This window comes from Lysinibacillus sp. GW823-FHT06C08 (genome assembly GCF_058795135.1).
Genome location: NZ_JBXAHN010000016.1, coordinates 1 through 44,229, shown reverse-complemented (window position 1 = coordinate 44,229; position 44,229 = coordinate 1). Strand labels below are relative to the sequence as shown.

38 protein-coding genes, 1 tRNA gene, 1 rRNA gene and 1 pseudogene are annotated in these 44,229 nt (G+C 37.8%); 17 read left to right on the top strand and 24 right to left on the bottom strand.

What is annotated here, in order from left to right; all coding sequences use genetic code 11:
* Positions 1 to 467, bottom strand: a pseudogene (locus tag AC1Q6O_RS22285) (hypothetical protein); the annotation flags it as partial.
* Positions 460 to 1,797 carry an AAA family ATPase gene (locus tag AC1Q6O_RS22280; RefSeq protein WP_090003195.1) on the bottom strand — a complete coding sequence of 446 codons (1,338 nt, stop codon included), beginning with the start codon at positions 1,795 to 1,797 and terminating at the stop codon, positions 460 to 462. The gene AC1Q6O_RS22280 and the pseudogene AC1Q6O_RS22285, both read right to left, overlap by 8 nt.
* Positions 1,798 to 1,916: 119 nt before the next feature.
* On the opposite strand from AC1Q6O_RS22280, the gene AC1Q6O_RS22275 reads away from it, so the two are divergent.
* The 4 genes from AC1Q6O_RS22275 to AC1Q6O_RS22260 all read left to right on the top strand — a co-directional run bounded on the left by AC1Q6O_RS22275 (position 1,917) and on the right by AC1Q6O_RS22260 (position 8,714).
* Positions 1,917 to 2,459 (top strand): hypothetical protein, encoded by a 543-nt coding sequence (locus tag AC1Q6O_RS22275; RefSeq protein ID WP_492402233.1) that lies wholly within the window; start codon positions 1,917 to 1,919, stop codon positions 2,457 to 2,459.
* Positions 2,460 to 3,016: 557 nt separating this feature from the next.
* Positions 3,017 to 4,765: a methyl-accepting chemotaxis protein gene (locus tag AC1Q6O_RS22270; protein ID WP_008176967.1), complete on the top strand. Its 1,749-nt coding sequence runs from the start codon at positions 3,017 to 3,019 to the stop codon at positions 4,763 to 4,765.
* Positions 4,766 to 4,896: 131 nt separating this feature from the next.
* Entirely contained in the window at positions 4,897 to 8,064 is a 3,168-nt protein-coding gene (locus AC1Q6O_RS22265) for a non-ribosomal peptide synthetase family protein (protein WP_492402230.1), read from the top strand.
* Complete coding sequence (locus tag AC1Q6O_RS22260) at positions 8,061 to 8,714, top strand: 4'-phosphopantetheinyl transferase family protein (protein ID WP_090003193.1); 654 nt, start codon at positions 8,061 to 8,063, stop codon at positions 8,712 to 8,714. The genes AC1Q6O_RS22265 and AC1Q6O_RS22260 overlap by 4 nt, the downstream gene beginning before the upstream one ends.
* 102 nt (positions 8,715 to 8,816) lie before the next feature.
* Here AC1Q6O_RS22260 and AC1Q6O_RS22255 read toward each other — a convergent pair whose 3' ends face one another.
* The 6 genes from AC1Q6O_RS22255 to groES all read right to left on the bottom strand — a co-directional run bounded on the left by AC1Q6O_RS22255 (position 8,817) and on the right by groES (position 14,835).
* The gene (locus AC1Q6O_RS22255; RefSeq protein ID WP_090003192.1) at positions 8,817 to 9,827 is read right to left on the bottom strand and encodes an ABC transporter substrate-binding protein; all 1,011 of its coding nucleotides are present in this window, start codon (positions 9,825 to 9,827) and stop codon (positions 8,817 to 8,819) included.
* Between the two features lie 13 nt (positions 9,828 to 9,840).
* Complete coding sequence (locus AC1Q6O_RS22250) at positions 9,841 to 10,602, bottom strand: ABC transporter ATP-binding protein (protein ID WP_089987153.1); 762 nt, start codon at positions 10,600 to 10,602, stop codon at positions 9,841 to 9,843.
* Between the two features lie 4 nt (positions 10,603 to 10,606).
* Positions 10,607 to 11,686 carry a FecCD family ABC transporter permease gene (locus AC1Q6O_RS22245; RefSeq protein ID WP_036120937.1) on the bottom strand — a complete coding sequence of 360 codons (1,080 nt, stop codon included), beginning with the start codon at positions 11,684 to 11,686 and terminating at the stop codon, positions 10,607 to 10,609.
* A 214-nt stretch (positions 11,687 to 11,900) separates the two neighbouring features.
* The gene (locus AC1Q6O_RS22240) at positions 11,901 to 12,437 is read right to left on the bottom strand and encodes a DUF6241 domain-containing protein (protein WP_089987155.1); all 537 of its coding nucleotides are present in this window, start codon (positions 12,435 to 12,437) and stop codon (positions 11,901 to 11,903) included.
* Positions 12,438 to 12,787: 350 nt separating this feature from the next.
* Positions 12,788 to 14,422, bottom strand: a complete 1,635-nt coding sequence (groL, locus tag AC1Q6O_RS22235) for a chaperonin GroEL (protein ID WP_008176984.1) — start codon at positions 14,420 to 14,422, stop codon at positions 12,788 to 12,790.
* 128 nt (positions 14,423 to 14,550) lie between these two features.
* Positions 14,551 to 14,835 (bottom strand): co-chaperone GroES, encoded by a 285-nt coding sequence (groES, locus tag AC1Q6O_RS22230; protein WP_008176986.1) that lies wholly within the window; start codon positions 14,833 to 14,835, stop codon positions 14,551 to 14,553.
* A 168-nt stretch (positions 14,836 to 15,003) separates the two neighbouring features.
* On the opposite strand from groES, the gene AC1Q6O_RS22225 reads away from it, so the two are divergent.
* Positions 15,004 to 15,768, top strand: coding sequence for a CPBP family intramembrane glutamic endopeptidase (locus AC1Q6O_RS22225; protein WP_036120942.1), 765 nt, complete (start codon positions 15,004 to 15,006; stop codon positions 15,766 to 15,768).
* Positions 15,769 to 15,843: 75 nt separating this feature from the next.
* Here the strand turns inward: AC1Q6O_RS22225 and tatC are convergent, their stop codons facing one another.
* The 3 genes from tatC to AC1Q6O_RS22210 all read right to left on the bottom strand — a co-directional run bounded on the left by tatC (position 15,844) and on the right by AC1Q6O_RS22210 (position 17,671).
* On the bottom strand, positions 15,844 to 16,668 hold the full coding sequence (gene tatC, locus AC1Q6O_RS22220) for a twin-arginine translocase subunit TatC (protein ID WP_008176990.1): 825 nt from the start codon (positions 16,666 to 16,668) through the stop codon (positions 15,844 to 15,846).
* Positions 16,669 to 16,684: 16 nt separating this feature from the next.
* Complete coding sequence (locus tag AC1Q6O_RS22215) at positions 16,685 to 16,870, bottom strand: twin-arginine translocase TatA/TatE family subunit (RefSeq protein WP_008176991.1); 186 nt, start codon at positions 16,868 to 16,870, stop codon at positions 16,685 to 16,687.
* Positions 16,871 to 17,035: 165 nt separating this feature from the next.
* On the bottom strand, positions 17,036 to 17,671 hold the full coding sequence (locus AC1Q6O_RS22210) for a redox-sensing transcriptional repressor Rex (RefSeq protein ID WP_012291935.1): 636 nt from the start codon (positions 17,669 to 17,671) through the stop codon (positions 17,036 to 17,038).
* 244 nt (positions 17,672 to 17,915) lie between these two features.
* Between AC1Q6O_RS22210 and AC1Q6O_RS22205 the strand changes: the two genes are divergently transcribed.
* Positions 17,916 to 19,859 carry an ABC-F family ATP-binding cassette domain-containing protein gene (locus tag AC1Q6O_RS22205; protein ID WP_492402228.1) on the top strand — a complete coding sequence of 648 codons (1,944 nt, stop codon included), beginning with the start codon at positions 17,916 to 17,918 and terminating at the stop codon, positions 19,857 to 19,859.
* A 436-nt stretch (positions 19,860 to 20,295) separates the two neighbouring features.
* Here AC1Q6O_RS22205 and tsaD read toward each other — a convergent pair whose 3' ends face one another.
* The 6 genes from tsaD to AC1Q6O_RS22175 all read right to left on the bottom strand — a co-directional run bounded on the left by tsaD (position 20,296) and on the right by AC1Q6O_RS22175 (position 24,129).
* Positions 20,296 to 21,312: a tRNA (adenosine(37)-N6)-threonylcarbamoyltransferase complex transferase subunit TsaD gene (gene tsaD, locus AC1Q6O_RS22200; RefSeq protein WP_008176997.1), complete on the bottom strand. Its 1,017-nt coding sequence runs from the start codon at positions 21,310 to 21,312 to the stop codon at positions 20,296 to 20,298.
* Positions 21,312 to 21,764: a ribosomal protein S18-alanine N-acetyltransferase gene (gene rimI / locus AC1Q6O_RS22195; RefSeq protein WP_107922866.1), complete on the bottom strand. Its 453-nt coding sequence runs from the start codon at positions 21,762 to 21,764 to the stop codon at positions 21,312 to 21,314. The genes tsaD and rimI overlap by 1 nt, the downstream gene beginning before the upstream one ends.
* Entirely contained in the window at positions 21,757 to 22,464 is a 708-nt protein-coding gene (tsaB, locus tag AC1Q6O_RS22190; protein WP_107922867.1) for a tRNA (adenosine(37)-N6)-threonylcarbamoyltransferase complex dimerization subunit type 1 TsaB, read from the bottom strand. Before tsaB ends, rimI begins: the two co-directional genes overlap by 8 nt.
* Positions 22,461 to 22,910: a tRNA (adenosine(37)-N6)-threonylcarbamoyltransferase complex ATPase subunit type 1 TsaE gene (gene tsaE, locus AC1Q6O_RS22185; RefSeq protein ID WP_043990256.1), complete on the bottom strand. Its 450-nt coding sequence runs from the start codon at positions 22,908 to 22,910 to the stop codon at positions 22,461 to 22,463. Before tsaE ends, tsaB begins: the two co-directional genes overlap by 4 nt.
* A 335-nt stretch (positions 22,911 to 23,245) precedes the next feature.
* A complete protein-coding gene (locus AC1Q6O_RS22180) occupies positions 23,246 to 23,584 on the bottom strand; it encodes a hypothetical protein (protein WP_043990233.1) in 339 nt (112 codons plus the stop codon).
* 469 nt (positions 23,585 to 24,053) lie between these two features.
* A tRNA-Asp gene (locus tag AC1Q6O_RS22175) sits at positions 24,054 to 24,129 on the bottom strand.
* A 150-nt stretch (positions 24,130 to 24,279) separates the two neighbouring features.
* Between AC1Q6O_RS22175 and opp3b the strand changes: the two genes are divergently transcribed.
* From opp3b to AC1Q6O_RS22155, 4 genes are read left to right on the top strand one after another with little or no spacing between them, the layout of a single operon-like run.
* A complete protein-coding gene (gene opp3b, locus AC1Q6O_RS22170; protein ID WP_492402227.1) occupies positions 24,280 to 25,209 on the top strand; it encodes an oligopeptide ABC transporter permease in 930 nt (309 codons plus the stop codon).
* A complete protein-coding gene (opp3C, locus tag AC1Q6O_RS22165) occupies positions 25,206 to 26,237 on the top strand; it encodes an oligopeptide ABC transporter permease (protein ID WP_427422822.1) in 1,032 nt (343 codons plus the stop codon). The genes opp3b and opp3C overlap by 4 nt, the downstream gene beginning before the upstream one ends.
* 13 nt (positions 26,238 to 26,250) lie before the next feature.
* A complete protein-coding gene (locus tag AC1Q6O_RS22160; protein WP_008177010.1) occupies positions 26,251 to 28,242 on the top strand; it encodes an ABC transporter ATP-binding protein in 1,992 nt (663 codons plus the stop codon).
* Positions 28,239 to 28,604: a DUF3899 domain-containing protein gene (locus AC1Q6O_RS22155; RefSeq protein WP_492402226.1), complete on the top strand. Its 366-nt coding sequence runs from the start codon at positions 28,239 to 28,241 to the stop codon at positions 28,602 to 28,604. The genes AC1Q6O_RS22160 and AC1Q6O_RS22155 overlap by 4 nt, the downstream gene beginning before the upstream one ends.
* Positions 28,605 to 28,644: 40 nt before the next feature.
* On the opposite strand, the gene AC1Q6O_RS22150 is transcribed toward AC1Q6O_RS22155, so the two are convergent.
* Positions 28,645 to 30,327 carry a peptide ABC transporter substrate-binding protein gene (locus AC1Q6O_RS22150; RefSeq protein WP_239355478.1) on the bottom strand — a complete coding sequence of 561 codons (1,683 nt, stop codon included), beginning with the start codon at positions 30,325 to 30,327 and terminating at the stop codon, positions 28,645 to 28,647.
* A gap of 135 nt (positions 30,328 to 30,462) precedes the next feature.
* Here AC1Q6O_RS22150 and AC1Q6O_RS22145 point away from each other — a divergent pair, with 135 nt between their 5' ends.
* Complete coding sequence (locus AC1Q6O_RS22145) at positions 30,463 to 31,527, top strand: M24 family metallopeptidase (RefSeq protein WP_492402225.1); 1,065 nt, start codon at positions 30,463 to 30,465, stop codon at positions 31,525 to 31,527.
* A gap of 180 nt (positions 31,528 to 31,707) precedes the next feature.
* On the top strand, positions 31,708 to 32,994 hold the full coding sequence (gene rpoN / locus AC1Q6O_RS22140; protein ID WP_089987163.1) for an RNA polymerase factor sigma-54: 1,287 nt from the start codon (positions 31,708 to 31,710) through the stop codon (positions 32,992 to 32,994).
* Positions 32,995 to 33,055: 61 nt separating this feature from the next.
* On the opposite strand, the gene AC1Q6O_RS22135 is transcribed toward rpoN, so the two are convergent.
* The 5 genes from AC1Q6O_RS22135 to AC1Q6O_RS22115 are packed head-to-tail and all read right to left on the bottom strand — an operon-like array spanning position 33,056 to position 38,566.
* Positions 33,056 to 34,537 (bottom strand): aldehyde dehydrogenase family protein, encoded by a 1,482-nt coding sequence (locus AC1Q6O_RS22135; protein ID WP_301337953.1) that lies wholly within the window; start codon positions 34,535 to 34,537, stop codon positions 33,056 to 33,058.
* 18 nt (positions 34,538 to 34,555) lie between these two features.
* Positions 34,556 to 35,458: a 4-hydroxy-tetrahydrodipicolinate synthase gene (gene dapA / locus AC1Q6O_RS22130; protein ID WP_089987165.1), complete on the bottom strand. Its 903-nt coding sequence runs from the start codon at positions 35,456 to 35,458 to the stop codon at positions 34,556 to 34,558.
* A 25-nt stretch (positions 35,459 to 35,483) separates the two neighbouring features.
* Positions 35,484 to 36,356, bottom strand: a complete 873-nt coding sequence (locus AC1Q6O_RS22125; RefSeq protein WP_089987166.1) for a proline racemase family protein — start codon at positions 36,354 to 36,356, stop codon at positions 35,484 to 35,486.
* Positions 36,357 to 36,368: 12 nt separating this feature from the next.
* A complete protein-coding gene (locus tag AC1Q6O_RS22120; protein ID WP_089987167.1) occupies positions 36,369 to 37,388 on the bottom strand; it encodes a proline racemase family protein in 1,020 nt (339 codons plus the stop codon).
* The gene (locus AC1Q6O_RS22115; RefSeq protein WP_043990237.1) at positions 37,385 to 38,566 is read right to left on the bottom strand and encodes an NAD(P)/FAD-dependent oxidoreductase; all 1,182 of its coding nucleotides are present in this window, start codon (positions 38,564 to 38,566) and stop codon (positions 37,385 to 37,387) included. The genes AC1Q6O_RS22120 and AC1Q6O_RS22115 overlap by 4 nt, the downstream gene beginning before the upstream one ends.
* A gap of 174 nt (positions 38,567 to 38,740) precedes the next feature.
* Between AC1Q6O_RS22115 and AC1Q6O_RS22110 the strand changes: the two genes are divergently transcribed.
* The 5 genes from AC1Q6O_RS22110 (at position 38,741) to AC1Q6O_RS22090 (ending at position 44,111) form a co-directional block, all read left to right on the top strand.
* Positions 38,741 to 40,426 (top strand): sigma-54 interaction domain-containing protein, encoded by a 1,686-nt coding sequence (locus tag AC1Q6O_RS22110; RefSeq protein ID WP_008177029.1) that lies wholly within the window; start codon positions 38,741 to 38,743, stop codon positions 40,424 to 40,426.
* A 138-nt stretch (positions 40,427 to 40,564) separates the two neighbouring features.
* The gene (locus tag AC1Q6O_RS22105; protein ID WP_008177031.1) at positions 40,565 to 40,831 is read left to right on the top strand and encodes a (2Fe-2S)-binding protein; all 267 of its coding nucleotides are present in this window, start codon (positions 40,565 to 40,567) and stop codon (positions 40,829 to 40,831) included.
* The gene (locus AC1Q6O_RS22100; protein WP_008177033.1) at positions 40,831 to 41,172 is read left to right on the top strand and encodes a (2Fe-2S)-binding protein; all 342 of its coding nucleotides are present in this window, start codon (positions 40,831 to 40,833) and stop codon (positions 41,170 to 41,172) included. The genes AC1Q6O_RS22105 and AC1Q6O_RS22100 overlap by 1 nt, the downstream gene beginning before the upstream one ends.
* A complete protein-coding gene (locus AC1Q6O_RS22095; RefSeq protein WP_008177036.1) occupies positions 41,162 to 42,394 on the top strand; it encodes an NAD(P)/FAD-dependent oxidoreductase in 1,233 nt (410 codons plus the stop codon). The genes AC1Q6O_RS22100 and AC1Q6O_RS22095 overlap by 11 nt, the downstream gene beginning before the upstream one ends.
* Positions 42,395 to 42,659: 265 nt before the next feature.
* The gene (locus AC1Q6O_RS22090) at positions 42,660 to 44,111 is read left to right on the top strand and encodes an alanine/glycine:cation symporter family protein (protein WP_089987169.1); all 1,452 of its coding nucleotides are present in this window, start codon (positions 42,660 to 42,662) and stop codon (positions 44,109 to 44,111) included.
* 44 nt (positions 44,112 to 44,155) lie between these two features.
* Here the strand turns inward: AC1Q6O_RS22090 and rrf are convergent.
* Positions 44,156 to 44,229 (bottom strand): 5S ribosomal RNA (gene rrf, locus AC1Q6O_RS22085); the annotation flags it as partial.

The following is a 44,229-nucleotide window of genomic DNA, read 5'->3' as shown; positions in this document are numbered from 1 at the left end:
TAAAATAATTGATAAGGCACTTTCAAGCGATTAATACTAAAATGGTCATTCGCAATTAAGATTCTGGCATTCCTCGCCTTCATCTCATTGCGCTGTTCAATTTGCTCTTTACGCTTATCGGACTTCACTAAAATGGCATCCTCTGTATAAAACAATTTTTGCTCGATATTCTCATCGACCTTGACGCATTCTGGTGCAATAAAACAACCGTCTGCATCTGTTATATGAATAACAGCAGTTAAATCCTTTGCTAAAAATTTATATTTATCTAAATAACTCTGGATTACACGGATAACACTGTTTTTTATATTGGGAATGCGTTTATGGGCATCCCATTTTGTCAATACATCCTCACGCTGGACATCAAAACGTATCGTTGTATCCGCGAAGTAAGTATCCAAATAATCCTCTAAAATAATTTGCTCTGTCTGCCCCTCAACAATGATTAAAAGTACCTTTTTAGTCATGCTGCACACCTGCTTTACGAAAAGCACGTTTAATTTTAAATGTTTTGGTCTCTTTATAAACCTCTTCATCCTGTCCACCAAGCTGAATAGCTCTCAAGTAGACATCTCTAGCATTATTTATTTCTTTAATACCCTTTAGCTGCATATAACGGTGATTTTCATTCGTTGTCGTGAACCATAAATTTTTAATAGCTAGCACCTCTAACACTCGTAGATTATGGGATGTGAAAACAAGCTGTCCTTTTCCATCCTCATCTATCACTGTTAACAACTCACCTAGCAAATATTCAAAAACGCCTGAATCTAATTCATCAATAACGACACAAGCGTTTGGATTGTTATATACGGCAATCAATACACTAAGAATCGAAATGATCTTCAATATCCCTTCTGACTCTGTTCGCAAGGGTAATTCTTGCTCTCCACGCTGCGATAAAAATTCAAAACGGATGCCTTGTCCCCCATCATCCATTGTCTGCTTTGTAATAATATTGATTTTAATAGTCAGACCTGGAATAATAGCAGCTAGCACTCGGTTACTCTGTTCAATCACTTCACATAAAGCATAGAATTCATCCTCAGGCAATAAGGCAGGACCCTTTAAGTCATATGGAATTTGCCCTCTTGTTTTCTCTAAATGGATACTAAATGGCATAATCCGTTCTTCAAATAACGGGGCAATATTTTGGTTATTCACTACATGTAAATCTCGATTAAAATCAACGGCTATATTTTTGATTAGCTGAATCTCTTGTTCGGTCAACCGTTCCTGTAATAATGGCTTCAAATCCTTATGGAAAAGAAAAGATCTATATTCCTTTCTTGCTAATTGCTGAATAACAAGCAATTGAATACGTGCTTGTTCACTCATATCAGGCAAATTTGAGTTACGTATTTGGATACCTTTCTCTGTCATAGCCATTAACACCTTTGACCGTTTTCCCTTGTCATTTTCTCTATACGTCAGTCGTTCCAGTGTTGTATAGAGCCGATGCTGATCCTCCTGCAGCTCCACATAATAATGGACAAAGAACGTACCAAATTGATTCTCAACTAAAAATTCAAAATCGAGACTGGCTGTATCCTCACCCGCTAAAATTAACCGCTTTTCTTGCGAGGGTAGCTTCACTTCAGCAAGCCAACCTGAAATAAGGGTCTTCAATAAACCAAATGCATCTACAATGGTTGTCTTCCCAGAGCCATTTTGTCCGTAAAGTCCAACCACATTTGCTTGTAAAAAGGTCTCGAAGCTAACTGCTAAAGTAACCTCACCATGTCGTACATTCCGTAAATTTTTTAGTTTGATTTTTTTTATTTTTATGATTGCCATTTACTAAACATCCTTTAGCTCTTTTCCCCTATTATAATGAAAATTGTTATATTTTATAACAATCTCACACTTCATTATCAATTAGCCTATAGCCTATAACATTCACAGTAGGTAGGCATATGTTAAAGGAAAATGAAGAAAGGTGTGTTTCATTGGTTTATCCTAGATTGGCTCCTGAAGATTTTAACAGTCAATTCCGTCCAGGTATGAAAATATGGGTGACACTACCTACTGGGACTTATTCAGGTACATTGATTCGAACATTTGGAACAGGAGGAAGAACAGCCGAAATCCAATTAGATAACGGTCAATTGGTGACTGTTGATGTTAGCCAAATAACGGCTGCTGGTACAGGAACACCTCCTGGCAACTCCTATCCACCGCCCTATCCACCACCCTATCCGCCACCTTATCCGCCGCAACCGTACCCACCAAGACCCTATCCGCCACAGCCTTATCCGCCACAACCACCGAGACCATATCCTCCGCAGCCTTACCCACCACAACCACCAAGACCATATCCTCCGCAGCCTTATCCACCACAACCACCAAGGCCATATCCGCCGTTTCCTGGGGGACAATTCCCGGGCTTCCCACCTCCATTATTGCCGGGACTCCCAAACATCTTGCCAGGTATTATCGGCAACCCTAGACAGCCATAAAAAATAAAAGGCTTTCTCTTTGTTCTTTTACGAATAAAGAAAAGCCTTTTTTTACATATTTATATTTTATTTCCATAATAATAACAAAGAACGGCAATAGCATTTTCTAGAAGAAATGACATTCCTTAATAGGTAAAAAGACTTAAAGAGAAATAAAAAAATAAGATTTTAGCCAAATTTTAATTAAACTAAAATTGACTCAGTTTTGAGCATACTTGTTTTTTATATTATTTACCCTTTGAATTTTCATAAAAATATTGTCTAAGCTACAAAATATATAGACTATAACACTAAATATCTTCGTTTACCTATTTAAATCTACACTGCAAATAGTAAGTTTTCTGGGTTGTGAATCATTTTTTTTGGCAGTATAGTAGTTTATTGTTAGGGGATAATTAGATTATTTTTCACTGGTACATATTTATTGAGAATGCATCTGGAATTCTATGAATGACATCTAGACTTTACATTGAATTAGCTTTTATTTCATCGATAACAATACCCATTTCTCATCCTTAACATGAAATAATCGGTATAATATAATTAGGAGGAAAAGCATGAAAAAACGTAAGAAGCAGCATATGTCCATTAGTAAAAAAATAACCGTTATAATGGTAAGTATTTTATTACTGTTTGGGTTAGTTACTTTAGGGCTTTCTTATTATATAGTAAGAAATAGTAATTTAACAGATATGAATCAATCGCTTGATGACAAAGGTATGATCTTAGCCAAAACAATTGATGTGAACACATTGAAATCAATCTTAGATAATCCTTCAGATAGTAACTCTGATGCAATTCGACTGACGAAGGAAATGGATGCTATTAATGATTATTCAGATAGCATTACCAATCTCTTTTTAATTACAGTTGATGGTGAAAATATTAATGCACCTGTCCTATCTTCTAGTATACTTGAACTAGGTGCTGAGTATAATCAGGACATGATTGCTATGGGTTTATCACCTGATTTCCTAGCGAGAATTAAAGAAGTTTTTGAGACAAAAGAAGCTACAGCTACAGATATCTATAGTGATGAGTTTGGTAGCTATAAAACTGGCCTTACACCAATTTTAGATGATGATGGAACTATGCTAGCTGCATATGCTATTGATTATGACGTTTCGATGGTAACTGGCAAGGCTATGTCAGAGGCACTTTGGACATTGGTAGTAACGGTTATTTTCTTAATTGGTTCATCCATTGCTGTGTATACTCTTTTAAGAAAAAAATTAACACCGATTCAACAGCTTTCCCTACAGTCTAAAAAAGTAGCAGAAGGTAATTTAGAGCTCGATCCTCTACCAGTTACTTCAACGGATGAAGTAGGAACGCTTACGCAAAACTTTAATTTGATGATTGAAAATTTAAAAACTGTTATTAAGAGTACAACAAATGTATCTGCACGTGTTTCAAACACAGCCAATATTTTGTCTACGAACATGCAGGAAACTTCTGATTCCTATAATAATGTGACATCTTCTATGCAAGAAATTGCGAGTGCAGCTGATCTTCAAGTTCAAAGAGCCAATGAAAGTACCATTACAATAGAAGAAATGAGTATTGGAATTCAACGTATTGCTATGACATCCAATCAGATTTCGGAATCTTCTATCTTAGCATCTGAGGAAGCTGAAAGAGGGAATGAATCAACTAATAAGTCTGTCGCTCAAATGAATGCGATTAGTCAGGCAGTCAATCAATCAGCAGCATCTGTTAAATTGCTTGGCGATCATTCTAATAAAATTGAAGAAATTGTCGGCATTATTACCGGAATTGCCTCTCAAACAAATCTCCTAGCCTTAAATGCAGCTATTGAAGCTGCCCGTGCAGGAGAAGCTGGCAGTGGCTTTGCCGTTGTAGCTGATGAAGTACGTAAGCTAGCTGAACAGTCTGAGGCCTCAGCCCGAGAAATTTCCACGCTTATTTCTCATATTCAGCACGATACAAATGAATCTGTGAATGTCATGGTTCGTGCGGTAGAGGAAGTCGATCATGGTATTGTCATGATAAACGATTCAGAACAATCATTTAGTCAAATATTAACATCTATTCATCATGTAACTGGACAAATACAAGAGCTGTCCGCAACTATTGAAGAAATGGCGGCTGGCATGGAACAAGTGACTTCCGCAGTTAAAGATATGGAGGACTTCTCCATCAACTCTAAAGAAAGTACAAGAGCAGTAGCTGCAACTTCTGCCTCTCAGCTAAATACAGTACAGCGAGTGTCTGAGGAAGCTCAAGTACTATCCGAGTTATCTGAAGAATTATTGAATGTTGTCAATACCTTTGTAGTGAAATAAAAAGAGAAAGGGCTGCCCTTATACGGTGTTTTTGGTCCCTTAGCTTCTACAGAATACTTTCTGCTGGAGCTAAAGGACTTAAAAATTCCTACATAAGTGACTGCCCTTTTCTAAAATAGGAGTTGTAATGATTGAATAATAAACGAGAATTTGATTGTCCTACATCACAGTTTAAAAAGCATTTTTCTAAACAAGATACGCTACTATCCAATCATACAAAGCTATTAAATGAAGAGGATACTTTAGCCTATCAAACATTAAATCGTACAATGGCTGACTATGATAAAAATATCACGATACCGCAAGTATTTTATCAAGTAGCACAACAGTTTGCAGACCGTATCGCTCTTTCCTATGAAGATGGCAAGATGACCTATCGTCAGTTAAATCAAAAATCTAATCAAGTTGCACATATGCTAATCGCCAATGGTCTACAAAAAGGTGACTATGTGGCAATTATTATGGACCGTAGCAAGGAAACTATCATCAGTTTGTTAGGCGTGCTAAAAGCTGGTGGTGTTTATGTTCCTATTGATCCGAGTTATCCAAAAGAACGTTGCCAATATCTCTTACATGATACTGGTGCACCATTTATCATAACGAAAAACGAATATAATGACTTACTGAATGACCTAATACATAATGAGTTCCAATCACGCACAGTGCTAACAATCAATCAAATGGAGAGTGGCCTTTCACAAGAGGATTTACCATGTAACCTACTTCCATCCGATTTAGCCTATATTATTTATACATCTGGTTCTACTGGTAAACCTAAGGGTGTTTTGCTTAAACATACAGCCGTTATTAACCTAATAACAGATAATCAAAGAATTTACCATTCGACTGAAGAAGATGTATTTTCTCAGTTTATTTCTTACAGTTTTGATCCCTCTGTAACAGAGACTTTTACCGCTTTCTTTTCTGGTGCAAGACTCCATATGCTCGCAAGTATTGAGCGTCTTTCAATAGAAGCATTTGCCGATATGATTGCACGAGAGCAAGTAACAACTGCAACTGTACCGAACGCTTTCTTTACACAACTAGCCACACATTTACCTATAGATTATCGGGACAAGTTGATGACGCTACAATATCTATCGGTTGGCGGCGAAGCCCTATTGCCTGCTATTGTCCAAAAATGGCAAGAAAAATTCGGTTATTCTACAGAAATTATTAATGTCTATGGACCAACTGAATGTACAGTTTTAACCTCCTACTTCAAGATAAAAAGTCAGTTAACAGACATGCAATCAAGTATTCCTATTGGCAGACCAATTGCCAATTATGAGATGTATGTGGTGAATAAGGATGAACAGCTTTGCCCAGTTCATGTAACAGGCGAATTATGTATTGCAGGAGCTGGCCTAGCAGCAGGATATTTACATCAACCTGAAAAAACAGCAGAGGCCTTTGTTCCTCATCTGTTTAAACCAGATCAAAAAATGTATCGAACAGGTGATTTAGTCCGCCTATTACCTAGTGGTGTCATTGAATTTGTAGGACGGAAAGATTCACAAATTAAAGTAAGAGGCTTCCGTATTGAGCTTGGAGAAATTGAGACCGTTTTAAGCAATCACCCTATCATTCAGGAATCTGTGGTCATAGCTAAGAAAATGTCTGACGGCCAAAACCATTTATTTGCTTACTACACAGCGGCAAATGGTATACAGCTAGAAGAACAAGTTTTAAGAGACTACTTAAACAATCTTTTACCAGATTATATGGTACCTGAACGATTCATCGAATTGCTAGAAATGCCATTATCCCCTACTGGCAAAATCGATCGTAAGCAGTTGGCCACATTGGATGTATCATTATCACGGAGTCATCTATACGTTGCCCCTGAAAATGACACGCAGCATTTACTAGCGAATGCATGGGAGTATGTACTTGGCAACAGTCCAATAGGCATTCACGATAACTTCTTTCACATTGGCGGACATTCATTAAAAGTACTTGAAATTCTTGTACAAGTGAAGAAGCATATACCGTTCCTAAAGATTCAGGATTTTTTCCAATATCAAACGATTGCTGAATTAGATCAATATATTGGCAACTATCAGCCTGAAGATCTGGACGTGGAAACACCACCAAAAAACATTGTCTATAAGGATTTGATGGAACCTAGCAAGCTTCCAGTTTCACAAACGGTGAAGCCGTTACCGATGACTACGGTTTTATTAACAGGTGCGACAGGTTATTTAGGAAGCCATGTATTATACGAGCTGCTAGTGACAACAAAAGCACATATCTATTGTCTTATTCGACCAAGTGAAAAGGCCACTTTAGAGGATAAGCTAAAGGAAAGTATGCAATTTTACTTTGGACATAACATGACTAAACATATGGAGGATCGAATAACCGTCGTTCAAGGCGATTTAGGAAAGAAGAACCTTCATTTAACTAGCGAAGATAAACAGGTTCTAATAAAAGAAATCGATGCCATCATCCACTGTGGAGCCGATGTACGTCACTTCGGAGCAACGGATCATTTTAATAATGTTAATGTAAATGGGACCCGTTATTTACTTGAATTGGCAAAGGGTAAACCTGGTATTCATTTTCATTATGTATCAACAATCGGCATTCCAGAGGAGCTCGCTGCCATTCAATGGGGACCAGATGAGGCAAAAGGCGATTTCAACTACGATATGCAGCTTCGTAGTGTCTATACACAAAGTAAGCTGGAAGCAGAAAATCTCGTAAGAAATGCTGTACATGACGCGATTCCTATTTCTATCTATCGTGTAGGTAATTTAAGTTGTCATTCTGAAACAGGAAAATTCCAACGAAATATCAATGATAACGCCTTTTACCGAATGATTAAATCTATGCTTTATTTAGGTAAAACACCTTCCGTACAATGGCATGTAGACTTCACACCGATTAATTATGCTAGCCAAGCATTAGTATGCCTAGCTAATCAACCAGCAGCAAATGGACATGTCTTCCACCTATGTAATCCTGTATCACTTACTTATTTAGAATTAATCGACATGATAAAGGAGTTTGGCTATGATTTACAAGTCATGACAAAGCAAGAGTATACAAATTGGCTATTACATGATGACCATTCTATAGAAGTACAAGAATATTTAGCTTTAGCTATTGCACAGCTAGAAGGTGATGGAGCTAGTGACTCCCCATTTATCTTTAACTGCAAAAAAACGATTGAATTTCTAGCAAATGCAAGTATTGAATGTGCTGTACCAAATACAGCACTTATTCATCAAATGATTGAATATGGGATCGAAATAGGTTACTTTCCTGAGCCCAAACAAGTCAATATACGATGAACACAAATGATATACAGCTTTTTGCACTCCCATTAGGGGGACAGTTAACTTCCGAAGAATGGAATGCGTTTACTATAATGCTCCCTTTTCATGTCCAAAAAAATATCAGGCAGTACAAGCAATGGCAGGACCGCCAAAGAGCCTTGCTAGGTAACACCCTTATCAGGTGGGCGCTCCTCCCATTCATGAATAAGGCTGTATGCCATATTACTCAAGACATTTATGGTCGTCCAACTGTAGCGAATCACAAACAATGGGAAGGCGATTTTAATCTCTCTCACTCTGGTGATTGGATTGTTCTGGCCCTAACAACAAACGGGCGAGTAGGCATTGATGTTGAAGAAATAAAGCCCGTGAATAAAGATATTATGCACTATGCATTATCTAAACAAGAGTTCCATATGTCCCTTCATCAGCCTCTACATGCTTTTTATGAACTTTGGACATTAAAAGAGGCTCTTTTTAAAACAGGCTTATTTCCTAACCTATCGCCTCACTTGCTTGATACTATTGATATTAAAACGACAAGAGCAGATCTTTCAACGCAATTACTTTATCTTGATCAACGTCATCCTGTCACCATATGCTGGAACAATAGCTCTACCAATGTAAAAATAACAACATTAAATAGACAGCAGCTTCTACAGTAATCAAACAAGGAGGAGAAAACTATCATTTCTCCTCCTTGTTTATGAACAAAAAAGCTGCCTATTATGTCTTTTTTATAGACCAATGGGCAGCTCCAATACAGTTTATTTAAATAAATCCGGATACATTTCTTTCGCTAAGGCTTCCATACCATCTATTGTATTATAGCCATAACCAAACATATAATTGTAATCTACAATATAGATTTGTTTGTTTTTAATAGCCTTCATGCTCGAAAGCTTAGGGTTAGCATAGATTTCTTCACGAACTTTTGTCAGATCAGAACCATCCCAGTTTGGAAGAATTAACACATCTGGATCAGATGCAATTAATGTTTCCACACTAACATCTCCTGTTTCATCTTTGAAAATATTATCTAGCTTAACCATTTTAAATGCGTCATTAAAGAATGTTTCATCATGTGCTGGGTATACAAAAAGTTCCTTTGGATCATTTGTATGCAAATAAGCAAATGTTTTTTCTTCTTTAATACTTTCTAATTTTGAAGTAATGCCTTGTTGTCGATCTTTTAATTCTTTAATGAAGCTAGTTGCCTTGTCTTGAACATTGAAAATTTCACCGATATTTTCGATGTCTTTATAAATAGAATCATACGTGCCACCTGTGATTGATGATTCTAAAACAAATGTTTTAATACCCATTTCGTTTAGTGAATCTACTGTACCTACTCCCCATTCAGCATTATCAAATAAGCCACCACGACCAAATACTAAATCTGGATTAGTTCCTAATGTAACCTCTTTCCCTACATATTCATCACTTAATATATTTAATTTTGAGTATTCCTCTTCCACAGATTTATCGACAGCACCAAAGTTTGCACCAACACCAACGATTTTATCGCCTAGTCCTAAATGCAATAATAATTCTGCTGCTGGGCGTGTGTTTGCCATAATTTTTTCAGGTGCCTTATCGAATACTTGATCTTTCTTGTCCCAAGTCGAACCACCTTCAGCCTTTGTAAAGTTTTCAATAGTTAATGGATAATGCTCTTTTGTTTGTGCTTCTTCTGAAGTATTTTTGCTAGTATTACCGCAAGCTGTTAACGTTAATAAAGCGGCCAAACCAATTCCTAGTAATAATTTTTTCTTCATGTTGTTGCTCCTCCTATAGTCCATATGCAAATCCTAATCCATTCGTCACTGGATTAGTAAACGTTTGACACTTAATATGATATAAAGCTTCTATTATTTCGGGTGTTAAAACTTCCTCGGGCGTACCATGCGCATAAACCTCACCATCTTTTACTGCGTAAAGATAATCACAGTAATGTGCAGCCATTTCTAAATCATGAAGTGCTGCTAACACTCCAATATTTAAGCTTCTCACACAAGAAAGTATTTCAATTTGATAACGAATATCTAGATGATTCGTTGGTTCATCTAAGATCATAAATTTAGGCTGCTGGGCAATTGTTCTCGCTAAAATAACCCGTTGCTTTTCGCCACCAGATAATGAAAGGAAACTACGTCCCTTGTAAGCTTGTAAGTTCGTGCGTGCTAATGCCTCTTCGACAATTTCAAAATCATTTTGATTATCAGACTCTAACATTTTTTTATGAGGTGTTCTGCCTAACATCACCATTTGCTGAACGGTTAAATCAAAATGCATTTCATTGAATTGCCCTACCACCCCTAAATGCTGTGAGATTTTCTTTTCTGGGCTTTTCAAAACGTCTAAATCATCTAAAAAAACCATCCCTTTTTGTGGCACTAAGCTTTTATAAATACTTTTCAGTAAAGTTGACTTTCCGCATCCATTTGGTCCGATTAATCCCACAAATTGCTGCTTGTTTACATGAATGGAGATGTTTTTTACAATTTCCTTCTTTCCTATCTTTACTTCTATTTCCTTCGCTACTAATTCCATTGTTCTACCCTCCGAAGTTGTAACCTTTTTTTACAATCATATAGATAAATAATGGTGATCCAATGACAGAAGTAATGATGCCAATCGGTAGTTCAACATTCTCGATCAATGTTCGAGACAAAATATCTGCCCATATCATGAAAAGTCCTCCTAAGAGTAACGTTCCTAGCATTAATCGTTTATGATCCGCCCCGAAAATCCCTCTCGTAATATGTGGAATAATTAAGCCAACAAAACCAATCATACCTGCATAAGCAACCATCGTTCCTGTTATTAGCGATGTGAGAATCATATACAATTTACGGTAAACACTTAAATTGATACCTAATGTGATAGCAGATTCATCTCCAAGTAACATCGTATTCAGCACTCGATGTTGAAAAAGAAATAATGCAGCTCCTAATACGATGACGATTGCTAAAATCGGTGTTTTATCCCAGCTTGCAGAGGCTAAACTTCCCATAGACCAAAAAGTAACGGTTTTTATGCCCTCAGCATTATTGGCAAAAAAGATAATAAGACTTGAAAATGAGCTACATAATGCACCTATCACAACACCAGATAAGACGAGCTTTACCGATGTTGCTTTACCACCAATACTAGATAAAATTAGCACGGCCATAGAAGTAAGCATGGCTCCTGCAAATGCGCCAAAGGCAACCCCGAATTGTGCCAGCAATGCACTGCTGCCAAAGCCAACTAAAATGGCAAAGGTTGCACCCAATGATGCCCCTGAAGAAATACCAAGTATGTATGGATCAGCAAGAGGATTTTGTACAACTGCTTGCATCACAGCCCCACATAAAGCAAGTCCAATACCGATGAGCAGTGCAAAAATAACACGTGGCATTCTGACCTGTAAAATAATATTCAAATAGGACTCACTATCCACACTATCGAGTGTGCCAAACTTTCCATTAGATACAGCATGCAACAAGATATCCATTGATTGCTTGAAGGGTATACTGACCTGACCAATTGATACAGAAAAAACGGCAGATATTATAATGGAGCCGATTAATAGCAAGATGATGACATAATATATATTGCCCATCCCTATTCTGTTAGCTTCCTGATTATCCAAAATGTCACCTCAATTATCCAAATTATCTCAAATGATAACGATTATCATTATCATTTTACATTTCGTATTGTAAGGGATAATCTAAGGAAAAACAACAGGAAAATTTTTTTTATTAGATTTTTTTATTAAAAAACACAAAAAACTAGCTCTCCATTTTTTAACTGCAGACTGGTAAAGGGCCGACAAATAAAAAAATAACACCCTTTGCTGAGTGTTATTTATCATATAAATCTGCTTTTAAATTGTGTTCAATATAAGCTCGCTCCTCTTCGGGTCTCAATAGACGCGTCGCTCTTCCTGAATTTCTTGATTCTTCGCCACCTTGCATCTCCCAAATTGCGTTATGATCCTCTACAGCATGAGAAAAATCACCCTTCGACCATCTTTCCAATATTGAAATGTAAAGTTCTTTATATTTATAATCGTTCATTTTGCATACAGCCAACAATCGATCAACTTTTTCTTGTGTGATTTCAGTGTGGCCCCATTTTACACTAGCTTCAACTTTTTGGTGGGACATGTTATGAATGGCTTCGTTTACTTTGTGTTCTATTAAATTGTCAGGATAAAGCAATTCTTCTTTTGTAACAGGTTTACTTTCAAGAATTACACCATCATTTTCAACAATTGCTTTTTCTTTTTCAGGGACAGGCTTCTCCATATGTTCAGTGGATTTAATATAACCAAATGCTCCACCGAAAATGATGAAAATGACAATGATACTGATAACCGATTTTGTTGTTCTCTTCATGTTATAACCCCTCAGTAATTTTTTATCATTATATATTGGTTTATATTATGCAATTAGGATAATAATAACAGAAAGTTGTAACAGGGTTCAACATCTCTAAAACGTAGAGTACCTACACAATTGCATTAAATCAAGTCATAGTTCATCAAATGCTATCACATGATTATAAGTAATATCCTCAACATTTATTACTTGGATTTCAGTGCAATCTATCATCTAAAAAGTATTGATAGGCAAAGTTAAGCAACAAAAAAACCACTTCTCTTGTTTACCGAGAAGTGGTTATTGTGATTGAAATTAATTATTTACATGACCAGTAATTATTTCACAAGATGGAAGTGAATAATCCCTTACATCATTCCTGGCATGCCGCCCATTCCACTCATATCTGGCATACCTGCGCCAGCTGGTTCTGGAATGTCTGCAACTACTGCTTCTGTTGTTAAGAACAGTGCAGCTACAGAGGCAGCGTTTTGTAGAGCTGAACGAGTTACTTTCGCTGGGTCTACTACGCCTGCTTCCATCATGTTTACCCATTCACCTGTTGCTGCATTGAAACCAATGCCAATTTCTTCACGTTTTAGGCGATCCACGATGATAGAGCCTTCAAGACCTGCGTTGTTAGCAATTTGGCGAACTGGCTCTTCTAAAGCACGAAGGACGATTTTCACTCCTGTTGCTACGTCGCCTGCTTCAGATTCAGCCACTTTTTCAACTGCTGCATATACGTTAAGAAGTGCAGTACCACCACCTGATACGATCCCTTCTTCAACAGCTGCACGTGTTGAGTTTAAAGCATCTTCAATACGAAGTTTACGCTCTTTAAGCTCTGTTTCTGTTGCAGCCCCTACTTTAATAACTGCTACACCACCTGCTAATTTCGCAAGACGTTCTTGAAGTTTTTCTTTATCGAATTCTGAAGTTGTTTCAGCAAGTTGTGCTCGGATTTGGCCAATACGTGCTTCGATTGCATCTGCACCGCCTACACCTTCAACAATTGTAGTATTGTCTTTTGTCACAACTACTTTTGCAGCACGACCAAGTGAAGAAATATCAGCTGATTTTAAGTCTAAGCCTAATTCTTCTGTAATCACTTGTCCACCAGTTAAGATAGCGATATCTTCTAGCATTGCTTTACGACGATCACCAAAACCTGGTGCTTTTACTGCTACAGCATTGAATGTACCACGAAGCTTATTCACAACAAGTGTTGCAAGTGCTTCTCCTTCAACGTCTTCAGCAATCATTAAAAGTGGACGACCTTGTTGTACCACTTGTTCTAATAATGGTAATACTTCTTGGATATTTGTAATTTTTTTATCTGTAATTAAGATATATGGGTTATCTAGAACTGCTTCCATTTTATCTGTATCTGTTACCATGTAATGTGACGCATAGCCACGGTCAAATTGCATACCTTCTACTACATCAAGCTCTGTTGTGAAGCCTTTAGATTCTTCAATTGTAATAACACCATCATTACCTACACGCTCCATCGCTTCAGCAATAAGTTGTCCAACTTCATCATCAGCAGCTGAAATAGCAGCAACTTGTGCGATTTCATCTTTATTGCTTACAGGTCGAGAAATCGAGTGTAATTCCGTTAATGCCGCAGCAACAGCTTTATCAATACCTTTACGGATACCTACAGGGTTTGCGCCAGCTGTCACATTTTTCAAGCCTTCACGAATAATTGCTTGTGCTAGAACTGTTGCAGTAGTTGTACCATCACCAGCGATTTCGTTTGTTTTAGAAGCAACCTCAGCTACTAATTTTGCTCCCATGTTTTCGTATGGATTTTCCAGCTCGATTTCTTTTGCGATTGTCACACCATCATTTGTAATCAATGGTGAACCAAATTTTTTTTCTAATACTACATTACGCCCTTTTGGACCTAATGTTATTTTTACCGCATTTGCTAATTTATCTACACCTTGTAACATTAATGAACGAGCGTCTTCTGAGAATTTAATATCTTTTGCCATGAGAATTTACCCTCCTGAAATGGAATATTCGTTAAGCTTCTTCAATATATTTATATCAATTTCATCTTATTGTCACTTTTCGATCAAGAAACAATAAGCATTCACCTTAATTTAAGGTGCATCAAATATTATTCAATAATTGCAAGAATATCGCTTTCGCGTAAAATTAGGTATTCATTACCTTCAAATTTAACTTCTGTACCAGCGTATTTAGAGAAAATAATGTGGTCGTCAACTTTAACGTCAAGCTCTACACGTTGTCCGTTCTCTAAAACACGACCTGTCCCAACTGCTACAACTTTACCTTCTTGTGGTTTTTCTTTTGCAGAGTCAGGTAGTACAATACCGAATGCAGATTTTTCTTCTACCTCGATTAGTTCAATTACAATACGATCTCCTAGTGGTCTTAACAAGTGAAACAACCTCCTAATAATAATAATTGTTGAATTTATTAGCACTCTATAACATCGAGTGCTAACACAATTATTATGATAATCAATCACACTTTTTTTTGCAAGTCAGAACTTCGAAAAATTTTGTTTTCTTTCCATATTCATCTACAATAGAAAGGAAGCCTATGAATGGAAAGGATTTTGACTGTGACTAATTCTCCAAAAGTAACAAAACATAAAAAAACAGCTCTATATGTTTTACTAATTTATATCCTCATGCATATCTCAAGCAGATGGTTGCTCTTACCGTTTCACAAGCTGGTTATGAAGATGACTGGCCTAGCTTCTGAGCAAGCAGCACCAATAACTCAAGGATGGTATATTGCGCTTAGCTTTGCCGTGGCGCTCATTTTAAGTTTAATCTTAACATCCCGTGATAAAGCCTTTTGGAACGTTTATCAAGGAAAAAAAGAAACAATACCACTCACAATTGTTTGGGGTATTCTTGGTTTCTTCCTTGTATTTTTCGGTCAAATGATTGGAGCAGCTATTGAAATGGCGGTTTTTGGTATTGAAGGAGGCTCCCAAAATACCGCTGATATTGTCGCTATAGCTAAAGGAGCTCCTATTGCCATATTAGCGATCGTTGTATTTGGTCCCATTTTAGAAGAGTTCGTCTTCCGTAGAGTTATATTTGGATCACTTGTCCAAACAACAAACTTCTGGGTGGCGGCAATAGTAAGTGCTATATTCTTTGCGATTATCCACTTCGACTTCTCCCATATTTTACTTTATACAATTTGTGGTTTGATCTTCGCCTTTTTATATCACAAAACAAAACGTATTTGGACTTCCATTATTGCACATGTCATGCTGAATGGATTTGTGACACTTGTACAATTCTATGCAGAACCATTGCAAAAGTTTCTTCAAGAACTAGAAAAAATGCAATAAATTTTTGTAAAGCTCTATAAAGTTGTCAAAAATACAAAAGCTCGGTGCCTTTATGTAGGCACCGAGCTTTATCTATTACTGTTTATTCAATTCTTCTATTTGTCGTCGTTGTTGCTCAAGAGCCTCTTCAATCTGGCGTTTTTGCTCAGCTTCCTGCTCTTCTTTTAATCGAATTTCCTCTGATTTTAAATATTTCCTATAACCAACTCGAGATATCATAATACTAATTTCATACAGGATAAATAGGGGTACTGATACCATTAAGTGAGACGCCAATTCAGGTGGTGCAATGAGAGCAGCACATACAAATAAACCAAAGTATGAATATTTACGAATACGAATTAGTAGATCAGGACTCAATATACCTATCCGTGAAAAGAACAATACTACAATAGGTAATTGGAATAGAAAACCGAATGGTATTGTGAGTTTAAATAAAAATGTAAAATACTCATGTATTCCAATTGTTTGCTTAATATCTAAATCATTTGATAAATTCATCATGAATTTGATGACATACGGGAATAATAAAAAGTATGAAAAAGATAACCCTGCGATAAACAATAAAAATGAATATGGTATATAGCTTAAGGTTGCTCTTCGCTCTACTTCCCTTAATCCTGGACTAATAAATGACCACAATTGATACATTAATACTGGCGATGAAAGAATAAATGCAATTAAAAAAACAACTTGAATATAAATTGCTAGTGGTGTTACTACGTCAAATGCATGGAGCTCAATATTATATTTTGCTCCGGTAGCTTGAAGATATTTAACAAGTGGCTTGGCGACAAAAAAGGCGCCGGCCATAGCGAGAACAAAGAAAACGGCAACAATGAACAGCCGTTTTCTTAATTCTTCTATATGCTCAATGACAGTTAGATCTTTTGGATTCATTCCTCAACATCCTAACTTACTTATCTAGTTCTTTCTTTTTCTTGTCATCATCATCTTCGTCGGCTAAACCTTTAGTAGCATTTTTGAATTCACGTAGTGTTGAACCAAATGCTTTACCAAGCTCTGGTAACTTTTTAGGACCAAAAATTAGTAACGCGACAACTCCGATAATAATGAGGCTCATAGGACCAATACCGCCCATTACAGCCACCTCCTCTTTATATCCATCATTTTAACGCATATTTCGCCATTTTGCTAACTAATTATATGTGAAAGTTTTTCGTCACTCTCACTGATTTTACCTTGTTTTATTTAAAATTACTATTTGACAGAAACAGTGAACTCCACTATAAAATATGTAAAATTTTCACACTTCCTGATTCCGAATTAAATAAATAAGCGCTTGCAATTCTACCGATAAATCAATGGTTAAGAGCTGCATGCTATCTGGCACCGTTAAGCGCTCGGGCGTAAAGTTTAAAATTCCCTTTGCATTCATAGCCGCTAAACGATCTGCCATTTTTTGCGCAGAGCGTGGTGATACTGTTAAAATAGCTAGCTCTGCCCCGTATTCTGCATACTTTTCTTCCAGCAAATCAGGATGAAAAACAGGAATGTTACTAATCATTTTGCCATCCTTCGGCGCTTTCGAATCAAATGCTACAACAATATGAGTGTTGTGGTTTTTTTGAAAATTATATTTTAATAATGCACTGCCTAAATTCCCCACGCCAATTAACGCTACTTTTGTTGTTTCATGTTGATCAAGCGTCTGGCTAAAAAATTGTAATAGATGCTGTACATCGTAGCCATAGCCTTTCTTTCCAAGAGCACCAAAATAAGAAAAGTCACGGCGAATGGTTGCAGAATCTATTTTCATCGCTTCACTCAGTTCCTTCGACGAAATACGTTCCATACCTTCTTGTGCAAAGTTTTGAATAAATCGATAGTAAAGAGGAAGTCTTTTTGTAGTGGCTTGTGGAATTTTTAATTCTTGTTTCAAACTTTCTCCTCCTTAAGATGAAACTCAATCAATTTTACTGTACTAATTTTAATACATTTATCCTTAACTATATACAACATTTTTCAATCCACTAGCGTATTTCTCTTTAGTTAATGGCGCTTTGTACGCAGCTAACTAAAAAGAAATCGTTTCAATCTTACATGACTGCTCGGAATAAGTAAAGCACCGACATTGCATGCAAATCGTTCATCCATTACACTAAGGTAGAATTGAGGTGTCAAGAATGATTGTTTTACAGGTCAATCAACTAACTAAATCCTTTCTTGCAGATGAAATTTTAAGTGGTGTGAAATTAGAAGTTCAACACCGTGATCGCGTTGCCTTAGTAGGGCGCAACGGTGCAGGTAAATCTACTTTATTAAAAATAATCGCTGGTCAAATGTCCTATGACTCAGGGGATATCATTATTCCAAAGGGCATCCAGGTTGGCTATTTAGAGCAACATGCCGGATTAAATTCTACGTTAACTATTTGGGATGAAATGATGACCATTTTCGAACCCCTTTTAGCTCAAGAACAAACACTCCGCTCGCTCGAACAGCAAATGGCAGACCCTACTGTTTATGAAAATCCTACTCTGTATGCCAAAGTTATGTCGGAATACGATCAACTACAGCATACATTTAAGGATGCTGGCGGCTATCAATATGAATCGGACATACGCTCAGTGCTTCACGGCATGCAATTCTATCCGGAAGACTATGATAAACCTATTAGCTCACTATCTGGTGGACAACGCACACGCTTAGCACTAGCTAAGCTTTTATTGAGTAAACCAGACCTACTAATTCTCGATGAGCCTACGAACCATTTAGATATTGAAACATTATCTTGGTTAGAATCTTATTTAAAGAACTATGAGGGCGCTATTTTAATTGTTTCCCATGACCGCTACTTCTTAGACCAAGTTGTTTCCATTGTCTACGAAGTTTCACGTCATCGTGTCACAAAATTTACAGGCAACTACAGTGCTTATTTAGATGAAAAAGCTAAAAACTATGAACGTGATGTCAAACTTTTTGAGCGTCAGCAAGACGAAAAGGCCAAGCTAGAGGATTTTATCCAAAAGAATATTGCACGTGCCTCTACAACAAAAATGGCACAAAGTCGACGGAAGATGCTTGAACGAACAGAGTGGATGGAATCGCCGGATGGTGATGAGAAATCCGCTAGTTTTGGTTTTACGATTGAACGTCAAAGTGGAAATGATGTATTATCCGTTGATGATTTAACAATCGGCTATAACGATCAGCGCATATCTAGTGGGATTAAGCTACGTACTTTTCGCGAGGATCGGATTGCTCTTGTTGGACCAAACGGAGTTGGTAAATCGACATTATTAAAAACGATTGTGAAAGATTTAACACCTCTAGCAGGTGATATCCGTTATGGTACGAATGTACAAATTGGCTATTATGATCAAGAGCAAGCAAAGCTTTCAAGCAATAAAAGTGTCTTAAAAGAGCTATGGGATGAATGGCCGCTTATGAATGAAAAAGATATTCGCACCGTATTAGGACGTTTCCTATTTAGTGGAGAAGATGTGGATAAAACCGTCTCTTCTTTATCAGGCGGTGAGAAAGCACGACTGGCACTTTCAAAACTAATGATGCAAAAGGCCAATTTTTTAATTCTCGATGAGCCTACAAACCATCTAGATTTAGATAGTAAAGAGGTACTGGAAAATGCTTTGATCGATTACCCTGGAACGCTTCTATTCGTCTCCCATGACCGCTACTTCATTAATCGTATCGCTACGAAGGTAGTGGAGTTGTCTGGAACTGGGTCGTTTGAATATTTAGGGGACTATGATTATTATGTAGAGAAAAAACAGGAGCTGTTGGAGCTAGCACAAATGAAAAGTACTTCCCAACCGCAACTACAGCAGGAACTACCTGATAAGTCCTCTACCTCCAAAATTGATAAAGAGGCAAAAAAGCGCGAACGGCAAATAAGACGTACTATCGAAGAATTAGAAGGCAAGATGCAAGAAACGACAGTCTCCATTGATAGATTAGAGGAAGCTCTCTGTGACCCTGCAATTTTTACAGATCATGAAAAAATTGCCCAACTGCAAGACGAATTGGCTACTGAAAAGGAACAGCATGAGCTTTTAGAATTAGAGTGGTTAGAGTTAAATGAAGAATTAGAAAATATAGATATGTAATTTGATTTAAGCCGTGTGCATTGTCGCATGGCTTTTTTCTTTACTCTCCTTCATTTTTCATATATATTGGTCAAGTGCTATTTTTCGACAAAAAATGCCCACAGTTTTATTCACACCATAAATCTAGTAATACCAACATATCAACAGAGTTTTCCACACTGTCCACAATTAAAAATTATTTTATCCACATCACCTCGTGTAAAACATACTACTATATATTGAATAATCACAAGTTATGCACAAGTTATCAACAATTTGTGCATAAGTACGCGTGTTCGGTATTTAGTTCGCTCTATTACCTGTGGATAATTTTCCGAAAAATTTGTCAATTAAACCATTTCATTTGACGCTTCTCTTCGCTACATTCATTTTTTATCAACAAATTTTCGACAATAAAAAAGAGATATCTTCAATAAGATACCTCCTTCATTTACTACTACACCCAGGATTTTAACTCCATACCTGGACGACCGTTCATCATTAAGTTTCCTCTGATACCCGCTTCATACATTGGCATCGCTACTGCTCCAATCATTGCCGCATTATCTGTACACAATTTGAGTGGTGGTACAAAAAACGGAATTCCTTCCTCAGCGAACACTGTCTCTAATGAAGCACGTAAGCCTTTATTGGCTGCTACACCACCAGCTGCAATGACCTGCTTCACCTGATATTCGCGAGCGGCACGCAATGTTTTCGCGGTTAGTACTTCGACAACACTTTCCTGAAAGCCCTTTGCTACGGCTGCTGGCGAAATAGCTTCGCCACGTTGATCCATATTATGTTTATAATTGATGACCGCTGATTTTAAGCCACTAAAACTAAAATCATAAGACCCTTCCTCTAACCACACTCTTGGAAAAGGAACAGCCTCTTCGCCCTCATGAGCAAGCTGATCAATGCGTGGGCCACCTGGATAGGGTAAATTTAAAACTCGTGCCACTTTATCATATGCCTCACCGGCTGCATCATCTCTTGTTTCGCCGATAACCTCAAAGGAGCCATGTTCCTTCATATAAACAAGCTCCGTATGCCCACCTGATACAACAAGTGCCAATAATGGAAACTCCATTGGCTGGACAAGAGCATTGGCATAAATATGACCTGCAATATGATGTACACCGATAATCGGTAAATTGTTGGCAAATGCAAAAGCCTTAGCCGCGTTTATGCCAATTAGCAACGCACCGACTAAACCTGGACCCTCCGTAACGGCAACAGCATCTAACTCAGCTGGTTTTATATTCGCTTGTGCTAATGCTTCCTCAATAACCACTGTAATTTGTTCAACATGATGACGTGAAGCGATTTCAGGAACTACGCCACCAAATCGCTTATGGCTTTCTATTTGTGAAGCAACAACATTCGAAACAATTTCATGACCATTTCGAATAATTGCGGCAGCTGTTTCATCACAGCTCGATTCTATTGCTAATATCAATCCATTATTCATTATAAATTCACCCACATGACAAGGGCATCCTCCCCGTTATCAGTATAATAGCCTTTCCGTATACCACCATCTTGGAAATGAAGCTTGCGATAGAGATTTTGTGCAACTACATTTGTTACACGTACCTCAAGCGTCATGACTTCCATTCCATGTAAACTCGCTATATGCATCGCCTCACGCATTAGTCCTTCGCCTATCCCTCTGCCACGAGCCTGCTCAATCACAGCTACATTTGTTATTTGAGCTGCATCTATGACCATCCACATTCCACAAAAACCAATAATACTACCATCTTCATCTATAGCCAGTACATAATGCGCATACTGATTTTCATGCACTTCGTAGTAAAAGGAATCTAACGTCCATGGTACTGGAAATGAAGCCAATTCAATTTCATAAACTGCTGGCACATCGTCAGAAACCATTTTTCGATAAGTTACATTCCTACTCATGTTCCTTCTCCTTCTGTTCTTTCAGCCAGTTCGCCTCAGCCTCGGCAATCCGTTTATATTGTGGAACGAAGTGATGGGTAGCTTCGACACTTTGTAACTCCATTTTCATCGCTAGATGAATGACTTCCATCGCGCGTGGCAAGTCAATACTAAATGGTGCACGTACTGCATGATCACCAAGTATTTGCACAATATTCTCCCAAAATATATCAACATCTGTTCCTACAAATAAAATAGGTTGCTCTAATGCCTTTAAACGCACTAATAAATCATCAATATGTGCATGATGATCCTCCACAAGTGCTTCTAATGTCTCACCTTGATAAACTGCCGTATAGACATTGCCTCTTCTAGCATCAAAAATTGGACAAATTAACCCGTTATAAAGGGCAGCGTTGGCAGCTAATGTTTTTAAACTAGATATGCCGACTAAAGGTTTCTGTAATGTCCATGCTAATGTCTTTGCTAATGTCACACCTATACGGACACCTGTATAAGAACCTGGTCCTTCAGATACTGCAATCGCATCCAAGTCATTCGGCTTTACATCTATTCGTGCCAGGATTTCTTCAATCGCTGGCATCGCACCTGCAGAATGCGTTAATTTTATATTTTGTACCATCTCGGCCACTACTTTGCCGTCCTTTACAACTGCAATGGAAAGTGGTGTATTTGCTGTTTCTATTCCTAACCAAATCATTTCATTAGCTCCTCACATAGTGCCTCATAGCGTTCTCCACGAGGTATTAACACAAAGCGTCGTTCATTTTCTCCGATTCGGTAAATCTCTATCGCTAGACGATCCTGTGGCAAATCCTGTTCAATTAAATGCGCCCATTCAACCACTGATACCGCATCTCCATAAAACAGCTCATCCCAACCAAGGTCTTCATCACTTTCTGCTAACCTATATACATCTAAATGATTAAACGGTACTCTTCCCTCATACTGCTTAATAATCGTAAATGTTGGACTGTTGACTGTTCGTTTGACCCCTAGCCCCTTCGCCAAGGCTTTCGTAAATGTCGTCTTGCCCGCGCCTAGATCACCTTCTAATGTAATCGTATCCTGAGCTTCTAGTTTATTCGCAAGTTTGCAGGCAAAACGTTCTGTATCATCAACTGAATTCATGATTATTTCATACATATTCTTTTTTCCTCTCATCACTACATTACCTCTAGTTTACCTAAACTAGCCAAAATGTTCAAAGCATCCAATACCATTATACTTGCTTTGAGTGCGCTCGTTAAAAAGCTCTTTTAATAACAGCAGTTAGGTGGCACGATGAAAACAAAAACACGACTTCTCTTAAGAAGACGTGTCAGACAGTACAATGCAATAAAGTAAAGCCGCTGATTTCTACTAAGGGCGAACGCTTTCCAGTGAATGTGATAAGAAGGACAAAAACCATCGAGAGTGAATTTTCCCGATGGCTTTTGTCTACATGTTGAGATGCCTTCTTTTACAAAGACATTTTACAATTATCGATTGGAATGGCCTTTTACAGCTATAATCTCTTTAGCAATTAATTTATCATCCTTAAATTTCACTATATAAGCCTGAGTCAACAAAGTTTCATCATTCCAACGGTATTCATTATTCTTCACCTTTTTACCTGCGCCACCTGCTGTCTCAACTACCTCAATATATGACATATCATTTTTTAATTTCTCAAATTCTACTTCGTTCATATTTTTTTGCCAGTGATACGTATTTGCTTCTTCAATCTCTATAATAGGATCTCCACAGCCTACCATCATAATCATGGAACCAATAAGCAAAGGTAAATAAAAATGGTTTAAGAAATGGTCTTTGCCCATATAAACACCTCCGTAGCCAATCCAATTACTTCTAATTTTTACCCGTCGTTTTAATTTTAGAAACATATCTCATTTTACCTTATAAAACCGTCATCATTTATCGGTAATTTTTACTATCTTTAGATAACGTTAAATATATACAATTCATTAGTTTCATTTCAATACTACAAGTGATTTCATTGGGATTGGGCGTATTTCGAGTGACAGTAGTGGGGCCATTTAGGGCAATAGATGTTATTTTGTTAAAATCAATAGGAGGTAGGTCATAAAGCCTTCACCAAATGTAAAGCTTTTCACCTCTATGTTTCTACCCAGTGAACTGGGTCTTCATAAAGTGACACTTTCACAATTGAAATAAGTGCTTGAATCAATTTCTGGTTGACGGCTATGCGGCAAGAAAATTCTCATTCAATACAAAAAAGCTCTTATGACTGTAACAGTACATAAGAGCGAACATATCAATTTTAAATGGCGGTCCCGACCGGGATCGAACCGGCGATCTCCTGCGTGACAGGCAGGCATGTTAACCGCTACACCACGGGACCTCTTTAAGACATTTATAAATATATCATATAAGAAAAAGGTATGCAATATATATTTTCATATTTTTTCTTCTCCTATTTTTCTAACAATTGGCATCAATCTTGCAAATAAATTAATAGTTTCAACACACTTTTTAGTAGGAGGTTGGTGCCATGGTTCGGTACATATTTACACGAATTGGCTATATGATCATTACGCTTTTTATTATTATCCTGCTGTCATTTTTATTAATGAAGGCTTTGCCAGGTTCACCATTTAATGATGAACGCCTTCCAGAGACGCAAAAAGAGCTATTATACAAAAAATACGGATTAGACAAGCCGGTTCCTGTGCAATTTGGTATTTATTTAACGAATATTGTACAAGGAGATTTAGGTGTTTCTTTTGTCTTTGATAATCGACCAGTGACTAAGATTATTCAGGAACGTATTGGTGCATCGGCTGTTTTAGGCTTTCAAGCCATTCTAGTAGGTACAATTATTGGACTTTTTTTAGGCATTATAGCTGCTCTAAGACACAACACTATTATTGACTACGGCGCTACAATACTAGCCGTACTAGGCATATCCATTCCATCATTTGTTTTTGCAGGTTTTTTACAGTATTGGGTTGGCGTTAAATTGGGCTGGTTACCCATTGCCTTTTGGAATGGCTTTGAGTACTCCATTTTACCAACCATTGCTTTAGCTGTTGGAGTAATTGCTACAATTGCTCGTTTCACGCGTATCGAAATGCTAGAGGTCCTTAGTCAAGAATACATTTTAACCTCAAAAGCAAAAGGATTATCAAAGCCTATTATCATTACAAAGCATGGGATTCGAAATGCCATGATCCCAATCGTAACTATTATTGGTCCGTTAACCGTAAACACTATTACTGGTTCACTTGTTATTGAAAAGATATTCAGTATTCCAGGTTTAGGTGAGCAATTTGTTAATTCAATTATTACAAATGATTATCAGCTCATTATGGGAACAACTATTTTTTATGCGGTGTTATTTGTAACCGTCATTTTAATCATTGATATTTTATACGGATTGATTGACCCCCGAATTCGTGTGACAGGAGGCGATAAGGCATGACCATAAAACTGACAGATGATACAACGAAGAGCCCTTCAAAGGAGTTATTTGAATATGCCTCGCAAACTGATATTACAGATGATTTCATCTATCGTCCTGAGCAATCATTTTGGCAGGATGCATGGCGTGGCCTGCGGAAAAATAAAGCAGCTATCGTTGGGCTATGTACTATTATCATTGTTCTATTACTTGCCGTTTTCGGGCCCTTTATGAATAGCCACGGCTATGACGAACAAAATATTGCGCGTACCAATTTACCGCCAAAAATTCCTGTCCTTGAGAATATTTCTTTCTTAGGCTTAAATGGTGTCGATAGCCGAGGCATAGACCAATATGAAGCGAAAGGGATTGAAGAATATTTTTGGTTCGGTACAGATGAATTAGGACGAGATCTATGGACACGTGTATGGGAAGGAACAAGGATTTCTCTTTATATTGCTTTTTTAGCAGCAACCATCGATCTCATTATAGGCGTTGCTTATGGGGCTGTTTCAGCATTTTATGGTGGTCGAACAGATACTATCATGCAACGTATTATTGAAGTGTTAGTGGGTATACCCGGACTAATTGTGAACATACTTCTGATCCTTATTTTAAAGCCAGGCATTATTTCAATTACGATTGCAATGGTGATCGTAGGATGGATTAGTATGGCTCGAATTGTTCGAGCACAAATACTGAAGTTAAAAACATATGAATATGTGCTTGCTTCACGAACACTTGGTGCTAGTAACCAGCGTCTCATATGGAAGCATTTAATTCCCAATACGCTTGGACCAATTATCGTTGCGACTACATTTACTATTCCAGGTGCTATTTTCACAGAGGCTTTATTAAGCTTTATTGGACTAGGGCTACAACCACCAACCGCTTCTTTGGGGACAATTGTTAATGATTCATATAAATTATTAAGAATTTATCCACATGGCATGATTGTCTCATCTATTGTCATTAGTTTAATTATGATTAGCTTTAATTTACTCGGTGATGGACTGCGTGATGCATTCGATCCAAAAACTCGTAAATAGGAAGGTGCTCTAAATGAAAAAAATAGTAGAGGTAAAAAACTTAAGTGTTTCCTTCAACACGTACAATGGTGAGGTACAAGCCGTACGCAATATATCATTTGATTTATTTGAAGGTGAAACCTTAGCCATTGTAGGCGAGTCTGGCTCTGGAAAATCTGTTACTTCGAAAAGCCTTCTTCGCCTTAATCCAACCGAGTCCACAATGATAAAAAGCGGACACATTTTTTATAACGGGCATGATATTTTATCTTCTAGTGAGCAAGAAATTCGAGCAATACGCGGAGCTGAAATCGCTATGATTTTTCAAGATCCAATGACTGCCTTAAACCCTACGATGACGATTGGTCACCAAATTGCAGAAAGTATAAAAAAACATACGACTTTACGTGGCCGACACATAACTAACCGTGTTATAGAACTATTGCAACTTGTCGGTATTAAAGAAGCTGATAAACGCTATAAACAGTACCCACATCAATTTTCTGGAGGTATGCGCCAGCGAATAGTCATTGCCATGGCTCTTGCTTGTGAGCCACGTATCATCATTGCTGATGAGCCTACCACAGCACTAGATGTTTCGATCCAAGCGCAGATTTTAGAATTATTAAAAAATCTACAACAAAAAATGAATTTATCCATTATCTTTATTACCCACGATTTAGGCGTTGTCGCTAAAATGGCAGATCGCGTCGCCGTGATGTATGCTGGAAAAATCATTGAGATTGGCTTAGTTGATGAAATATTTTATCATTGTCAGCACCCTTATACACAAGGGCTACTCGCAGCCATGCCTAATCCAGATATTGAGACAAATTCATTGTATGCTATTCCTGGAACGCCACCAAACCTACTTCATCCCCCTACTGGTGACGCCTTTGCAGCTCGTAATAAACATGCCTTAAAAATTGACTTTATAGAGGAACCACCTATGTTTCAGGTCAGCGACACTCATTTCGCTGCCACTTGGTTATTGCATGAACACGCACCGAAAATAGTACCGGTTCACCAACAGCTTGCTCAAGTACAGCAAGAGAAGCGTCAGGCACCAACTATCTTTGATAAAGAACATCCATATTTATCATTAAAAGAGGTTAAGCAGCACTTTTCTTTAAGTAAAAACACGGTTAATAAAGCGGTAGATGGCATTACTTTCGATATTTATAAAGGAGAAATTTTTGGTCTTGTAGGAGAATCCGGATGTGGTAAATCGACAACGGGACGTTCCATTATTGGACTCCATGCGATTACTAGTGGTGAGATTCACGTTGATGGCCGTAATATCAATGACCATCAAACAAAAAAAGACAAGCTTGCCTTCAATAGCAAGGTGCAAATGATTTTTCAAGATCCCTATTCTTCTCTCAATCCACGTATGAAGATAATGGATATTATTGCAGAAGGATTGGCCATTCATGAAGTACCTAAAAGTGAATGGAAGTCAAAAATATATGAGCTATTAAACATAGTCGGATTAACAAAGGAGTATGCAAACCGTTATCCTCACGAACTTAGTGGTGGCCAGCGTCAGCGAATTGGTATTGCACGTGCTCTAGCTGTAGAGCCTGAACTCATCATTGCAGACGAGCCTATCTCTGCATTGGACGTTTCCATTCAGGCACAAATAGTGAATCTGCTAAAAAAGTTACAACAAGAACGTGGGTTGACCTATCTTTTTATTGCACATGATTTGTCGATGGTGAAGTATATTAGTAATCGTATTGGTGTGATGTATCGAGGGAAAATCGTTGAGCTAGCGGACAGTCAAGAGCTCTATGATCACCCCGTACACCCTTATACAAAATCATTATTATCGGCCATTCCATTACCAGATCCTAAGCTAGAGCGAGACCGCAAACGCATTATTTTTAATGAAGCTACCTATCAAGCTAACCGAAATACCGCAAGTGAAAGCTTTGTTGAGATACGGCCTGGTCACTTTGTTATGCTGACAGAAGAGGAGCTTGTCCAATACCGTTCAGCACAAGAAGGAGGTATATTACGTTGAAATTAAAGACCTTCCTCTTACTTGCTAGCTGTATAATCATAGTTTCCCTTAGCTATACCTGGCTCCTCCACCAACCAATCACTTTTTTAACGCTAATTAATAATATTTTCCTTATATCCCTTACTGCTACAATTGTAGGTGCTTCATTGGTTGTTATACAAGGTGGGCTTTTTAATGGTATCGCCTATAGTTTTAAACGCTTTTTTGCACGTGTTACTAAAAATGGTGTCTATGCCTTTGAATTAGATGGAGATTTAGAATATGTTCATGCTCCGTCCTATACCTTCACTTATCCGCTACTACTAGCAGGTATACTTGGCTGCTCCGTGACAGCCATTTTATCTATAGTTTTCTATCTATAAATGAAAAATGCTGTCCTCTCGAGAAAAGAGGACAGCATTTTTATTTTACAATTTCTACCCATTTATAGCTTATGTCAGCTGAGAATGGATGCTCATATAAGTTTTTCACATATGGTTTTGTCAAACGACTTAACCCTTTTTGGAATGTTGGGGCAAATGCTACATCTTCCATCATTAATTTTTCGGCTTGCTGCATAAGTTCCCAACGCTCGCTAACATTAGAGGTAGTTTTTGCTTGTTTAATAAGTGCATCAACTTTTTCATTTTTATAGTTAGATTGATTATAATAAGCCGTTGACTCAAATAATTCAATATATGTCATAGGGTCTTGATAGTCAGGGCCCCAGCCACCATAGTCTAAATCAAAATCAACAGCCCCTTCTAATGCAAGCTTTTGCTTATTTGGCTGCATATTAATTGTTAGCTCTAAGCCTTCTAAGTTCGTCTCCAATTGGTTTTTAATAAATTCAGCGGCTTTTTTAGATTCTGCACGGTCATATGTTAAAAACTCCAGCTTTACTTGGTCTACACCAAGTTCCTTTAAGCCAGTAGCCCACGCTTCCTTCGCTAGCTCGATATTTGTTTTATTCATATCGCTGTTGCCATCACGGAAATCATTTCCCTTGTCATCTGTTGATAATCCCTGAGGTACTAAATAGTAGGCAGGAATGGAACCATCCTGTAATATCACATCAGCGAATCCTTGTTTGTCCCATGCCATATCAATGGCTTTACGAATGTTTAGATTAGATAAATATTTATTTTCATGATTCATACGAATAAAATACGTATTTGGCTTTAAAAACGTTGAATACTCTGGACTGTCTTTATATTGAGCAACATATTCACTAGATAACTCGGCAGTGTCTATTTCACCAGCTTCATAGAGATTGACAGCCGTTGCCGTATCTTTCACTATTTTCTGCGTGATTTTAGTAAGCTTTACCGTGTCCTTATCCCAATAACTTTCATTTTTGACGAACGTCCATCCTTGCCCATGTTGCCAAGACTCCATCATGAAAGGTCCATTATAGATCATATTTTCCGCTTCTAGCGCGTATTGATCGCCTTGGGACTCTGTAAATTCTTTATTTAATGGGAAGAACGGTGCATACGTTGTTAAGCTAATAAAGTATGGGATCGGCGCATTTAGCTGCACTTCTAACGTTTCATCATTTATTGCTTTAATACCGATTTCCTCCACCTTCCCATAAAGGGGATCTTCTTCTGTTTGCACATTGGCAGCATTTTTTATATCTAGCATTAAGTATGAATAGATTGCTTGAGTTTCGGGATTTATAGCTCTTTTCCATGCATACTCAAAATCATGTGCTGTCACTGGAGTCCCATTACTCCACACAGCATCTTTACGTATTTTAAATGTATATACTGTACCATCCTCAGAAACTTCATGTGACTCTGCCATACCTGGAATTGGTGTATTTTCAGGACCTATACGATATAATCCCTCAAATACTGAGTTCATTGCCGTCACTGCAAGTGCATCTACACTCCCTAAAGAGCTCATCGTCGTTAAATCTCCTGTTGCCACTAAATGAAGTTCCTGTGCGGCAATATTATCTTCCCCATCAGAAGATACTTTGTCTGTTTCATTACTATTTGTAGTATTTCCAGAAGTGGTGTTATCTTTGCCGTAACAACCGACCAATACAACGAGCATTAATGCTAACAATACGAAAAGCCATTTTGTTTTTTTAGCCATCCTCAAAACCCCTTTAATTTTATTGCACGAAAGAAATCGCACTATAAAAATCTATGCAATTTCCATGCCGATTCTATTTTTTAAAAAATTGGCACAGATTTTGCATTATACTTTCATTAAAGGGGGAATGACAACATGTCAAAACTAGAACAATTACGAAATGCTCTACAAGCACAAGGTACAAGCGCAATGATTATTACAAATACTCAAAACCGACGTTATTTAACAGGATTTACAGGAAGTGCAGGAACGGTTGTAGTAACTAACACACGAGCACTTTTATTGGTGGACTTCCGCTATACACAGCAAGCAACAGAGCAAAGTAAAACATTTGAGGTTCATGAAATTGATCGCAGCCGTTTATATGAAACGATTCAAGAAATTTTAGAACAGGAATCCATTCAAACTGTTGGCTTTGAACAACATCACGTCACTTACTACACGTATCAATTAATGGCAAATAAATTAACAGCAACATTAAAGCCTTTATCTACAATTGTGGAAGATTTACGTATGATTAAGACACCAGAGGAAATTGAAATTATTAAGAAAGCAGCTTGGATTTCAGATCAAGCCTTTAAGCATATTTTGACATTCATTAAACCTGGTGTTACAGAAATCGAAATTGCCAATGAGCTGGAATCCCATATGCGTAAAAATGGTGCTACTGGCGCTGCATTTGATATGATTGTCGCTTCTGGTCATCGCTCTGCTCTACCACATGGCGTGGCGTCTTCGAAAACTATTAAGCAAGGTGATATGCTTACACTTGATTTTGGCGCTTATTATGAAGGCTATCGTTCTGACATGACAAGAACTATTGCTGTCGGCGAGCCCCCTGAACAATTAAAAGAAATATATCAAATTGTTTATGGCTCCTTGCAACACGCTCTTTCTAATATGAAGGCTGGTATTACTGGACGACAGGCAGATAGCTATACACGTGACTATATTACAGCTAAAGGCTATGGGCAAAATTACGGACATGGAGCAGGTCATGGCATCGGTCTAGATATTCACGAAAATATTTTCATGTCGACAGTTTGTGAAGACGTTTTAGAGGAGAATATGGTGCTTACTGTAGAGCCAGGCATTTATGTCCCACAAGTTGGTGGTGTTCGTATAGAGGATGATGTCATCATTACAAAAGATGGTGTTGAAATAATCACACACTCGCCAAAAGAACTCATTATTTTATAATTTCTTTACACTTACCCTATAGATGTTTACTTTTTTTTACACTTTTTAAAACCATTCATTTCAACATTTTGAGCTTATTATTGAAAGCTAATGATTCATTTCGTTGCACATGTCAAAGTTTCTTGTCACTATATTTTTCTAAGTTAGTTAGATAGATTGATAGAGAATCGAGGTTTAAGTATGCAACTTTCTATTAAACAAACACAAGAATTACAAATCGTTATGTCTACCCAACTTCGTCAGGCAATCGAGCTACTCCAATACTCAACTCAGGAGTTAGAACAATATATACGTGAACAAGAGCTCGTTAATCCGTTAATCGAACTAAGTGAACCAACACTTAAAGAGCACCTACAGATTCCAAAAACGAGTAGCGGACACTATAACAATTGGCATCTTTCTACAAAATGTGAAAAAAATATTCGTGATGAGCTGTTCCAGCAGGTCAGGCTAACATTTGATAATGAAAAGGACATTCAGCTCTTAAAACATATTATTTATCATTTAGATGACAATGGTTATTATGAGCAACCTATACAAACTTCTTATAATGACCTAGAAATAGAAAAGGGCATTCATTTATTACAAACGATTGGTCCTTTAGGAATGGGTGCACGTAATTTAAAGGAATGTTTACTATTACAAACTATTTATTGTCCTAACAGCCCTGCTCATGCCGATACTATTATTTCTAATTATCTAGAAGAGCTTGCTCATAATAATTGGAAGAAAATATTAAAAGAGCTGGATATATCACTAAATGACTTACAAATGATTTATCTTTTTATACAATCTTTACAGCCAAAACTAAGCTCATTATTTTATCAGGAATTGGTACATACGACGATACCAGATATTATTGTTGATATTGTTGACGGTGGGATTACCTTTTCGTTGAACGATTATTATTTACCAAAGATTAGTATTCACGCTGACTACTTTCCTTATATAAAAGCTCATTCCTCAGAAAAGAGTTATTTTAAAAAACACTTAGCTGACTACCACTGGCTAGTGAACAGCATTGAACAACGTCGAAATACAATGATCAACATTATGAAGGCCCTTATTGAAAAGCAAAAAAATTTCTTTCTGGATGGCTTCGACGCCATGCAACCACTTACGTTGCGTGAAATTGCTGACCAAATAGATGTTCACGAATCAACGGTAAGTCGTATTACAACAAATAAGTATGTACAAACTGCTTTTGGCACCTTTGAATTAAAGGAATTATTCAGCTCTAAATTGTCGACAGCCAATGGTCAGAGTGTGTCACAAGTAAAGGTGAAGTCTTTGCTGTCAGACTATATCAAGTCAGAAAATAAGGCTAAGCCCTTCTCTGATCAAAAAATAGCTGAATATTTTAACGCTGCTTTAGGCATTGAAATATCTCGACGTACCATAGCCAAATACCGCGAGGACATGAGTATCCCGTCCTCTGCACGGCGTAAAATAATACCCTTTCAATAACGAGAAAAGGAGCTACCTATTGAAGATAGCTCCTTTTCCTTCTTTCATGCAAATTCACCTATTATTGCTTCATATTAACAAATACACTTTTCACCTCAGTGTAATTGGACAATCCATATTCACCGCCCATTTCACGACCAATACCTGACTGTTTGTAACCTCCAAATGGCATCGTTTCCCATTCTAATCCAAAATCATTAATCCATACTGTCCCTGCTTGTAGTTTACTAGCAATATAATGTGCCTTCTTTACATTTTCAGTCCAAATGCTTGCAGCAAGTCCATACTTACTATTATTAGCGCGTGCAATTACTTCATCTACTGTTTCAAACGATAGAATGGACATAACAGGTCCGAAAATCTCTTCTTGGGCAATTGTCATCGTGTCCTGTACATCAGCAAAGATAGTTGGTTGGACAAAATATCCCTTTGGCAGTGCTCGATCACCGCCAGCTACTAAGCGAGCACCCTCCTCTTTTCCTTTTTCGATAAAATAAAGAACAGTGTTTAATTGCTTTTGTGACACTAATGGACCCATATCTGTTTCTGGGTCTAAACCTGGCCCTACCTTCAATGCTTTAGCCTTTTCTGCGAGTCGTTCAATAAATTGATTGTATAGACTACTATGCACAAATACTCGTGTACATGCGCTACAGTTTTGGCCATGATTGTACATCGTCCCAGCAAATGTTCCTTCTATTGCCTCCTCGACATCTGCATCTTGTAACACAATAGCAGGAGATTTCCCCCCAAGCTCTAATGTTATACTTTTCACATCATCAGCAGCCTTTTTCATCACGTGTATTCCTGTCTTTGTTGATCCAGTGAAGGCTACTTTTGCTACACCTTTATGAGTAACAATCGCTTCGCCCGCCTCTCCCGTACCTGGTACAATATTTACTACACCGTCCGGAAAACCAGCTTGTTTCATTAATTGCCCCACATATAATAATGACAATGGCGTTTCAGCCGCAGGTTTGATGACAACCGTACATCCTACAGCTAACGCTGAGCCAAGCTTCCATGCCGCCATGGCAAGAGGAAAATTCCAAGGAATAATTTGACCTACAACTCCAACGGGCTCATGTACAATGTAATTCAAGTAATCCTTCGACACTTGTACAGTCTGGCCTGTAATTTTTGTTGCCCAGCCCGCAAAATAACGAAAATGTTGAACTGTGCCATCCACATCATCTGCAAGAGCAGTTTTATATGGTTTTCCATTGTCTAATGATTCAAGCTGTGCTAGCTCTTCACGATGTTCTTCTAGTAAATCTGCCAATTTATAAATAATTCGGGAGCGTTCAGCTGCCTCCATCGTTGACCATTCACCATCAAATGCTTTTCGAGCAGCTTCTACTGCAAGATCAATATCTTCTGCCTGTGCTTCGCTTACTACCGCAATGACCTCTTCATTAGCAGGATTTAAAACATTCAATGCTTTACCTGATTGAGCTTGCACATATTCACCGTCAATATACAAGCCGATCGTGGACTGTAGAAATTCCTTTACTTGTGGTTTTAATGTCAACACTGCCTCCATCATTCATCCCCCTTTGCATTAATAATGTTCAATTGCCAGTACGTCTAAATTAGTCATAATTGCTTTAAGTTGGGCATCTTCTTCCTCTGTTAGTGGGAGTCGTGGTAGACGACAAGGCCCTCCTGCCCACCCTTTTAGTTCCATTGCACGTTTAGTAATTTGTACATATTTACCCGATCCCTCTAAAAATGCACATAAAGGTAATAAGCGATCGTAAATTGCCCAAGCTGCCTCTAGGTTCCCCTCTTGTACTTGGCTATATAATTTTGTCACAAGCTCTGGCACAATATTTCCAGATACAGAAATCCACCCAACAGCCCCAACTAAAAATGATTCGATAGCTAAATCCTCTGAGCCACAAAATACTTTTATATCATCTTGGCCTTGACGTACGATATCACGCGCTTTTCCAATATTGCCGCTTGATTCTTTAATATGTGTAATATTTGGAACATCTCTACCTACTTTTAAAATCGTTTCTAAGCCAATATCTACCCCCGAAGTAAACGGATTATTATAGATCATAATAGGGAAGTTTACAGATTCGGCTACTGATTTAAAATGAACATATATTTCATCATCTTTTGGATGTGCGTAATAGGAATTAATTAATAATGCTGCATCTGCTCCAGCCTGTTCTGCCTGCTGTGTATAGATAATTGCTTCTGCAGTTGTTTCAGCTGCTGTACCAACAATCAATGTAATTCGCCCTTTAATTTGATCTACAGCTACCTCTACTGCTTTAAACCGTTCTTCTTTCGTTAAACTTACAAATTCACCTGTACTACCGTTAATAGCAATACCTGTTACCCCTGCTTCAATAAAATGTTCAATATTTTGACGGAAACCACCCCAATCAATGTCTGTTTGATTTTTCATCGGCGTTACTAATACAGGAAATACACCTTCTAGATTTTTCATCTTTATCCTCCTCTATCCTCTTTTATTACACAATGATAAATCCATGCTGCAAAGGATCTTCACGGTCCACTACAAATTGATGGATTCCTGTGATATAACCTGTTAATGCAATTTCGTAGCCAGCTTCATGCTTTTGTATAATTTCAATGCTGCTACCAAAAATACTGTCGTTTTTTTTGACAGCTTCTTCCCCTAAAACCGCTATTAACGCCAGTGTACTATCTACACCAGGTGAACGTAATATATAGCCATCTCGTTCAAAGGTAACGGACCTGACAGAGCCAACTAATTGTTCATACATAATGACCCCATCTGCCGTACTATATTTCTCACTTTCTAGTAATCCCCACGTACTGATTTCTGCTAATTCTTCTAAAACAATGGCTTTAATTTGCCGTGGTTTTTCAACCACCATGTAGCGTCGTTCATTATCAATAATGACTTGCTCACCTTCTAAATGTGCTGGCTTCACTATTAAATGAACTGATAATACTGCATCTCTCTTTTCAGAAAGTTTGACATAGGCTTCATAGACGCCTTTGACTGTTTCAATAGAGTAAGTATTATTTTTTGAGAGTTCTATTGTTCCTTGCTCAATCAATGCTGTCATTGTGGCTACAAGTGCCTCATACTTAAAATTTGTAGAAGCTGCATGCTGGAAAAATAATAAGCGATAAGAAGCAATAGCGGATGGTAAAACAAGGCAGCCATTCATTCCACGGTGTCCTCTAGGCTCATTCAAAAGCTGTTGTTTTGTATCTTCAAATTGTGTATTTAACTGATGATCCGCTTCCAAAATATCTTCATGCATAAGCATGATTGGGGATTGCACAATGATGCGAAAGGCTTCTCCCACTACTTGTGTATCTATCGTTTGAAAAGACTTATGAAAATTCATGTTTATCCTCCCTTAGTGATCCATTGGCGGAATCATCAAATAGCCCTCTTTTAGTGGGTCCTGATCATTGTAAAAGAAACGATGCATCCCCATTACCCATGCTGATCCTGTTACCTCCGGAATAACAGCTGTTAAACCACTTATCGTTACTTCTTCTAGTACACATGCTTTAAACATTGTTCCCACAATACTTTCATAAACGAAGGACTCATTGAGAGCGAGCTTATTTTTTGAGTAGAGTGTAGCAATTTTGGCAGAAGTACCAGTGCCACAAGGAGAACGGTCTATTCCTCCTGGCGGAACAACAACTGTATTTTTTAAATCTGCTGATGGGTTAACTGGATCTGTATAAAACTCAATATGTGTAAGCCCATGGATAAACGAGAATTCAGGATGGACAATATCCTCCTTAGCATTTACAGTATTGCGGAGGCGAATAGCCGTGTTAATAATCTTCGTCGAATTGTCTACAGCTAAGTCTAGATTGATTTTTCTAGCATCAATAATGCCGTAAAAGTTCCCTCCATATGCTATTTCACATTCCACTACACCTAGCTCAGCATCGTTGATTTCAATCGTTTTTAATAAAAAGGATGGTACGTTTTTAAAGGTCACTTCCTTCGCTACTCCATCATCCACTTTAATTTGTACATCTATTAAACCTGCAGGTGTGTCCAATTTTATGTTTGTATAGGGTGTAGTGACCTCTATTAAATTTGCTTCAATTAGTGCTGTACAAACACCTATTGTGTCATGTCCACACATTGGTAAGTACCCACCTGTTTCTATATAAATCACGCCAATATCGGCTTCGGGGTGGCAAGGATCTGTAATGATAACGCCTGACATTACGCTATGTCCTCGTGGCTCATTCATAAGAAATTTTCGAATCCAGTCATAGTTCTCTTGCATAAATAACATTTTTTCTGACATAGTTTTGCCTTCAAGCTTGGGCATACCACTTATTAATGAACGTGTTGGATTTCCACCCGTATGAGTATCAATCGTCGTAAATAGCTTTTGAAAATTCATTTATGAAGGACTCCTTTCTGAAAACGACTAAGATGTACCGGTTCAGTAGGAATGCATGTATCTTTGTGCTGGAGTAATTCTTGGATAAGTTTTCCGGTAACTGCAGCTAAGCTAATGCCATCTCCTTCATGACCCGCTGCAATATAGAAGCCAGGTACTTCTTCTACTTCACAAATAATAGGTAAATGATCTTCTGTCCATGGTCTTAACCCTGCATATGTACGAATAATCGACATATCAGCAATTTTTGGATAGAATCGTACTGCACGTCTAGCAATCATTTTTGCCACATCATGATTCACCTTCGTGTCAAAGCCTACAAATTCACGACTACTCCCTATTAAAAAATTCTGTGCCTCTGTCGGTTCAAACACTAAGGCTACTCCATACTTTTCAATATCCGCATCCACCTTACGCTCTCCACCAAACTTTGAAATTAAATAACCAAATTCCATTACTTTTCTTAGCCCAACTGGTTGCTGACGTGATGCGACCAGTATATGACCTTTGCGAGGTTTAATGGGAATATCAATATCAAGCATTTGTCCAATAAACGGTGCCCAAATTCCGCAAGCATTAATGACTTTATTGGCGGTTATCCATCCGTCATTCGTTTCAAGTAAAAATGTATGATCTGGCTGTTTTTTAATATGCTTGACCTCTGTCTGTTTTTTTATCTTTGCCCCTAACTTCTCAGCTGAATGAAACATAGAAAATGTCAGCATGTATGGGTTCACTGTTGAATCAGTTTTACATTCCAATCCACCGTATAAGTCATCTGCGAAGTATTTTGATTCGTTCCGTAAATCCTCACGATCTAACATCGTAAAATCTAAACCCGCCTCTTGTTGGCGATTAACCCATTGCTGCGCAGCCTCCATCTCTAGCTCACTTTCACAAACAAGGATGCTGCCCGGATTCCGATATTCAAAGCTCATATCTAACTCTCTATTAAGTTCATGAACCAATCTTTGACTGACTAAAGACATTTGACTGTCGAAGCCAGGATCTTTATCAATAGCTAAAATATTGCCATCACAACGAGAAGAAGTCCCACTCGCAAGTTCGTTTTTTTCAAGTATTGTGATATCTAGGCCGGCCTTTGCGCAATAATAAGCTATTGCTCCACCAATAATGCCACCGCCAATAATTACGATATCATGATGGGATTTCTTCATATCTTCCTCCTCCTTTCTATTTATGACTGTATGATGCAAAAATCATGCCAATCTATCAAACTGGAATTTGTTTGATAAACTAGGCACTATGTGTCAAAATTATTTATATTATTCAAAATAATTGGACAAATGAACAATAAGGGGGGACTTATCTTGCATCCATATCATTTAATAATGAATAAAATAGTAAAATGTAACTTTGCTATTACAACTACTGACGACATTGTGTCCAAAATAAACGATGCCAGCAAACAATATTTTGTGATTGAAAATAATAAACCCTATGGTGCAGTTCGCGGTAAAAGAAAAAATGATGTTCACTATGTTGCCTGTCATACCATCCAGTCGAATTGCCCGCTCAAAAACGCCATTGAATATATGAAGGACTACGAATTTTTACTAGTTTGTAATGAGGAGAAGCAATATTTAGGATATTTATGGAGAGAGTCCTTAGCATACGACCTTGCCTATGAATTAGAATGCGGAAATGCTTATTTACAAACTATTTTAAATACTATTAATGAATCATGTACGGTCATAGATGCTGAACAAAATGTTATTTATTGGACAAAGGGTGCCGAAAGCATTTTTTCAGTATCTGGAGAAAATATTATCGGTAAGCCAATCACTCACTTTTTCAAAGAAGATCAACTAGAAATTTTACATACTTTACAGCATAGAAAATCTGTCTATCAACAGCAGCATTTTCCACGGGAAGATCTCGTCGTCATGATTAACTCTAATCCTGTTATGCTGCATGATAAGACAATTGGAGCGGTGGTAGCTGAAACAGATATTACCCATGTCAAGAAATTAAACGAAGAGCTTCATATTACATCTGAGAAATTGTTAAATTTAGAGAAACAGATGAATACGAATGGCCTAGCCTTTGACCCATTCACCCTTATTCGTGGTAATAGTCCAAAGCTTAAAGAAGTATTAGAAAAAGTAAAAAAGGTCGCAAAAACCGAGGCAAATATTTTAATTTATGGAGAGAGTGGCGTTGGTAAAGAGCTGTTTGCACGTGCAGTTCACGCTATTCGAGAAAAGTCTGAGGCACCCTTTGTTGCTATCAATTGTGGGGCCATTCCAAGCGGTCTATTTGAAAGTGAAATTTTTGGCTATGAAAAAGGAGCTTTTTCTGGTGCCCATCAAAAGGGAAAAAAAGGTAAAGTAGAGCTTGCACGTGGGGGTACTTTATTTTTAGATGAAATCGGTGAGATGCCGCTAGAAATGCAAGTCAAGATTTTACGATTGCTCCAGGAAAAAACTTTTTACACAGTTGGCGGTACAAAGGAAATGGACGTCGAATTTAATTTAGTAGCAGCTACTAATAGAGATTTGAAGCAATTAGTGGCAGAGGGCAAATTTAGAGAAGATTTATATTATCGACTGAATGTGGTGAATTTCACAGTCCCCCCTCTTAGAGAGCGGGCATCAGATATATTAGAAATAAGCAATTACTTCTTATATGAAAAGTCGATTAAATATAATCGACCTATTCAAGGTATCCCAACTGAAATAGCAAATGTTCTTTTAAAATACCACTGGCCAGGCAATGTGCGTGAATTATCTAATGTTATCGAGCGACTCGTTGTTTTTTCTGATGAGGGGGCCATTCATATGGAAGATCTTCCTACTGATATTTTAGCGATGATGCCAAAAGATGAAACATTGGACGTTAAGAGGGAGTTTCCTCTAGGGACAGAGCTCCACCATCAGCTTGAACATTATGAACGAGAAATAATATTAGACCAGCTTGCTAAAGTAAATGGTAATAAGAAAACATGCGCTAAAATTTTAGGTATTACTCGTGCCACTTTATACAACCGATTAAAAAAATTAAACATAGACGTCTAATTTATTTAAATATATGTCAATATTTCTATACACACCTTTCACATCCATCTAGATTTACTTTTCGTAGCTATTTTTTTCTTTGGCATAGTTTTTGCATTATGTTCTATGTTAAGTATTTTTTAGAGTAGAGGTGGAACTATGCAAAATAAATCTATGATTGTATGCCGTTGTGAAGAAATTAGTTACGATGAATTAGTTGAAAGCGCATCAAAATATAAGTGCTCTGCACGAGAACTGAAATTACGAACGCGTGCAGGTATGGGCTATTGTGGCGGTCGTACATGCCGTACTATGGTAGATAAAATTGCCAATCTTCATCATCCTCGTAAAAATGATGAGGTTTCATTAAAACATCAAGCCCCTATTCGACCAGTACGATTCTCCGACTTAGGGGAGGTTAACTGATGACAGAACGTATATTAAACCACCCAATTTTCGGGAACATAATACAAAGAGAAAAAGTGACCTTTACTTTTGACGATCATGAGTTTGAAGGTTACAAAGGTGAGTCCCTAGCGGCTGCCTTGCTAGCACACGGAATACGGACTTTACGTTTGCACGAAGAAACTGGGCAGCCTCGAGGTATTTATTGTAATATTGGACATTGTTTTGAATGCCGTGTCACTGTAAATGGCTTAGAGGGCGAACGAGCATGCTTAACCCCTCTCTCAGATGGGATGGTTGTAAAAAGTGGACAGACACTTCCTACGACAGTAAGAGACTGGAGGAAGAATCATGAACAATAAAGTAGTTATTATTGGAGCTGGTCCTGCTGGGCTTGCGGCGGCCATTACATTAGCGGAAAAAAATATTGCAGTCCTTGTTATCGATGAATATTTATATGCGGGAGGTCGATTACTGGGACAACTATATGAAGAAAAGCCAGGAACATGGTGGAATGGCATTGTAGAATCTGAACGTTTAGTAGAACGAGCTAAAGCAGTCCATGTTGAGTTTTTATTACAAACAAGTGTATCCGACTTAGAAAAAATAGATGGCATGTGGATCATCCATACAACCAAAGGTGTATTTCGTACCCAACATCTGCTACTAGCTACTGGAGCTGCCGAATCGCCTTTCCCAATTCCAGGTTGGACGCTACCAGGGGTAATGTCTGTTGGAGCAGCACAAGTTATGACAAATGTGCATCGTGTGAAGCCAGGTAAACGTGGCGTCATTGTCGGAGTTAATGTACTTTCTTCAGCGATTGCGATGGAATTACAATTAGCAGGTGTTCAGGTAGCCGCTATTACATTACCCCCTGCTAACTTGTTAACAGAAGGGAATAGCAATCCCTTAGAAGTTATGAACTCATTATTGCATGTAGCTCATATGGCTCCCTCCCCTTTTGTTAAGATGGGTAGCAAATTCATGAAAAATGACTTTATGAAAAAACTCGGTATTACCTTTTATCCTAAAAATGGTGTGAAAATGTGGGATATACCTATTATGTTGCGTAAAGCGGTTATAGAAATCGTAGGTAAAGATCAGGTCGAAGGGGTCGTTTTAGCAACTGTGAATACAGACGGCTCTATTGTGAAAGGTAGCGAACAACGTATCAAAGCTGATTTTATTTGTATCGCTGGTGGCCTTTACCCTCTAGCAGAGCTTGCTTCTGTAGCAGGTTGTCCATTTCATTATATCGAACAATTAGGTGGGTTCATTCCTTTACATAATGAACAAATGGAAACTAATTTAGAGGGATTATATGTAGCTGGAAATATTACAGGAATTGAAGGAGCCAAGGTAGCATTAGCGCAGGGAGAAGTTGCAGCACTTACAATTGCTCAACGCCTCAATGGAGGAGCATCCAATCATGATATTAAGCTGGCCATCCAAGCTGTTGAAAAAACAAGAGCCACTGCACATATTCAATTTCATCCAGAAATTTTAGCTGGCCGTCAGCAGATGAAACAAATTTGGAATGAAACTGTTGGGTCTCTTACTATTCATAAAAAAACTATATGAAAGTGTAAAAGTCTTTTTCTCATCTTCATGAGTAAAAGGCTTTTTTGCTTTATGGCATAAAACATGCAATACATAGGGTGAGCTTAAAAATCATGAAGGGAGGTTTTCGCTATTTAAACATTTACCTAAACTAAAGCCGTACACACGCTTCAATCATATTGCAGGCATAATTCGCGTGATGAGTTGAGTGCTGGTGATGTATAGTAAACAAATTTTAGGGTGATAATTAAGGATTTTGATTTAAGAAAAAAAGGGGGAAACATCTATGGAGACAATCGTTAATGCGTTGGTCGATTATATTTGGGGAAATGCACTTGTATACTTAGCATTAGGGGTAGGTCTTTACTTTACCGTCCTAACAAAAGCTGTTCAAATTCGTTATATTCCTGAGATGATTCGATTATTACGTGAACGTAAAGAGTCAAATGAAGGAATCTCATCATTCCAAGCGTTTTGTATGGCATTGTCTGGGCGGGTTGGTGTTGGCAATATCGCAGGAGTGGCTACGGCAATTGCTGCTGGTGGACCAGGCGCAGTACTTTGGATGGGTGTTATGGCATTTCTAGGGGGTGCAAGTGCATTTATTGAATCAACACTTGCCCAATTATATAAAGAAAAGGCTGATGATCAGTATCGCGGTGGTTCTCCATACTATATCGAAAAGGGTTTAAGACTAAAGGGTTTTGCTATATTTGTTGCGATTGTTATCTGTCTTTCATATGGTGTTCTAGTACCGGGAATCCAGGCGAATACAATTGCCACTTCATTTAATACGGCTTTTCATATTCCGCCCTTTATAACAGGTGCCTTAATCGTTATTCTTTTGGGATTAATCATATTCGGTGGTGTAAAACGCATAGCACGTGTTGCAGATAAAGTTGTTCCTATTATGGCACTTGCCTACGTCATTTTAACACTCTTCATATTAGGAGCGAATGTAAGTGAAATTCCAGATATGGTTAAACTTATACTGACAAGTGCCTTTGGTACAAATGCAATTTTTGGAGGTATAGTGGGGACTGCCATCGCCTGGGGTGTAAGACGCTCGGTATTTTCAAACGTAGCTGGAGCAGGAGAAGCAACTTTTAGTTCTGCTGCTGCTGAAGTATCTCATCCAGCTAAACAAGGTTTAGTTCAAGGGTTTTCCATCTATATTGATACAATCATTGTCTGTACGGCTACAGCTTTAATGATTCTCATAACAGGTATGTATAATGTTACTCCTCCTGGAACAACGACACCGTTAGTTGAAAATATCCCGGGCGTTGTAGCAGGTACTGCTTATACACAAGCAGCAGTATCTACAGTATTTAATGATTTTGGAAGTGGATTCGTAGCTATAGCAATTTTCCTCTTCGCATTCACTACTTTAATGGCATATTATTATATTGCAGAGACAACTATTGTGTATTTAGATAAAAAACTTCGCTTCCCATTTTTAAAATTAGTATTAAAAGTGATCTTCTTACTAGTTGTTTATATTGGAAGTGTTCAATCTGTCAGTCTTATGTGGGGTCTTGGAGACATTGGATTTGGGAGTATGAGTTATTTGAACTTTATTGCTATTGTATTATTAACCAAGCCAGCGATTCGAGTTTTACAAGATTATGATCGACAAAAAAAGGCTGGCCTCGATCCTATTTTTGATCCAAGAGAAGTCGGAATTAAAAATGCCGAATTCTGGATAGAATATAGCAATAGGCATAAAAAGAAATGAATAGAAATAAAAAAACAGTCAGCACACAGCTGACTGTTTTTATTGCCTAGCGACGTCCTACTCTCACAGGGGGAAGCCCCCAACTACCATCGGCGCTAAAGAGCTTAACTTCCGTGTT

Coding starts and splice junctions, on each gene's coding strand:
- AC1Q6O_RS22280 (WP_090003195.1), bottom strand. CDS start 1,797: ATGGCAATCATAAAAATAAAAAAAATCAAACTAAAAAATTTACGGAAT.
- AC1Q6O_RS22275 (WP_492402233.1), top strand. CDS start 1,917: ATGTTAAAGGAAAATGAAGAAAGGTGTGTTTCATTGGTTTATCCTAGA.
- AC1Q6O_RS22270 (WP_008176967.1), top strand. CDS start 3,017: ATGAAAAAACGTAAGAAGCAGCATATGTCCATTAGTAAAAAAATAACC.
- AC1Q6O_RS22260 (WP_090003193.1), top strand. CDS start 8,061: ATGAACACAAATGATATACAGCTTTTTGCACTCCCATTAGGGGGACAG.
- AC1Q6O_RS22255 (WP_090003192.1), bottom strand. CDS start 9,827: ATGAAGAAAAAATTATTACTAGGAATTGGTTTGGCCGCTTTATTAACG.
- AC1Q6O_RS22250 (WP_089987153.1), bottom strand. CDS start 10,602: ATGGAATTAGTAGCGAAGGAAATAGAAGTAAAGATAGGAAAGAAGGAA.
- AC1Q6O_RS22240 (WP_089987155.1), bottom strand. CDS start 12,437: ATGAAGAGAACAACAAAATCGGTTATCAGTATCATTGTCATTTTCATC.
- groL (WP_008176984.1), bottom strand. CDS start 14,422: ATGGCAAAAGATATTAAATTCTCAGAAGACGCTCGTTCATTAATGTTA.
- AC1Q6O_RS22225 (WP_036120942.1), top strand. CDS start 15,004: ATGGAAAGGATTTTGACTGTGACTAATTCTCCAAAAGTAACAAAACAT.
- tatC (WP_008176990.1), bottom strand. CDS start 16,668: ATGAATCCAAAAGATCTAACTGTCATTGAGCATATAGAAGAATTAAGA.
- AC1Q6O_RS22215 (WP_008176991.1), bottom strand. CDS start 16,870: ATGGGCGGTATTGGTCCTATGAGCCTCATTATTATCGGAGTTGTCGCG.
- AC1Q6O_RS22205 (WP_492402228.1), top strand. CDS start 17,916: ATGATTGTTTTACAGGTCAATCAACTAACTAAATCCTTTCTTGCAGAT.
- tsaD (WP_008176997.1), bottom strand. CDS start 21,312: ATGAATAATGGATTGATATTAGCAATAGAATCGAGCTGTGATGAAACA.
- rimI (WP_107922866.1), bottom strand. CDS start 21,764: ATGAGTAGGAATGTAACTTATCGAAAAATGGTTTCTGACGATGTGCCA.
- tsaB (WP_107922867.1), bottom strand. CDS start 22,464: ATGATTTGGTTAGGAATAGAAACAGCAAATACACCACTTTCCATTGCA.
- tsaE (WP_043990256.1), bottom strand. CDS start 22,910: ATGTATGAAATAATCATGAATTCAGTTGATGATACAGAACGTTTTGCC.
- AC1Q6O_RS22180 (WP_043990233.1), bottom strand. CDS start 23,584: ATGGGCAAAGACCATTTCTTAAACCATTTTTATTTACCTTTGCTTATT.
- opp3b (WP_492402227.1), top strand. CDS start 24,280: ATGGTTCGGTACATATTTACACGAATTGGCTATATGATCATTACGCTT.
- opp3C (WP_427422822.1), top strand. CDS start 25,206: ATGACCATAAAACTGACAGATGATACAACGAAGAGCCCTTCAAAGGAG.
- AC1Q6O_RS22160 (WP_008177010.1), top strand. CDS start 26,251: ATGAAAAAAATAGTAGAGGTAAAAAACTTAAGTGTTTCCTTCAACACG.
- AC1Q6O_RS22150 (WP_239355478.1), bottom strand. CDS start 30,327: ATGGCTAAAAAAACAAAATGGCTTTTCGTATTGTTAGCATTAATGCTC.
- AC1Q6O_RS22145 (WP_492402225.1), top strand. CDS start 30,463: ATGTCAAAACTAGAACAATTACGAAATGCTCTACAAGCACAAGGTACA.
- rpoN (WP_089987163.1), top strand. CDS start 31,708: ATGCAACTTTCTATTAAACAAACACAAGAATTACAAATCGTTATGTCT.
- AC1Q6O_RS22135 (WP_301337953.1), bottom strand. CDS start 34,537: ATGGAGGCAGTGTTGACATTAAAACCACAAGTAAAGGAATTTCTACAG.
- dapA (WP_089987165.1), bottom strand. CDS start 35,458: ATGAAAAATCTAGAAGGTGTATTTCCTGTATTAGTAACGCCGATGAAA.
- AC1Q6O_RS22125 (WP_089987166.1), bottom strand. CDS start 36,356: ATGAATTTTCATAAGTCTTTTCAAACGATAGATACACAAGTAGTGGGA.
- AC1Q6O_RS22120 (WP_089987167.1), bottom strand. CDS start 37,388: ATGAATTTTCAAAAGCTATTTACGACGATTGATACTCATACGGGTGGA.
- AC1Q6O_RS22115 (WP_043990237.1), bottom strand. CDS start 38,566: ATGAAGAAATCCCATCATGATATCGTAATTATTGGCGGTGGCATTATT.
- AC1Q6O_RS22110 (WP_008177029.1), top strand. CDS start 38,741: ATGAATAAAATAGTAAAATGTAACTTTGCTATTACAACTACTGACGAC.
- AC1Q6O_RS22105 (WP_008177031.1), top strand. CDS start 40,565: ATGCAAAATAAATCTATGATTGTATGCCGTTGTGAAGAAATTAGTTAC.
- AC1Q6O_RS22100 (WP_008177033.1), top strand. CDS start 40,831: ATGACAGAACGTATATTAAACCACCCAATTTTCGGGAACATAATACAA.
- AC1Q6O_RS22095 (WP_008177036.1), top strand. CDS start 41,162: ATGAACAATAAAGTAGTTATTATTGGAGCTGGTCCTGCTGGGCTTGCG.
- AC1Q6O_RS22090 (WP_089987169.1), top strand. CDS start 42,660: ATGGAGACAATCGTTAATGCGTTGGTCGATTATATTTGGGGAAATGCA.